Consider the following 57,671-nt stretch of genomic DNA (forward strand, 5'->3'; position numbering starts at 1 on the left):
CGAACGAGATTTATTTTAATAATTATATAAATAAACACACAACTTATTAAATGATAAAAATACATGTCGTAACTCTTATCTATATATACTAAAAATCAGCGACTTCCCATAGTAATATTTTTGTTATTCCTGTAATTTTTTCGATACAATTTTTGAATAAGCTTCCCGTTCTAGGAGGTATATTTTAAAAAACATATGGAAAAAATTAAAAAATCATCACTATCAACCTTAAAAATGTTTACATTATTAATGATTGCAGTAGTAACTTTTAGTCAATGTAAAAAAAGTAATGACGCCGATTATGAGAACAGTTTAAATGGAGATCTTGAAGATACCAGTAGTGCTATAGCAGCTATATCTCCGGATAAAACTGGTTCAGGTACTATTGATTTTTCTAGGGTTTCTCCAGACGGAGGCTTCTCTTATCAGATTAAAAGTGCACCACTACTATTAGGTGACAGTCCTGAACAACCTAAAATCTCAAAAATGCGTATTTTTGAAGATGGTAAAGAGCTAGGTCCTGCCCACACCAATCATCAGGAAATTAGAAATTTAGGTAAAGGAAGATTTAGTCATTGGCTAACATCTTTATACATCTCGGCGTCGGATAACACTGACCCGCGTACAAACGGAAGAAAATATACCTATTCATATGGTATAGATGCGCCAACGGTTACTCCTCCAACAACTGAAGTACCTCCTACCACCACTCCTCCAACAACAACGGATGGTATAATAGGTTATGCTATGGTTGGTGGATCTACAACAGGTGGTAAAGGTGGAAGCACAGTTACTGTAACTTCACTTTCAGCCCTAAAAACTGCAATTTCTGGAAGCACAGCTTCGATTGTACAGGTTTCAGGCAGGATCACAGGAACAGGATACCTAATGGTAGGTTCGAACAAAACAATCATTGGTTTGAGCGGTTCATCACTTGAAGGTGTAGCTTTAACAGTTAGTGGACAAAGCAATGTTATTATCAAAAACATGACAATTAGAAATGTAGTTGGGTATTCTAACATCACCATCACTGAAGGTGCACACCATGTTTGGGTAGATCATTGTACATTATCGTCTGACCGTACCAAAGGTTGGGATTACTATGATGGCTTATTGGACGTAGGTAGAAAAGCTAATTATGTTACCTTATCATGGAACAAATTACATGACAACCATATTCCATTGCTGATTGGTTTTGGTGATACAAGTACAATTGATGCACAGTATCTTAACGTAACAGTTTACAAAAACTACTTCTACAACGTTTCAGAAAGACAACCTAGTGTAAGATTCGGACATGTTCACGTATTCAATAACTACTTCAAAGCTAGTAGCGGATATTCAATCGCTTCAAGAATGGGTGCTGTTGTTCGTACGGATAACAATTACTTTGAGAGTGCAAATGCACCAATCAGAACTGATGTTGGTCCAACACCAGGTTACATTAGTGGTGCAGCTACGAACTATTACAAAAATTCAGGTCAGAACGTAATTACTACTTCGGCATCTAGCTGGGTTCCGACTTATGAATACAAAAGTCAGTTAATTGCGGCTACAGATGTTGCTACTGTAGTTGCGAATGGTGCAGGTGCAAAATAAGCCCTGATCAACCATTATATTTTATAACCTCCGACTGTATAAATCTATACGGCCAGAGAAATTAATCAAACACTTAAGCTACCTCAATGAGGTAGCTTAAGTGTTTTACATCCTTTTTTAATTTATTATTTTGATATGGAAATTAATAGGAAAAAGGTACTTCTGGTATGCGACTCATCGGGTACGCTACTTGATTTTCGGGGAAAACTGATTGAGGACCTCCTGGTCCATAACGACGTTTACGTTTTCAGTCCCAAAATTACCCAACCAGAGATCAAAGAGCGTTTGATCAAAATGGGTGTCAGGGTTTATGAAAATGATTTGCATTCCAGCAACGTATCCATCCTATCTGATCTTAAATATATCAAAGATCTGTTCCGCATTATAAAACTTATCAAACCTGATATTTTCTTCCCTTATGCTTTTAAACCTGTAATCTACGGTTCACTGGTTGCCAATTTCTGCGGGATAAAAAGGATCACTCCTATGCTCACTGGTTTGGGCTACAATTTCAGTAACGATTCAGGCAAAAATGGCCTGGTTAGCAAGATCACTAAAATCTTATTAAAACTTAGCTTAAGGCCAAACCGCAGGTTCCGCGTCATATTTCAGAACTATGATGACTGTGAGAAGCTGATTAGTACTGGCATCATTAACAAAAAGCATCAATGTTACGTGGTAAATGGCTCAGGTGTAGATCTAAGTCATTATGATTATACAGAGCCGCAGGTGGAGCATTTGAGCTTCCTGATGATCTCAAGGCTCATTAATGCGAAAGGAATTAACGAATATTTTGAAGCCGCCCGGCTGATCCGGCAAAAGTTTCCAGAAACTACTTTTAAACTGATCGGATCTTTTGACGACAACATCGACGCCATAGATCAGAACCTATACGAAAAAATCTGCTCCGGAGAAATCATAGAATATTTAGGTCCTGTGACCGATGTCAGGCCATACATTAAAGATTCATCCATAGTAGTACTCCCATCCTATTACGGTGAAGGCGTTCCAAGATGTATACTTGAGGGAATGGCTATGGGGAGAGCAATTATCACCAGTAACTCTGTAGGTTGTAAAGAGACCATTAATGCGGCTTCTACTGAGTTAAATGGTTTTTTAGTTCCTGTAAAGAATGCCCCGGCACTGGCATCAAGAATGGAATATTTTATAAAGAATACCAAAGACATCATCAGTTTTGGAATAAACGGAAGAAAGTTTGCAAAGGAAAAATTTGATGTAAATCTTATTAATTCTCAAATGCTTCATATTATACAGGGAGCATAACCAATATAAGGCTTAAACTCGACCCAATATGACTTACCGGCTAATTACCATCCAACAGAAAAAGGAATGGATGAGGTATGTAGCAGAATCGCTTAATCACGATTTCTATCACACTTGGCATTATCATTCATTAGTAGACAACGGAGACCCATTTCTTTTTGTCTATCAGGAGGACAACATATTTATTGCTCTACCCCTACTCAAACGAAGAATTGAAAACTCAGATTTGTTTGATTTAACATCAGCGTACGGATATACCGGACCTATCTCCAATCTGGATTTTGACAGCATGAGCGACCCTATAATTGATAACTTCAGGGCTTCATTTCTGAGCTTTATGCACGAAGGACAGAATGTTTGTGTGTTTTCAAGGCTTAATCCTTTCATTAATCAAAAGCGGCTACTGGAAAGGATTGGTGGAATTTACGAAAATGGACAGACTGTTTATATTGATTTAACTGAACCAATAGAAGTCCAAAGATCTAAATATGAAAAAAGACTGGCTAGAAAAATAAGGGCGTTAAGAACGAAGAATTTCAAGATTAAAGAGGCCGATTCTCCAGAAGACATAAGAGCTTTTACTGTAATGTATACAGAAAATATGTTGCGCAACGGAGCCTCAGAAAGGTACTTATACAACGAAGATTACTTTAGCCAGTTACTTAGGGCACCCGATTCCAATTGCAAGCTGGTTATGGTTTATGATAACGACCAGGCTATATGCGGAAATATAGTAATGTTTGCCGGAAGTATCATCAGGAACCACTTGTCGGCCACAGCCACTTCTCATGTCCATGAATCGCCAAGTAAGCTAATCATAGATGAGATCAGTCTCCTGGGTAGAGCATTGGGCATAAGTTATTATCATCTGGGAGGTGGATTGGGTGGTAGATCAGATTCATTGTTTCAATTCAAAGCTGCCTTTTCAAATTTAATCTTAGAGGATAGGACCTGGCGTTTTGTTGCAGACACAGCTTCTTATGAAGAGCTGGTAAACACAAGAGCAGTTAATAAAAGTGCCGGATTCTTCCCGGTTTACAGAAGTACATTTTAAGAAATATTTAAAATCTTCATACAGTGGAAAATATATTTGATTATCATCAGGCCAATTTAAAAGATTTTGATGAGGCCTTCAGCAAATATGGCTGGTTAGTATATGAAAATGCTTTGTCGGACGAATTTGTCGAGGAAATTAATAATTCCCTTGAGGATGCCTACCTCCTGCGAAGGCAAATTCAGAAGGAAAATGGGATTGATCTCGATATGGCGGGAACACTGCATCATTTACTTGAACCGGATAACTTCGGTTTTAAACTTATCGAAAAATTGTACTGCGATGAGCAAATGCGGCATTTTCTTAAAGGCAATTACATTCTGAATGCAATTGGCGGAGTGATCAATGTAAAAGATGCCAGGCCATATGTACAAAATGTGCATCGCGACATCAGAAGTTTTACCGGAGATCTGAAAATGATGATCCAGATGATGATTATACTAGATGATTTCACAGAGGATAATGGGGCAACCTATTTACTTTCCGGATCACACAAAGCAGATATCAGGCCGGATGACTTATCTTTCTATAGTCAGGCAGACCGCGCCCTTGCAAAAAAAGGCAGCATCATATTATTTGATTCGCATTTATGGCATGCTGCGGGCAAAAACTACACCGATAAGCCAAGAAGAGCATTAACACTGAGTTATACCCTGCCGTTTTTTAAACAACAACTTGATTATCCGAGATTCTTAGGGTACGAGTTTGGTGAAACTTTACCAGAGGGCTTAAGACAGGTAATAGGCTATAATGCCAGAGTTCCAGCCAATTTATATGAATACTATCAGCCACCACATCGCAGGATGTACAAACAAGGACAAGGTTAATATTTAGCATCGGACGTTTTTCATTAAAATGCATATGTTATGATTACTGAAGTGAAAACAATTGGGGGGTATATCGAGTTACAACTTCCTCAGGGCAATGAACATTACCCTGCTCTTATTAAATTGAATACAGGCAGGAATGCATTAGAGTACCTCTTAAGGATTAAAAAGTATACTTTGGTACATTTACCCTATTTCACTTGCGAAGTGCTCTTAGAGCCCTTGTGCAGACTTAACATCCCCTATAGATTCTATCATATAGATTCAATGCTTAATCCAATTCTTGATTTTGAACCGGGACCAACTGAATGTCTGGTTTATACCAATTACTTTGGGTTAATGCAGGAAACTGTAAAAAAGTTAAGTGGACAGCTCAACAACCTGATTATAGATAATGCTCAGGCATTTTTTTCTCCTCCTCTGGAGGGTATAGACACTTTTTATTCCTGCAGGAAGTTTTTTGGTGTTCCCGATGGTGCTTATTTACAAGCAAATAGCAACACAAGGTTATCATTAGATCATGATATTTCGATTGGCAGGTTTTCACATCTGATAAAAAGTATAGATCTAAACATTGAAAGTGCCTATCCGGATTACATCAGAAACAATGTGTGCCTGGTTGATAATTCAATAAAAAAAATGTCCTTGTTAACCCAGAAAATCCTGTCAGGCATAGATTACGAAGACTGCGAAAAAATACGAAATGCTAATTTTAAACATTTGCACAAGGCCCTATCCGAAAAAAACGAACTGACCATAGAGGTAACAGATCTGAAAGCCCCAATGGTTTATCCGCTACTGATTAATAATCCAGAGCTTAAACAAAAGCTAATAGATAGAAAGGTTTTTGTTGCCACATACTGGCCAAATGTACTCGACTGGACCACCGAAGATATGTTGGAGCATTACCTATGTAAAAACATAATTCCTTTACCGATTGATCATCGCTACCACATCAGCGACATGGATTATATGATTGACATACTAAAACAATTGTTATGAACTACTCAGTTTACTTAAGGCCGTTAGCTCTGGAAGATGCAGAGACAGCTTATAAATGGCGTAATAACCCTAACATTTGGGTATATACCAAGCATCCTATTAACCAATATGTAACCCTAGAAATAGAGCGCAACTGGATTTCAGAAGTTTCCTCCCGAACAAATGAAAAGAGATTTGCCATTTGTCTGACGACTGACAATCAATACATAGGGAACGTTCAATTAACCAACATTCAAGAATCTAGTGCCACCTATCACATTTTTATTGGCGAAGAATCTTTCTGGGGTAAAGGAATTGCAAAGCTAGCCACCTCTTTAATATTGGAGTATGCTTTTTTTGATATGAAGCTTGACACCATATTCCTTGATGTTCACGTAGAAAACAAAGCTGCCCAGGGCATTTACAAGGAAAAAGGATTTAAAGTTATAAATGACCAGAATGATTTTATTGATATGTCCCTAACAAGAGAAACATTCCTAAAAAACAGAGATCTATCACTACTTAACGTTCATTAAACCCTACAACTATGCATCACCTAGTTACAATCGATCAAAAGGAAGAATGGAAAGGCTATGTTTCCGATTCAGTACAACATGACTTTTACCATACCTGGTATTATCATTCTTTAGACCGCAGTGGAACCCCAATTCTGTTTGTGTATGAAGAGGGTGAGAATTACATTGCTTTTCCGCTTATAAAAAGGGAAATCCCCCGTTCTCTTTTATATGATTTAACCTCTGTGTATGGTTATACAGGTCCTATTTCTAACCAGAGATTTGAAGACCTTAGCGATGAATTTCTTGAAAATTTCAAGGACTCTTTCCTAACCTTCCTCAGGAAAGGACAGCATGTCTCGGTATTTTCAAGATTGCATCCTTTTTTTGATCAGCAAAGGGTGATGCAAAAATTTGGGGGCGTTCATGCCAATGGAAAAACAATAGCTATAGATTTAACTATTCCTATTGAAGATCAACGAAATAAATACCATAAGAGACTTGCCGAAAAAATCCGTCAGTTAAGAAGAAAAGGATATGAAGTTAGGGAGGCGAATGGACCTGAGGATATTAAGCTGTTTGCCAGTATTTACACAGAGAATATGCAAAGAATCGAAGCCTCAGATTTTTATCTGTTTACTGAGGAATACTTTAATGATCTTCATGAGTCTAACGAATTCAACAGTAAATTACTACTGGTTTATAATCAAGAGGGCTTTGCCGTATGTGGTGCTTTTATTGTATGCACAAATGATATTATACAGGCCCACCTCCTTGGCACACGTACAGCTTATTTAGGCGATTCGCCAGCCAAGCTGCTGACAGACGAAATCACGGTTATCGGTCGTGAGATGGGTGCAAAATATTTCCATCTTGGTGGCGGATTGAATTTCAAACAAGATTCTCTATTTGAATGGAAAGCGTGTTTTTCTGATTACATTTTAGATTTTAAGAGCTGGAGATTTATTGCAGACCAGGACCCTTATACCGCTCTGCTGGAAGAACATCAAATTGATAAAAATGAAGAGGTTGACTTTTTCCCTTTGTATAGATATACAAAAAAAGTCATTGAATCAACAAAAGTATATTTTGTCTTATTCTTCACCGAACACCTATCATTATGCATCATCTAATCACAATCAGTCAAAAGGACAAGTGGATGTGGTACGTCAAAAATTCAGCTGAGTATGATTTTTATCACACCTGGTATTATCACTCGCTGGACCAGACTGGTGACCCCTTCCTCTTTATTTACGAAGAAAGCGATAACTATATCGCATTCCCTTTATTGAACAGAAAAATCGAAGATTCTGAGTTCTCAGATCTTACATCGGTTTATGGGTACACTGGGCCAATCTCAAACCTAAAGTTTGAAGAGCTTAATGATGAGTTTATGGAAAACTTCAAAAGGACATTTCTTTCTTTTCTAAAGAGCAGGGAAAATGTTTCTGTGTTTTCCCGTTTGCATCCCCTGTTTCATCAGAACTTCCTGATGGAAAAATTTGGTGGTGTTTATCAAAATGGAAAGACGGTCAATATCGACCTTACTATACCTATTGAATCACAACGATTAAAATACAGAAGAACTACATATGACGCGATAAAACGATCATGGAGACAAGGGTTAACTGCAAAAGAAACAAGAGAGCCGGAGGATATACAGATTTTCAAAGATATATATATCGAGAACATGAAACGTGTGGGTGCCAAGGACTACTATCTGTTTACCGACACTTACTTTCATGACATGGTAAATGCTGAAGAATTTGATTGCCGCGTATTACTGGTATACCATAAAGATCAGGCCATTTGCGGATCAATGGTAACTTTCACCGGCACCATTATCGAAGGACACCTTATGGCTACCAGAACCGAATATCTTGCCGAATCGCCAAGCAAGTTTCTAGTCGATGAAATCAGTAAATTAGGACGAAAGCATGGCATGCAGCACTACCATCTGGGTGGGGGATTTGGCTACAAAGAAGATACATTGTTTAATTGGAAGCTGGGTTTCTCAGACCTAATGTTGAATTACAGCAGCTGGAGATACATTACGGATGAAGTCAGATACAATACCCTCGTCCAGAAATCAGGCGTAGATGAGCACACTGATGTTGACTTTTTTCCTTTATATCGCTATTCACAAACTTTAAACTCACTAAAATGAAAAGTCTAAAGTACCGGCATACACACCAATAATTAATCTGCGAATATATTTATAGCCATACTTTTCACAGGAAACCTACCATTATGTATCATCTAATTACAATCAATCAAAAAGATAAATGGACATGGTATGTGAGAAATTCTGCTGAGCATGATTTTTATCATACCTGGTATTATCACTCCATGGACCAAAGTGGTGAACCTTTCCTCTTTATTTATGAAGAAAATGAGAACTACATTGCATTTCCTTTATTGAACAGAAAAATCGAGGACTCAGGCTTCTCTGATTTCACCTCTGTGTATGGATATACCGGCCCTATTTCAAACCGAAAATTTGAACAACTTGAGGATTCATTTATGGAGAATTTCAAAAGATCCTTTCTTTCCTTTCTAAAGAGCAAGGAAAGCATCTCGGTTTTCTCCCGCCTGCATCCGTTACTTCAACAAAACTTCCTTCTGGAAAAATTTGGAGGGGTATATCAAAATGGAAAAACGATCAGCATAGATCTTACCGTCCCTATTGAGCACCAACGATTAAAATACAGAAGGACGACCTACGATGATATAAAAAGATCATGGAGGCGGGGATTCATAGCAAAAGAAACAAAAGAGCCTGAGGACATACAAATTTTCAAAGAAATCTATATTGAAAACATGAAACGCGTAGGCGCATCAGATTATTACTTGTTTACAGACCAATACTTTCATGACATGGTAAATGCCGATGAATTTGATTGCATATTGGTCCTGGTTTTTGATGGAACCGAAGCCATTTGCGGGTCAATAACGACCTTCACCGATGGGATTGCAGAATGTCACCTCACAGCTACCCGAACCAAATATCTATGGGCATCTCCAAGTAAATTTTTAATCGATGAGATAAGCCAGATTGGAAGAAAATACGGTATGAAACATTATCACCTTGGTGGAGGATATGGTTTCAAAGAAGATTCTTTGTTTGATTGGAAACTGGGTTTCTCAGACCTAATGTTGAATTACAACAGCTGGAGGTACATTACGGATGAAGCAAGATACAATACCCTAGTCCAGAAGTCGGGCGTAGATCAGAACATTGACATTGATTTTTTCCCTTTATATCGCTATTCACAAACCTTAAACTCACTAAAATGAAAAATCTATTTCACGATAAGGTTCATTCAAGGTGGCTTATCCTATTTATTGACCAGTTTCTAGTGGTATCGGCATTGTCTTTATCAATTCTATTGATAAAGACAATCGGGTTTAACGGATTATTAAACATCGAGCACCTCTCTTATATAGCCTTGTTTAGCTGTATAGCCATTCCCGTATTTATTCTAATGCGCATACATACCGGGATTATCCGTTATTCAAATACAACGGATATGATCAGGATTTTTTTGGCGGTATTTGTAACCAGCATGCTCTTTACTATAATTAGCAATCTATTCATCGCCCCTGCCTTTAAAATCAACTCCATGTGGTTTAATCCGGTACTGTTGCTTAATTTCTTTATTTCATCATCCTTATTAATCATGCTGCGTATAGCCGTTAAAAGCTTATATGGTTACATTAAGGATCTTGAATCAGGGAATAATAAAGAGAATATCCTGATTTATGGATCTGACAGTGCTTCCATCCTGGTAAAACAGGCCTTGGAGTCGCATCAGGAAACCTGTTATCAGATTTTAGGTTTTATAGATGATAATGACGATAAGGTAAACAAACGAATTGAGCAGACTAAAGTTTATCATTCCTCTGCCATTGAAATGCTTAAGGCTAAGCACTCCATCGAAAAAATGGTGATCACAAGTGACTGCATGACGGTGAATGGTAAAAAAGCAGCTATTGAAAAATGTATGGAACTTGGCATTAAAGTGATGACCGTTCCGCCTTCCAACCAATGGCTGCATGGAAAATTAAGCTTAAATCAGCTGAAGGACTTAAAAATCGAAGACTTACTTCAACGGGAACCGATTCAGATCACCAACCAGAATGTGTTTAGGGAAATTGCTGGAAAACGGATACTGGTAACCGGAGCAGCCGGTTCTATTGGTTCTGAAATTGTAAGGCAGCTACTTAATTATAATCCTCAGTACGTTATTTTATGTGATCAGGCCGAAACACCATTACATGAAATGCAATTGGAAATGGAGGACCATATCGCAGGCGGAAAAACAAGAATATTTATGGCAAACGTGCAAAATACCAAACGCCTTAGAACCTTGTTTGAAGAGTTTAAACCACAGATAGTTTTTCATGCAGCGGCTTATAAGCATGTCCCTATGATGGAAAACAACCCCGCAGAGGCGATACTGACCAATGTAATGGGCACCAAAAACATAGCTGATATGTCGCTTGAATTTGCCGTTGAAAAGTTCGTTATGATCTCTACTGATAAAGCGGTTAAGCCAACAAACATAATGGGTGCATCAAAACGATTGGCAGAAATATACATACAATCCTTGAATCAAAACCAAACTTTAACTATTGATTCTTCAGAAAACCCGATGAAACAAAATTCATTACAAAGGGGGACAAAATTTATCACAACAAGATTTGGTAATGTACTGGGATCAAATGGTTCAGTAGTACCGAGATTTAAGGCCCAAATTGAAAAAGGAGGGCCTGTAACGGTAACACATCCGGAAATAACGAGATACTTCATGACGATTCGTGAATCTGTTCAATTGGTACTTGAAGCCGCTTCCATGGGCAACGGTGGAGAAATCTTTATTTTCGACATGGGGGCTCCGGTGAAAATAGTGGATCTGGCCATTAAAATGATAAAGCTTGCAGGGCTTTCACCAGTTACGGATATAAAAATTGTGTACAGTGGTTTGCGTCCGGGCGAGAAAATACATGAAGAGCTTTTACACAAAGAAGAACTCACCATCCCTACCTACCACAAAAAAATCAAAATTTCTAAAACGATCGTCTACAATTACAATTACGTACAAAAGTCAATTGAGGAGATCCTGAACCTTAACAGTATCAATAACAATTACGAAACTATCAGAAAAGTAAAAGAAGTTATTCCTGAATATATCAGTCAAAATTCCATTTACGAACAGTTAGACCGAATTCCACTAGCATATGATTTATGAGAATATTATTCATAGCGCCACGATTCCATACCAATCAGGTATCACTTCTTAAAAAGTTGCAGGAGGAGGGCCACGAAATTGACTTTTTTGTAATGGGAACGGGAAATACTGAAGATTATTCGACCATTAGTCCAAAAAAAATACCGATATCCATTATCACCAAAAGCTATATCAGGTATTTTAAAAAGGATATAGATATCGCTGAATTTTCAGCTATTGCTATTCCCGATGTGGTCAAATACTTTCGCATGATTAATCAATTCAAACCTGATGTAATTATCGTGAGGGGTGCGCTGAGCATGGTATATTCATGGTTTCTGATTCCCTACTTTTTCACCAGAGTAAAACTGATCTATTACACACAGGCACCCAAGTTTGTACAAAACCTGAGCTTCTTAAGGAAAGTGCATGATTATATCGTTTCGGTTGGGCATAAAATCCGTTGGTTTACACCTGTTTTATACAAGGAGCCTGTAAGAGAAAACTTAAAGGATTTAACTTACATGGATTACCTTCCCTTCTTCATTTACCCGGAAAAAATTGAAGTACCGGGAAAAATTAAGGGAGATATCTTAAAGTTTCTATGTGTGGTTAAATTTGAATCCAGGAAAAACGTAGAGTTATTGATTGATGTAACCGCTCAGTTGAGCAAAAAGTATAAAAAATTCGAACTAACCATTATTGGGAGTACCGGAAATGCCCAGAGAGAAGCTTACTATCAGACGATGTCGGACAAAATCAAATCAAGAGGCTTAAGTAGTGTGATTACACTGTTGAAAAATATACCACATTCACAAATGTCTGATTACTACAAATCTCATGATGTTTTTTTGATGCCTAGTATTAATGAACCTGCTTCAGTTTCACAACTTGAAGCGATGTCGTACGGACTCGCTATAATTTGCTCCCAGGATAACGGAACTGCACACTATATCAGAGATAATAAGAATGGATATCTCATAGAAGCAACTGAAAGCAATATTGAGGCTGCAATGGAACGTTATCTTGAAGAACCTAAACTGATTAATATACATCGCCAGGAAAGTTTAAAGCTCATAAAAACCGATTATAGTATTGATAAAGCCTATAACAAACTAATGCAAATCGTAAATTGAAAGATCTGAATAAACAAAATTATCCCAAGAAAATTTATTAACATTTTTATTTTGTTAATAAAAAAAAAATACCTAAATTTCATTATGATTAGCACATCCCTCTAATCTATTGTATTTGATAATAGTATTAAGTTTCACCACAAACTATTGACAGGTCATGACATCAAATAAGGGGGATGTGATCGAACGTATTGTTCGCACAAAAATTGGAATCAGCGAATTATCACGAATTTTGCACGTTAGCAGAACGTCTATTTACAATTGGTTTGAACATGGACACCTAAATCTTGATACCATTTGCAAGATTGGGCAGGCTATAAACCATGATTTTGCAAATGAATTCCCCGAGGAATTTGCAAATGCGCACCTTCATCATCCTACAGAAACCACTTCCGAGAAAACAGATGAGAATTACTCTATCCAATACTGGATGAATAAGTACATTTCACTCTTAGAGAAATATAATGAGTTACTAAGTGAGCTTTCACAGGCAGAAGACAAACCTCCATTCGCCAATATCAGGACAACCAAAACGACAACTATACAGCATAGCCATGATGCGCAATACTTTGTAGACAAAAGAGATCGTAACCTGACTTATATATAAAGATCTAAAATCCGAATGAGACCGAATCATAGCTCCTGAGCATTAAATTGTCAGGAGCTATATTATTTTTAGCTAAACAGGAAGTAAGCTATAATTAAAGTGACGATGATATTGAATCCCTGGGCAATTAAAAAAGCATAAAATGGCTTTTTGCTGTTACGCCCAAATAAATCCTTAAAGTTGGTTTCTAAACCAATACTGGTAAATGCCAATGCAAACCACAGGCCTTGCATATTCTTGAGCATCCCCTTTACTTCTTTATTCACTTCCGGAGTAATAAAGAAAGAAAATAACAATGAGGCTCCCACAAAACCAAGCACGAATTTAGGGAAACGCTCCCAAATCACTTTTAAGGTAGGCTTAGCCTCTTTTTCCTTTCCTGCCGGATGCTGAGTATAGGTCCAGTAAACAGAGATGGCAAATGCAGCAATTCCTAACAGTACATTCTGTGAAAACTTAACAATCGTACTGATTTCCAATGCTTTTTGTCCTACCAGTGAACCAGAAGCTACAACTGCCCCGGTAGTATCTATACTTCCGCCCAGCCAAGCGCCTGTTACTTCTTGAGAAAGGCCAAAGTATTTGGCAATATATGGCATAAATATCATCATTGGGATGGCCGTAATTAAGACCATCGAGATTACATAGGACAGTTTCTTTGAATCTCCTTTAATAGCTCCTGAGGTAGCAATTGCGGCGGAAACACCACAAATAGATACCGCACTGGAGATCATCATTGTTAGCTCGCTATCTATTTTCAATTTTTTACATAGCCAATATGCAAAATACCATACGGAAAGTACAACGACTAACGATTGCAGTAAACCGCGTGAGCCGGCATTTAAAATTTCCGAGAAAATCACCGTGGTTCCAAGTAACACCAATCCAATTTTTACAAATAATTCGGTTGAAAGGGAAGATTTGAACCATTCAGGTAGTTTAAGGAAATTACCGATAATCAGACCTATGGTTAAACTAAAGATCACGGCTTCGAGGTTCAATGCTTTAACCTGACTATTACCTGCCAATATCAAAGCGATTATGGTTAATACATAAACTACAGGGAAGGTTAATAAAGCACTCTTTATAGATTTACCGGTTAACCATGCACCAAGGCCCGCTACGACAATTACAAATAGGAATTGGGAGCCAACAATTGCAAAATTTGATGATGAGCATACGGCAGTAAAAAGATCTGTCGCATTTTTCCAGCCGAAGGCTGGAACGGGCAAAATCAGCCCAGAGATGGATAAAATAATAGTGAGAGTGCCTAAAATGACAACTACCCAATCTTCATGAATACTTAGTTTTTTGTTTTGTGACATTATAATATATGATTTGTGTGTTAGACATAAATTGGCCCTGGCAGATCTTTAGTCTACCTCGCGATACAAAATAAAGGCATTGCTTATGGCCTGATTTTAAACCTTGAGCTTAATACAGTTCTTTCATTAACTTCTCAAAAGCTTCTTTTAACTCGGCCAACTCCTGCTCTACCGTAGCTAATCTGGTTTCTAATTCAGTTGCAGGCCTGCTATAGGTATCTTCCGGCTGATCGAACTGTGCCAAATCCGGAACTCCCGCCAATAAATGTACATAACGTACCTCCTTTTGCCCCGCACGTTTTGGTAATTGCATCACATAAGGCATTTCAGGATCGGAAAGTCTTTCCAATACGGATTGAACTTCATCGAGAGATTCAAATTCATACATCCTTCCTGAATTGGTATTCAATTCACCGGGAGTTTGAGGACCTCTTAATATCAACAAACAAATTACAGCAACTTCTTGTGGTGTTACCGGAAATACAATAGCAAAATTGTGTTTATATTTTACGCTACGGCTTGAACCGCCAGTAGCCGTTGAGATCAGGCTTTTTCTTTTTAAGGTATCCAGCGCTAATATTACCGTTTGCTCATCGTACTGAACAACAGGCTTTCGTGAAGTTTTTTGGTTACAAGCAAGCGTAATCGCATTGATTGTCATTGGGTAATACTCTGGCGTTGTTTTGGACTTTTCCATGAGTACGCCTAAAACGCGAAGCTGAGTAGCATCAAGAATTGGTAAAGTTTGAGGTGATTCCATCTCTAAATATAGAAATAAATCATTTCCCGTTAAATGAAATTGATTTTAAACAGCGGAAAGAATCTGTTCAATCTGCTCAAGCTCAGTTTTGCTGAAAGTTATATTGTTCAAACATTGCAAGGAATCGGCCAATTGCTCCGGCCTGCTTGCTCCTACCAAAACAGAGGTAATACGATTATCCCGCAATATCCATGACAAAGCCATTTGGGCTAACTTTTGTCCCCTGGATGCTGCAATAGCGTTCAATTGATTCAATTGCACCAGTCGTTCTGCTGTAATCTGGTCCTGCTGCAGGGCTCCGTGATTTTTTGCTGCTCTTGAATCAGCAGGAATTCCCTTCAAATATTTATCGGTTAGCAAGCCTTGTGCGAGGGGAGAAAATGGGATACACCCCACCCCTTCGTTTCCAAGCAGATCAAGCAAACCATCTTCTATCCATCTTTCATACATAGAATACTTAGGCTGGTGAATCACACAGGGTGTACCAAGCTCTTTTAACAGCTGAATTGCTTTAGCCGCTTCTGCAGGTTTATAGTTAGAAATACCCACATATAAAGCTTTACCCTGACGAACAATGAGGTCGAGCGCCGACATGGTTTCCTCCAATGGGGTTTCCGGATCAGGCCGATGATGATAAAAGATGTCGACGTAATCCAGATCAAGTCGCTTTAAACTCTGATCCAAACTGGATACCAGGTATTTTTTTGATCCCCAATCTCCGTAAGGTCCGTCCCACATAGTATAACCGGCCTTGGTAGAAATAATCATTTCATCTCTATATCCCGAAAAATCTCTTTTTAACAGGCGCCCGAAATTCTCTTCAGCTGACCCCGGAGGAGGTCCGTAATTGTTTGCAAGATCGAAATGAGTAATGCCATGATCAAAAGCCAGTTTCAAAATGTTGCTGCAATTCTCCAATTGATCAACATGTCCGAAATTATGCCATAAGCCTAATGAAATTGCAGATAGTTTTAGTCCGCTACCCCCACAACGACGGTATTGCATCTGGGTGTATCGGCTGGGATTTGGTGTATATGACATAAGGGGTAAAATATTCAGTAGCGGAAAAAACCACTACTGATATTCAATCAACTAATACTTATTTAGCGTTCTTTTTCTCTGTAACTTCAGCACGAATTTCTTGAGCCAGAACTTTTAAATCTTGCATAGCTTTACGTACTCTTGTACCTGCAGCATTGTTACCTGCGCTGTAAAATTTCTCAGCATCAGCTTCAACAGAAGCTAACAATTCTTTAACTTTTGAAAATTTTTCCATGTTTTTTTTGTTTTTACTTTTTAATTATACGGAAGTTACTTGCGTTAATTCCATGTTCTGATTAATAATTAAGTCAAATATATATTTTTTTGCAAATAAACGTACAGAACTTAACTTCTATTGCATTATTCTACTTAAACTTTATTCAAAACCACTAGTCCCCCTACTGCGAGGACGCTCAGAATCAACACAAGAAAATATTCCATAAATACCAGAAATTTTTCTTATATTTGAGTAATCTTAAATACAAGGCATATGGCAGCTGCACCAAAATCTTATAAAAAAAAAGCCAAAGTAACTATGGTTGCCGAGCTGATTGCTCCGTACCAATCTTTGTATGGCAATTCAATAAGCCTGCTTACAAGTTCTAAAAAGGGCTTATCTGCAAAGGCAGCACTGGATTTCATTGCGCTATCGGGTTTTAGCAAAGAAGAATTCCAGGATACTTTTAAAACCAATGTTAAAACGATACAAAACTACGCGTCTAACTCTTCAAAGCTGGATGCGCCTTTAAGCGAAAAGCTTTTAAAATCATTTTCTTTATTTGACAAGGGTATAGACGTATTCGGCTCGGCCGATGCGTTTCACCAATGGCTAAATATGCCTTCATATGGTCTTGGCGATCAAATTCCCTTTGATTTAATGGATACGATAACCGGTATTTCTCTTATCGAAGAAGAACTAATCAGGATAGAATACGGTGATTTAGCCTAATTATGCAGGTATTTCGGATTGCACTTGCTAAATATGCAACGGGATTAAATGCTTCCGGCAGAGCTGCCCGCTGGAATCCTAATGATATAGAAGTTATATATACTGCTGGATCACGATCACTCGCTTGTCTCGAAAACGTAGTCCACAGAAATCAGGCTGGGTTAAACCACTTATTTAAAGTGATGACTATAGTCATACCTGACGATATTTGCATCCTAACCATTGAACAAAAGAATCTACCGGTAAACTGGAGTGAATTTAATCAAATGCCAATTACCCAAAAATTAGGGGAAGATTGGATTAAGGAAAAGAAATCGGCTATACTAAAAGTACCCTCATCCATTATTAATGCGGAGTTTAACTACCTCGTCAATCCACTACATCATGACTTCAAGTCTATTAAGCTATTAAAATCAGAGACTTTCGTTTTTGACAAGAGAATAAAAATGTCATAATATTCATTTTGCTTTGATTTTAAAAAAAAGCTGACGACATTAGCAACAATGGAACAAACAGGGATTCATAAAGCTATTATGTTGACTTATAACAAAAGTCAACAGCAAGCCTATGCCCTATTCAAAAAGTTCTTTAGAGAGAACTATCCATTAGGGTTTACCTTTCAAACCACGAGTAAGGACTTTATTATTTAAGCCCCGAATCATTCCTTTTACCTTCTTCGATTCAGGGGCTCAGAAATTTTCTGATAAACTTTATGCGTCATTATTTTTTACGGAGCCTTACAGCGACCTGCACATTCGGTTGTTGTTCGCTTAGCATTTGAGCCTACATTAATAATCTTATTTAATACTATTCAATCATGGAAACAAAATCATTATCACTATCTAAAAGCGATTTCAAACTTTTAAAAGAGCACCTGGAAAAATCAAACATGAGTGCTTACAATAAAGAAAAACTACAGGCAGAATTAAAAGCTGCTACAATATATTCGGAAGATGAACTCCCAGCAGATGTTGTTTGTTTAAAATCTGAGGCAAGAATCGCCAATGTAAAAACAGGAAAAGAATTCACTTTCAAGCTTGTAATGCCTGAAGAAGCAAATATTAAACTTCAGAAAGTATCTGTATTTGCGCCAATTGGTATTGCATTGTTTGGTTATAGAACCGGCGATAGCATCAACTGGGAAATGCCCGATGGAATACAGGAATTCAAAATATTAGAAGTGAACAGACTGTAACCCAAAAACATGTGCAAAGGAGATATTGGAGCTTGAACTCCTATCTCCTTCCTGCCATTTGAATCATACGTTGTGCAAGATCTTTGCCCAGGTAGCCATCAATTATACCATGCACGAGATATAAAATAGGTGTCATTAAAATAGCGACAACGAATTTATAAGTGTAATTAACAAGACCAATAGCAGCTACCATTTGCCAGCTCCAGTGATACTGTGGGTTCAAATAAAATGCAATGAAGATAACCACGAAGCTATCAATGAATTGCGATATTACTGTCGACCCAGTGGCCCGTAACCAGAGCGCCTTATCTCCTGTAAACCTTTTAATTCGGTGAAATATCAAAACATCGGCCATTTGTCCCACTAAAAAGGCAACTACCGACCCTACGATGATCCACATTCCCTGTCCAAATATCCCTGCAAATGCAATGTTCATGTTTAAAGCCTCCCCGTTAATATTCTGATTTACCCAAAAATCTGAGGGAGTCAGATGCATAGCAGCACCCACGACAATAAATGCATAAGAAATTAAAATTGCTGTCAATACAGATAAAAAACGGACTTGCTTTACACCGAAATATTCATTAATAATATCGGTCATAATAAATATAAAAGGCCAAGTTAAAACGCCTGCCGACATATTGAAAGATAAATTAGGTACACCAAGTAAACTAATGTCAAACTGTTTGATACCCAGTGATCCTTCAACAGTAAAAATCTTCACTCCGATGAATTCTGACAGGATAGCATTAGCAACAAAAAAAGCACCCAGAACGAGCAATAATCTACTCTCTTTAGTTTTAAAACTCATAGCAAGCTGAAATTATTAAATAAATCTGATATAAGCCGATAAAATATTATTTCTATTTTCGTTGTAATGATATCTATTCAGTCGAAACTACCGCACACAGCCATTACGATTTTTTCCGTAATGTCTAAACTTGCAGAAGAGCATAATGCAATCAATCTGTCTCAGGGATTTCCTGATTATGATTGCGACCCAGTATTAATAGATTTGGTTACCGATGCCATGCAAAAAGGCTTTAATCAATATGCTCCTATGCCTGGTTTGCCCATACTTAGGGAGGTAATTGCCGAAAAAGTAAGTAATTTGTACGGAGCAAACTACCATCCAGATACAGAGGTAACGATTACCGCGGGTGGCACCCAGGCAATCTTTACAGCTTTAAGCGCTTGCATCAATTCCGGTGATGAAGTCATCATCTTTGAACCGGCTTACGATTGCTATGCCCCGGCAATTAAATTATTGGGAGGCTTGGTTAAACCCTACGAACTGGCTCCGCCGGATTATGAAATAGACTGGGAAATGGTTAAAAAACTATTTACGGCCAATACGAAGATGATTATCCTGAATAGCCCGCAAAATCCTACAGGATGTATTTTATCAGAAAAAGATATCAAAGCGCTGATCAAGCTTACTAAAAATACAGATGTACTGATTTTAAGTGATGAGGTGTATGAACATATCATTTTTGATGGCCAAAAGCATCAGAGCATTGCCTCCTATCCTGAGCTTAAAGAAAGAAGCTTTATCGTTGCTTCATTCGGCAAACTATTGCATACAACAGGCTGGAAGATGGGCTATTGCCTGGCACCCGAACAACTTATGAAAGAGTTTAGAAAGGTGCATCAATTTAATGTTTTTAGTGTAAATACACCTATGCAGGTTGGGATTGCCAATTACCTTAAAAATGCAGAAACCTATATCGGACTTTCTGCTTATTTTCAGCAGAAAAGGGATTTCTTCCGATCATTACTTACAGAAACAAAATTTAATTTACTACCTTGTAACGGATCTTATTTTCAATGTGTTAGCTATGCACACTTAAACCAAGAAAAAGACGTTGATATGGCACAAGGGCTTGTTAAAGAATATGGTGTAGCAAGTATCCCTGTTTCAGCCTTTTATATCAAGAATACAGATCACCAGGTATTGCGATTTTGTTTCGCCAAAAAGCAAGAAACTTTAGAAAAAGCCGTTGAGAGACTAATGAAATTATAATTTTAATCCCCTATAGTTTAAAAGAATGAACAGTCCACAATATTTAAATATAAATAACTTAAAAGTCACCATTTTCCAGGCCTATCTGTTCTGGGAAAACATAGATAAAAATTTACAGAATCTTTCATTACGACTTTCGATTGGTGTAAAGGAAAAAACAGACCTCATCGTTTTACCGGAAATGTTTAACACAGGTTTCAGCATGAATGCAGTAGAGCTTGCGGAAGAAATGAACGGAAAGACCATGCAATGGATGAAACAAATTGCACAAAAATATGAATGTGTTGTTACCGGCAGTCTGATTATTAAAGAAGACGGAAATTATTACAACCGCCTTATCTGGATGCTGCCAGATGGTGAATCCAGTCATTACGATAAAAGACACTTATTTGGATTAGGAGATGAAGATAAAAGCTACACCCCTGGTAAGGATAAAGTTATTGTAGAGTTAAAAGGCTGGAAAATACGTTTAGCTATCTGCTACGACCTGCGTTTCCCGGTGTGGTTGCGCAACCAAAACGAAGAATACGATATTCTGCTGATCATTGCCAGCTGGCCAGATAAACGATCGGCACACTGGAAAGCATTGATTCCTGCCCGTGCAATTGAGAACCAAAGCTATGTGATTGCAGCCAATCGCGTTGGTCATGATGGAAAAGAGGTTTACCATAGCGGACATTCTATGTGCATTGATCCGATGGGGAAAACCGTTTATTATAAACCTGAAGATGAAGATTTGTATACCTTTAGTATTGGTTACGAAGAACTGGTTAAAACCCGCAGAAGCTTTCCTTTCTTAAAAGACGCCGATAATTTTAAAATCTTATAACTGATTACTATTATGTTTAGTCGCAGAAAATTTATAAAAACCACCGCCCTGTCAGCATCATTGCTTGCAATTGACAAAAAAAGTGTAGCAGGATTGCTCCCTCCTGCTTTGAACGCTGCGGTAAAACCTATAGTGATCTCAACCTGGGATTTTGGAATTGCAGCGAATCAGGCTGCCTGGAAAACATTGATTTCAGGAGGAAAAGCATTGGATGCCGTTGAACAAGGTGTTCGCGTGCCTGAGGCTGATCCTAAAAACCAATCCGTAGGTTATGGTGGCTTACCAGACCGCGATGGTCATGTTACCCTTGATGCTTGCATCATGGATGAAGCTGGCAATTGTGGATCCGTTGCTGGTTTAGAGCACATTATGCATCCAATATCCGTAGCCCGAATGGTGATGGAGAAAACACCACACGTTATGCTTGTAGGCGATGGCGCACTTCAGTTTGCACTTGAAAATGGTTTCAAAAAAGAAAAGTTACTTACAAAAGAAAGTGAAAAAGCCTGGAAAGAATGGCTTAAAACTGCTAAATACGCACCTGTGATGAACATTGAGAATAAACTTTACGATAAGTCTGCTCCCCAAAAATTACCAGGAAATCAATATAACCACGATACAATTGGTATGCTGGCTATTGATAGCCATGGAAATATCTCAGGGGCCTGCACAACAAGCGGTATGGCTTATAAATTACATGGACGTGTAGGTGATAGTCCTATCATTGGAGCCGGACTATACGTCGACAATGAGGTTGGTGGCGCCACTTCTACAGGTGTTGGTGAAGAAGTTATACGTAATGTAGGTAGTTTTTTAGTCGTAGAGCTTATGAGACAAGGTTATTCACCCGAAGACGCCTGTAAAGAAGCAGTGATGAGAATTATCAGAAAAAAACCTGAAACGGCAAAAAACATTCAGGTTGGTTTTCTTGCTTTGAATAAAAAAGGAGAATATGGTGCCTATGCTATCCAGAAGGGCTTTAGCTATGCCGTTTGCACCGAACAAAAAACAGATTTACTAATCCCTGGAAAAAGCTATTATTAATATAAGTACAACCACCCGGTAAAGCACATTTCATTCTGCGCGATATTGTCTTTGAATTCCAATAAATAATTGGCTCAAAAATCTTATATTTGCGCCACTGATGAAGCACATACGTAATTTTTGCATAATTGCACATATTGATCACGGGAAAAGCACTTTGGCTGACCGTTTATTAGAATATACTAAAACCATTACCCAGCGCGAGGCTCAGGCTCAGTTGCTTGATAATATGGATTTAGAGCGTGAACGTGGTATCACGATAAAAAGTCACGCCATACAAATGAATTATAAGGTTGGTGAAATTGAATACAATTTCAACCTGATTGATACGCCGGGACACGTAGATTTTTCGTATGAAGTTTCTCGTTCTATCGCAGCTTGCGAAGGCGCATTACTTATTGTTGATGCGTCTCAAGGGATTCAGGCACAAACCATATCAAACTTATATTTAGCTTTAGAGCATGATCTTGAAATCATTCCTATCCTAAATAAAATGGACTTACCTGGTGCAATGCCAGAAGAAGTTAAAGATCAGATTATCGATTTAATAGGCTGTAAACGTGAGGATATTATTCCAGCATCAGGTAAAACTGGCATGGGTATACCGGATATCATTCAGGCCATTGTAGACAGAGTTCCTGCTCCGGTAGGTGATCCTGAGGCACCTTTACAAGCGCTAATTTTCGACTCTGTTTTTAACCCTTTCAGAGGAATTATAGCTTACTATAAAGTAGTAAACGGCCAAATTAAAAAAGGCGATAAAGTTAAATTCATTAACACAGGTAAACAATATCTAGCTGATGAAGTTGGTATCTTAAAACTAGATATGTCACCTCGCAGTGTAGTAAAAACCGGTGATGTAGGTTACATTATTTCTGGGATTAAGGAAGCTCGGGAGGTAAAAGTTGGTGATACAATTACTACAGTCGACAGACCATCGTTAGACTCGATTCAAGGTTTCGAAGAGGTTAAGCCAATGGTATTCGCTGGTATATACCCTGTTGACACCGACGAGTTTGAGGAATTACGCGAGGCGATGCACAAGTTGCAATTGAATGACGCTTCTATTGTTTTTGAGCCAGAAAGTTCGGCAGCATTAGGTTTTGGTTTCCGTTGCGGATTCCTTGGAATGCTACACATGGAAATTATCCAGGAACGTTTGGAGCGTGAATTCGACATGACGGTTATTACAACTGTTCCCAACGTATCTTATATTGCAAGGACCACTAAGGGCGATGAAGTTATCGTAAACAATCCTTCAGATTTACCAGATCCAAGTAAATTGGATTCTGTGGAAGAACCCTTCATTAAAGCTAATATCATTACTAAAGCCGAATTTGTTGGTCCGGTAATGTCACTTTGTATTCAGAAAAGAGGGATTATCGTAAATCAATCTTACCTTACTTCTGATCGTGTAGAGCTTGTTTTTGAAATGCCTATGGGAGAGATTGTATTTGACTTCTATGATAAGTTAAAAACTATTTCTAAAGGTTATGCTTCATTTGACTATCATCAGATAGGCTATCGCAAATCGGATTTGGTAAGACTGGATATGCTGTTGAACGAGGAACCTGTTGATGCTTTATCTTCATTGATTCACCGTAGCAATGCTTACGATTTTGGGAAGAAAATTTGTGAGAAACTAAGAGAATTAATACCTCGTCAGCAATTTGAGATTAAGATACAAGCTTCTATTGGTGCAAAAGTTATTGCCCGCGAAACGCTTAGTGCTTTGCGTAAAGACGTTACCGCTAAATGTTATGGTGGTGATATTTCACGTAAGCGTAAATTACTTGAAAAGCAGAAACAAGGAAAGAAACGTATGCGCCAGGTTGGAAACGTAGAAATTCCACAATCAGCCTTTATGGCCGTATTAAAACTGGATTAATCCTTTTATTGCTCATATTTTTAAACTAAACAACATCATTAATACATGCAGTTACTTGACGGAAAATTCGCATCAGAAAAAATAAAACAGGAAATAGCAGTTGAAGCTGCAGATTTTTTAGCTAAGAGTGGAAGAAAGCCACATCTGATAGCAATTTTAGTTGGTAACGATGGTGGCAGCGAAACTTACGTTGCCAGTAAAATGAAGAATTGTGAAAAAGTTGGATTCCAATCCTCTTTGATCAGATATGATGTAAGCGTAACTGAAGCAGAATTACTGCAAAAAATTGAAGAGATTAATCAGGATGCCGGAGTAGATGGCTTAATCGTACAACTACCCCTTCCTAAACATATTGATCCGGAAAAAGTGACGGAAAGAATTGATTACCGTAAAGATGTGGATGGTTTTCACCCGGTAAACCTGGGTCGTATGATGCGTAACCTTCCTTGCTTTATTCCGGCTACTCCTTATGGTATTTTATTGATGCTGCAGGCCTATCAAATTGATACTGCTGGTAAACACTGCGTAGTTGTTGGAAGAAGCAATATTGTTGGAAGCCCAATGAGCATCTTGATGGCTCGTAATGCTAATCCAGGTAACTGTACAGTAACACTAACACACAGTAAAACTACCAATTTAAAAGAACTGGCACTTCAGGCCGATATCATCGTTGCAGCGATTGGTAAAAAGAACTTTGTCACCGCTGATATGGTAAAGCCAGGAGCAATTATCATCGACGTGGGTATCAACAGAGAAACTTCTGATCAAACAAAATCAGGATATAAACTATTTGGTGATGTTGATTTTGAAAATGTTGCACCTAAGTCTTCATGGATTACTCCGGTTCCCGGAGGTGTTGGCTTAATGACTATTGTTGGTTTGCTTAAAAACACATTAGCTTCAGCAAAAGGAGAGATTTACAGCTGATTTTTTGATTAACTACCAAAAAGGCTTTTAAGCCAGCTTTCTTTAAAACCTACATATATCCCGTCGGACCTCAGTTCTACGGGATATATATTTATATAGTCACCTTGTCCTTCTGCGCCACGACCAGTATGTAAATCGTATTCCCAGCGGTGTATAGGACATACAAGGTGTCCGTTTTTACACCAACCACCGCTCAGCACACCACCTGCATGTGGGCAATAGTTTTGAACAACAAAAAACTCATTTGAGTACTTTATCAGGCATAGTTTCTTTCCATCGACATTAATTTGTTTAACAAAATCCTCCTCAGGCAGTTCAGTATCAATTTTATGCCACTTCAACTTATTCATACATTGGTCATATATCCTCATCAAGATACATATAATCTCCATTTCATTAGATATTTATTTACCTTTGCAATTCTAGAAATATGGCACATCAAATACCAGAAGACGGCACACTACTTCCTTTAATGGAAGAATTTTACACCATACAGGGCGAAGGATTTAACACTGGAAAAGCGGCATACTTTATCCGTTTAGGCGGTTGTGATGTAGGTTGCCATTGGTGTGATGTAAAAGAAAGCTGGGATGCTGAACTGCATCCGCTTACGCATGCTGATGAAATAGTTGCAAAAGCCGACAGCTTTCCGGGAAGAGCTGTGGTGATCACTGGTGGTGAGCCTTTGATTTACAATCTGGATTATCTGACGAAAGAACTTCGTAAGAAAAACATATTAACCTTTATAGAAACTTCAGGTGCCTATCCCCTTTCGGGTGAATGGGACTGGATCTGTTTATCTCCCAAAAAATTTAAGTCTCCAAGACCTGATATCACACCTTTCGCAAATGAACTTAAGGTAATTGTATTTAACAAAAGTGATTTTGAATGGGCTGAGAAATATGCTGAAACAGTTTCAGAGAATTGCAAGTTGTATTTACAGCCTGAATGGTCAAAATCAAAAGAAATGACCCCTTTGATTATTGACTATGTAATGGCGAACCCAAGATGGGAAATTTCTTTGCAAACTCATAAATATTTAAACATCCCTTAACGGGCGTACTATATTTTTGCTACATTTAACACCATAGTTAATCCATATTGTAGCATTGATGAAGAAAATTACGCTTTTAGTCTTCCTGTGTTTTATCATTCAAAGTGTTGGTGCCCAAAACTCCACAGTAAAGAAAGCACAAGCCAATTTTGATAAAGCACAACAACACCTTACCACAAGTAATTACGATCAGGCAGTAACTTTATTACAGGAAGCTGTAAAGGCCGACCCTGCTTTTCAATTGGCTTATGTACAATTGGCAGATATCAACCGCAGGCTTAAATTGTATGAACAGGCAAAGCAAAATTATGCACAGGCAATAGCCCTTGGTGGAACCCCTGAACCCCGCGTTTATTATGGTTTTGCTGAGGCCGGAATCTTTACCGGTGATTATCAAAATGCTTTAAAAAACATCACCCAATTTATAGCAAGCTATAAAGGATCAGATCCTGATTTCATCGACAAGGCAAAAAAATATTTAAAGGATTGTGAATTTGCTGTTGAAGCATTAAAACATCCTGTAAAATATGAACCGGTAAATATGGGTCGGGAAATTAATTCAACCCATCGCGATTACTTTCCCTCTGTTACTGCCGACCGAACCCAGTTAATTTTTAGCAGGAATATAGATGGCAATGAAGATTTTCATACGTCTTTCCGAACCAATCAGTCGTGGAGCAATCCTATTCCTCTGAGTGAAAAAATTAATACAACAAAATACAATGAAGGTGCTCAATCCATTTCCCCTGACGGTTTATATTTGTTTTTTACAGGATGTAACAGACCAGATGGATTAGGAAGATGCGATATTTATGTCAGCCATAAAACCGGAAAAGAATGGGGAGAAGCTTTTAATCTGGGTGCTCCAATTAATACCCCATACTGGGAATCGCAACCCGCCATCAGTCCGGATGGAAGTACCTTATATTTCGTAAGTAACAGACCCGGCGGTCTTGGTGGTTACGACATATGGAAAAGTACCTTAAAGGCTGATGGATATTGGAGCAATCCTGAAAACCTTGGACCGGAAATTAACACCCCATATGATGAGCATACCCCATTTATCCATCCAGATGGAAGAACATTGTACTTCTCCTCTGACGGCTGGCCAGGTATGGGGAATAAGGATATTTTTCTTAGCCGCGCTGATGAGCATGGTAAATGGACGAAACCTGAAAACATGGGCTACCCCATTAATACCTTTAATGAGGAGACTGGCTTAATCGTTACGCCCGATGGCACAGATGGATTATTCTCATCCAATTTAAAAGGTGGTTACGGCGATATGGATATCTATCAGTTTACGATGCCGGAACATAAAAAACCCTTACCAATTACCTATGTAAAAGGCATTGTCACTGATAAAGAGAGTAAAGCATTTTTGGAAGCCAATGTTCAGGTTGTAAATTTAAAAACCAGAAAAGTAGTCTATAATGATTTCACTTCAAAGGAAACGGGTGATTTTATGGCTGTAATGCCCATTGGAAGCAGCTACGCCTTTAATGTAACAGCAGACGGCTACCTTTTTTATTCTGAGAATTATCAGTTAGACAGTACTTATGTGAACAAACCATTTGTGGTAAATGTAGCGCTGGAAAAACTAATTGCCGGAAAGAATATGGTACTAAAGAACATATTTTTCAATACCAACGCATATGTGCTATTGCCTGCTTCGATAACTGAATTAAATACGCTCAAAGAGTTGCTTAAAAACAATATGAGTTTGCAGATTGAAATCCAAGGTCATACGGATAACATAGGTAATGATATTCAGAATGAGAAATTATCATTGCAGCGTGCAAAAGCTGTGTATGACCACCTGATCGAAGCACAAATTGCCCCAGAAAGGCTAACCTATAAAGGTTATGGCGAGGGTAAACCTATTGCTTCAAATGATACGGAAACAGGACGTAAACAAAACAGAAGAACCTCATTTGTTATTACAAAAATCTAAGGGAAGGATATAAATAAGAAAAGCGATTAAATAACCGCTTTTCTTATTCTAATTAGTTTAACCAGTAAATCTTCCAGTAAATCGAGCTGAAGCATATTTGCACCATCTGATTTAGCATTTGCCGGATCCGGATGAGTTTCAATAAACAGTCCATCGGCCCCTACCGCAATTGCAGCTTTTGCAATGGTCTCAATCAGTTCTGGCTTACCACCGGTAACTCCAGAACTTTGATTAGGCTGTTGTAATGAGTGCGTGCAATCCATTACGACAGGAACACCAAAACTTTGCATTTCCGGAAGGCCTCGATAGTCCACAATTAAATCCTGGTATCCAAAAGTGTTTCCCCTATCAGTAAGGATCACTCTGTTATTTCCGGATTCAACGATCTTCTCGACTGCAAACTTCATTGAACCTGCGGAAAGAAACTGTCCTTTTTTCACATTTACCACTTTATTGGTTTTTGCAGCAGCAATCAATAAATCCGTCTGACGGCATAGGAAAGCAGGAATCTGTAAAACATCAACATACGCTGCAGCCATAGCAGCTTCTCCACTTTCATGAATGTCTGTTACCGTTGGGACATTAAAAGTGTTACCTATTTTTTCTAAAATCTTAAGTGCTTTTTCATCACCAATCCCTGTAAAAGAACCACCTTTTGAGCGGTTTGCCTTACGATATGACCCTTTAAAAACAAGGGGGATTTCGAGTTTATCGGTTAGGGTTACAATACGCTCCGCAATTCGCATCGCGATATCTTCTCCTTCAATCGCACATGGTCCTGCCATTAAAAAGAAATTGCCGGAATCTGTATGCTTTAATTTATCTAATGAAAAGTTTATCATTACTTTATTTTACGCTTAATTACCTAGTTCAGACATGAATTTAATACGCATTAACTGTATCTCCTCACGTGAATAATCTGTCTCACCTAATTCACTTAATGCCTCATCTATAGAGTCATTTTCGGCCGACTGGAAATAATCAAATACTTCATCCTGACGATCTTCATCAATTACCTCATCTACAAAATAGCTCAGGTTCAGTTTTGTACCCGAATTTACAATGGCCTCAATCTCTTTCAAGATATCATCATACGTAATTCCTTTGGCCCTTGCAATATCCTCAAGTCCGATCTTCCTATCAATATTCTGAATAATAGATACTTTTAACTGAGATTTATTGGCTTGAGTTTTAATGATCAGATCTATAGGACGTTCTATATCATTGTCTTCAACATATTTCTTAATCAATTCCAGAAAAGGAGCACCAAATTTCAATGCTTTACCATTTCCTACACCCGAAATCTGTTTTAACTCATCCATCGCTATTGGATAATGCGTACACATCTCCTCTAATGAAGGATCCTGGAAAACCACAAACGGAGGTACATTCTTCTGTTTGGCAATTTTCTTACGCAAATCTTTAAGCAGTTGCAATAGCTGCGTATCCAATGTGCCTGAGCCATGCTTTACATCATCCTCGTCATCATCGGCAGCACTATCGATAGGCTCGTTTAGCAAAAATTTAAGACTGTATGGGTTTTCTATAAAACCTCGGCCAGAATTAGTTAAACCAAGTAAGCCATAATTGTCGATGTCTTTAGAAAGAAAGTTATTCAATACTGCCTGTCTAACTAATGATTTCCAGTGGTTCTCCCCTTCAACTACTCCAAGTCCAAACTCGGGCAATTTGCTGTGCTCGTAAGCAATGGTCTGTGCAGTTTCTGACCCCATTAAAACATTGATGATATGTGCATCATCAAACTTCTCACCCATTTTCTGGATCAGTTTTAACAGCACGGATAAAGATTCCTCGGCATCGAACAGCTTTTTCGGCTTCTTGCAATTATCACACATGGAATTACAACCGGTTTCATTAAAGTTTTCGCCAAAATAATGAAGGATCTGCTTCCTGCGGCAAACGCCGGATTCTGCATAATCAATTACTTCCTTCAATATTTGTGTACCAATTTCACGCTCAGATACAGGCTTGTCTTTCATAAACTTAGCCAGCTTATCTACGTCTTTTTGCGCATAAAAGGCAATACAAACACCTTCACCACCATCTCTTCCAGCCCTACCAGTTTCCTGGTAATAGCCTTCCATACTCTTAGGAATATCGTGATGGATAACAAAACGAACATCCGGTTTATCTATCCCCATTCCAAAAGCAATTGTAGCTACAATCACCTCTACATCTTCCATCAGGAACTTATCCTGAGTTTCAGCTCTGACTTTAGGCTCCAAACCGGCATGGTAAGGCAAAGCCTTTATCCCGTTTAGGTTTAATGCTTCTGCAACTTCCTCAACTTTCTTACGACTCAGACAATAGATAATACCCGATTTTCCGGTATTGTATTTGATATACCTGATAATCTCTTTCAGTACGTCACGCTTGGGACGGATCTCATAAAATAGGTTTGGCCTGTTAAACGAAGACTTAAACAACGTAGCATCGCTCATCTGAAGGTTTTTAATAATATCCTGCTGCACCTTAGGGGTTGCAGTTGCAGTTAATGCAATGATAGGAATACCTTCTCCCAATCCGCTAATTACCTGTCTTATCTTGCGATACTCAGGTCGAAAATCATGGCCCCACTCAGAAATACAGTGCGCCTCATCAACCGCTACAAACGATATTTTAATCAGTCGCAGAAAATCAATATTATCCTGCTTTGAAAGCGACTCCGGAGCTACATAAAGTAACTTCGTCTGTCCGCTTAATAAATCACTTTTAACCTGGGCAATTTCCGTCTTGTTTAAAGACGAATTTAAAAAATGTGCTATACTATCACTCCCCCCAAAAGCTCTCAACTGATCCACCTGATTCTTCATCAAAGCTATTAACGGGGATATAACAATTGCAGTCCCTTCATTCATCAATGCTGGTAACTGGTAACATATGGATTTCCCCCCACCTGTAGGCATGATCACAAAAGTATTCTTCTTCTCAAGAACATTGGTGATTATTGACTCCTGATCACCTTTAAAATTGTCAAAACCAAAAAAGGTTTGTAAGTTGTCAAACAACGACTTTTTCACATCCATTTCGTGTATAAAATATTCAGTGCTATTTTTACTTCAAAATAACATAATTTTGCACTAATTCAAAGCATCAATATACTAATTAATTCTGTTTGAAAAGTAAAAAATCTATTATCGACGCCGGGGTCAGCACTTTACAGTTGGAAGCTGAGGCCATTTTAGGCTTAATTAAGAATATAAATGATGATTTTGTTAAGGTAGTTAACTTAATTATCGAAAGTAAGGGACGTGTAATCGTTACAGGAATTGGCAAAAGCGCCATTATTGCCCAAAAAATCGTGGCAACTTTTAACTCTACAGGCACCCCGTCTATTTTTATGCATGCTGCAGATGCTGTACATGGCGACCTGGGTATGATCCAACAAAACGACGTAGTAATTTGCATTTCTAAAAGCGGAAACACACCTGAAATAAAGGTTCTGGCACCCCTGTTAAAACTATCAGGGAATACCATGATTGGTATGGTTGGACAATTGAATTCCGAACTGGCCCAGCAGGCAGATCTGATCTTAAATACTTTTGTTGAAAAAGAGGCTTGTCCGCATAACCTGGCTCCTACAACCAGCACCACTGCGCAGCTTGCCATGGGCGACGCACTGGCTATTTGTTTGCTGCACGCCAGAAACTTTAATGAACAAGATTTCGCAAGATACCACCCCGGTGGTTCACTAGGTAAAAAACTATATTTAAAAACCGGAGACCTGGCCGTAAAAAACCAAAAACCGAGTATAAGTCCCGAAGCCCCGGTAAAAGACGTCATCATAGAAATTAGTCAAAACCGTTTAGGTGCTGTAGTTGTTGTTGAAGGAAATATAGTTTTGGGCATCATTACCGATGGAGACATCAGAAGGATGTTGCAGAACCACACCGATTTAACCAATATTAAAGCTAGTGATTTAATGAATCCTACTCCGAAAAAAATCGAGAAAGACAGCTTAGCACTTCAAGCACTCCAAATCATAAAAGAAAACAATATCACTCAATTATTGGTTACTGATGCCGGAAATTATTTTGGTATCGTACATTTGCACGACCTTCTGCAGGAAGGCATTATTTAACACTTTCTAACTTGACATGAATAAAAATAATTATGCATTAATAATGGCTGGTGGAGTTGGCAGCCGTTTTTGGCCAGTTAGCAGAACAGAATTCCCGAAACAGTTCATCGACTTCTTTGGAGTTGGAAAAACATTGATTCAAAGTACTTACGATAGATTTTTAAAGATTTGTCCGCCAGAAAATATTTTTGTTGTAACCAATGAAATCTATATTGATATCGTCAAAAAACAACTACCTGATCTAGACGAAAACCAGATCCTGGCCGAGCCGATCATGCGCAATACCGCACCATGTATCTCCTATGGATCCATGAAAATTGCCCATCTTAATCCAAATGCTACCATTGTTGTTGCCCCATCCGACCATACCATTACCAATCAGGATGCGTTTTTTGCAGCAATTGAGCAATCTTTAAAAGCAGCTTCAGAAAACAACTGCCTGATCACACTTGGAATTAAGCCGAGCCGCCCCGACACCGGATATGGTTACATTCAATACATAGAAAACACATTAAAGACCGACGACCAAATTCATAAGGTAAAGATCTTTACAGAGAAGCCGAATATTGATTTAGCAAAATCGTTTATACAAAGTGGAGATTTCTTGTGGAATGCCGGAATTTTTATCTGGTCTGCCAAATCAATAAACAATGCATTTTCTAAACACCTTCCAGAAATGCATGATATTTTTCTGCAAGGTAATTCGCTGTATAATACCAAGAAAGAAAAAGATTTTATCAGTGATGCTTATCAGCAATGTACAAACATCTCGATAGACTTTGGTATTATGGAAAAAGCCGAAAATGTTTATGTTTTACCAGCAGACTTTGGTTGGTCAGATTTAGGCACCTGGGCATCGATATACGACATTGCAGAACATGATTATGTAGGCAATGCAGTAATACCGGCAAAACAGGTAATGATGTTCAATTCATCAAACTGTATGGTTAATGTACCTAAGGATAAACTAGTCATACTGCAGGGATTACATGATTATATTGTCGTGGAATCGAACAATACGCTTCTGATCTGCCCAAGATCAGAAGAACAAAGCATCAAACAAATAGTAGCTGATGTTAAAGCTAAATTTGGAACGAAGTTCATTTAGTCTTTTAGCTTAAAATACCATACGCATCCGGATTTGGTTTTGCCCGATTCGGATGCTTTTTTTATAACCCTTCAAATATTGCCCTTTTACAATGAGTAAGTTTTTATACGGAATTGATTTTGGAACAACCAATTCTGCCCTATCGATCTATGATGAAGAGAAAAAAGAGATTATAGACACCATTATTGTTCCATCTATTCTATACTTTCAAAGTGAACAGGCAGCCACCGAACCATTAAAATATGTTGTAGGTGAAGAAGCCATTGCATCTTACCTTAGCGATGGAATGAAAGGGCGCTTCATGAAGTCCATCAAACGTATCCTGCCTAGAAGTAGCTTTATTGAAACAAGGATTCACAATAAAAGATTCAATGCCTCAGACCTCGTTACTTTAATCCTGATGGAATTAAAAAGCAGGGCTGATCAAATTACAGGCACCGACTGCCGAAAAGCTATTATCGGAAGACCGGTATTTTTCGACGATGACAATGCTTCTAAGGATGCACTTGCTCAGAAAAGACTGAATAAAGCGGCTGAGAATGCAGGCTTCGATGAGGTAAGGTTTCAATTTGAACCCATAGGTGCTGCCTTTGCCTACGAAAAAACCATCAGTAAAAAGGAAAAGGTATTAGTTGCCGATTTAGGTGGAGGGACAACCGATTTTACCTACCTGGAATTAGATCCTACCAAAATTGGCAGTAAAGACCGCAGGAAAGATATCATTGCCACTGGTGGTATATATATCGGTGGAGACAGTTTCGATTCGGCTTTTATGTGGGAAAAAGGCACACCATATTTTGGAAAGCACACCATGTACGAGGCTGCACCTGGAAAAATGTTAAAAGTTCCGGTATCCCTATTTGCGAATATCTGTTCATGGGAACAAATGAACTTTTTTAATGGGCAAAAGATCAAAAACGATATACAAACCTATTACCATTACGCCAAGCAAGACAAGAGCTTTAAAAACCTGATCACACTAACTGACAACAACCTTGGATATTCTGTATTTCAGTCTATTGAAAAAACGAAAATAGAATTATCTAAACAACCCTCATCAGTATTTAAGTATTCCAAAATGGAAATAGAGATTGAAGAAGAAGTCACAATTGATCAGTATGAAACCATCATAGAAAAAGACATGACAAAAATCAGTCACTATCTGGATCAGTTTTTAACTGCTCATCAGATCAAGCCCGGCGACATAAACAGTTTGTTCTTAACTGGTGGTACCTCAATGGTTACAGCAGTTAAGAACTTGTTTAACACCAAATTTCCGGATGTGCCCATCCATACGGGCGACAACTTTATGAGTGTTGCCAAAGGATTAGCCTACAGCGGTTATTTATTTGATGAAGAATAATGAATTAGGGGTCATCTTCAGCTATTGACGCTGTCTGATGGCCTCATATAAAATAACTCCTGCTGATACCGATACATTCAGCGAGCTAATCTCCCCAATCATTGGAATTTTAGCCAGATGATTAGCCATACGCATGATTTCGTTAGAAATCCCCTCATCCTCTGCTCCCATCACTATTGCTGTTGGCGCAGTATAATCAGGCGCATAAATCAAGTCATTCGTTTTCTCCGTACAAGCCACGATCTGTAAACCGCATTCCTGTAAGTAAAGCGCTACTTTATGTAAATTTTGATGTCTGCATACCGGAATGGTAAACAAAGCTCCTGCTGAAGTCTTGATGGCATCTGCATTGATTTGCGCCGAATTCTTTGAAGGAACAATAATTGCATGCACACCTGCACAGGCAGCAGTTCTGGCAATCGCACCCATATTCCTTACATCCGTAACCCCATCTAGTATCAGCACTAAAGGCGTCTCTCCTTTTTCATAAATGGTTGGAATAATATCTTCAATCTTTTGAAAAGCAATAGCAGAAATCACAGCAATCACACCCTGGTGATTTTTCTGTGTCATCCTGTTCAACTTTTCAATCGGCACATTATGTACAGGGATGTCAGTACCTTTTAATAAAGTCTTTAGCTCTAAAATGATCTCACCGGTAAGTCCACGTTGTATATAAATACTTTCTACATCTTTTCCAGCTTTAATAGCTTCTATTACAGCACGTATACCAAATACAAATTCATTATTTTCTTTAGGTCTTGAAGGTCTTCTGGAATTTTCCATTAATATTAAATTGAGCCGCAAAAATAGTCATTCTTTTCCACATAGTTTTGTTAGCAAAAATCAAAAATTCATCAAAGCGATATAGGAATGATGGTATTCATGAATGTCGAAATGTTCATAAAGAAATACCAAAACGACCTATTTTTTCTATAATTTTGCAGGCATGAGTAACGATCACGCATCACAAGGACAAGATAAGGCAAGCTTCAGTGCAAGGAAGAACAGATTAAGCAATACGGTGGGCACTATGGGCAGGATACCGCCCCAGGCCATTGACCTTGAGGAGGCTGTTTTAGGCGCACTAATGCTCGAAAAAGACGCTTTATCTACAGTTATCGATATCCTTAAGGCAGATATGTTTTATCATGAAGGGCATAAAAAAATCTTCGAAGCGATTCAGGGACTTTTCCAAAAATCAAAGCCTGTAGATATTTTAACTGTTACTTCAGAGTTACGTACCTTGGGTTTGCTGGAAATGATTGGCGGCGCTTACTACATCACCAATCTTACAAACAGAGTTGCCTCGGCAGCAAACATTGAGTTTCATGCGCGGATTGTTTCACAAAAATATATTCAGAGGGAACTGATCAGAATCTCATCAGAGATCATACAGAACGCTTATGAAGATACGACTGATATTTTCGACCTGCTTGACCAGGCTGAAAAAGGCTTATTTGACATCGCCCAAAACAACTTGCGCAGGGACACGCAAAAAATGGACGAGATTGTAAAGCAATCCCTTGCTACTTTAGAAGAATTAAGAACAAAAAGTGATGGTCTAACTGGAGTACCATCAGGCTTTACGGATCTGGATCGTATTACAGGTGGATGGCAGCCATCAGATTTGGTGATTATCGCTGCTCGTCCCGCCATGGGTAAAACGGCCTTCGTATTAACCTGTGCCAGAAATGCTGCTGTTCAATTTCACCGCCCCGCCGTAGTATTCTCGCTGGAGATGTCTTCGGTACAGCTCGTAAATCGTTTGATTTCCGGAGAAGCTGAGATTGAACAGGAAAAGATTAGAAAAGGAAATCTCGCTGAATGGGAATGGCAGCAATTACATAGCAAAATAGGTGGACTTACAGAAGCTCCACTCCTAATAGATGATACCCCGGCCCTAAACATCTTCGAATTCAGAGCGAAATGCAGAAGGCTAAAAGCACAATACGACATCCAATTAATCATTATCGATTATTTGCAGTTGATGCATGGTAAAGGCGAAGGACAAAGCGGTGGCGGAAACAGGGAGCAGGAAATTGGTAGTATTTCAAGAGCACTGAAATCTGTAGCTAAAGAATTAAATGTACCAGTATTAGCCCTCTCTCAGTTGAGTCGTGCTGTAGAGAGTAGACCAGGTGTAAACGGAAAAAGGCCAATGCTATCGGATTTACGTGAATCCGGATCTATTGAGCAGGATGCGGATATGGTACTCTTCCTGTACAGACCTGAATATTACGGTATCACCGAAGATGAGCAAGGACGCTCCCAGGCAGGTGTTGGTGAGGTTATTATCGCTAAACACCGTAATGGTGAGACCGGTATTGTACCACTTCGATTTATTGGTAAGTACGTTAAATTTGCGGATCTGGAAGAAAGTTTCTCTGCACCAACCTCATTCTCTATGGATAGCCCAAGTGCAGGAATGGCACCTTCAGCGGATTTTGACAGACCTGCAGGAAATGTAATCATTAAGCCATCACGCATGGACGACATGCATGATGACGCCCCTTTTTAACGCACTATAAAAAGTAACCTAACAATATACCCGCCAGCACAATAAATGGAGTGCTAACTCTGGTATAATTTAGAATCAAAAAGGTAACAACCATTATTGCTATTGCCATTGCATTTAAAGCCACTGGTAATAGCAGTAATATAAATGCGGCAATAATAAACCCAACACTTACTGCATTAATCCCTGTTAAAGAATATTTGATATGGGTTATTTTTTTTAGGTCCTCCCAAAACGGAACGATAAATAACACCAGAATCAAACCAGGTAAGTTAATTCCAATAACACCTACGAATCCTCCCAAAATCTGACCTGTAATGCCAAAACCGAAATTCCTCATGCTTAACGCTCCCAGGTAACTGGTAAAAGAAAATGTTGGACCAGGAAGTGCTTGTTGCAAAGCAAAGCCCGATAAAAAGCCTGAAGCACTTAAGTACTGCTTCATTTGCACAAACTCCGTAAACATCAAGGGAACAAGCACTTGTCCGCCGCCAAAAATCACAATACCATTACGATAAAAATTCTCGAATAACCTGATAGGTAAACTAAAAGGTGAAGTTCGGTTGATAATAGCACCCATTAAGGCTAAAAATAGCAGCACTCCAAAAAAGTAAGTAAGCTTTTTAGGGTTAATGTTCGAAAAAAGATTTAACCTGATCTTACTTTCTTCTGACGGTGTGCCTATCGCAGAGGAAACTATCCCTCCCATTAATATGGCCAGTGGAAACACATAGGCGTTTTTTAATACCAGAGTTACAATGGCTGCAGATATCGCTAAAAAAATAGTTAATTGTGATACCAAAACTCTTTTTGCCAGGTTAAAGGCGCCATATGCTACGATACCCAATGCTATCGGCTGTATGTATTTTAAAATTTCGATGAACTTGTCTTTATGATCCAGTTTCGCAAAACTAATTGCAGCGAAGGTCATAATTGCAGCAGAAGGCAATATCCAGATCAAAAATGTAATGATGGAAAGCTTTAGCCCTCCCACTTTATAAGCAACACCTACAAGCGTTTGCGTAGAAGCCGGTCCCGGCAATATTTGAGCAAGCGCATTCAACTCAAGTAACTCTTCTTCAGAAATAAACCTAACGTTTTTTACAAAATACTTGAGTAAAAGTGCTAAATGCGCCTGGGCACCACCAAAAGCCGTGAAAGTAAAAAGGAATACATTACGGATAAACAACAATTGCCTTTTTCTACTCACCCCGTCTTAATTAATCATCTTCATAATCTAAACCGGCAGCCGAATTGTAAGCCCCCTGGAGCTCAGAGAAAGCATGCATATCTCTTTTATTCCGCGCTGCAATCATCCCCTTCTGATAGATTTCCAGAGCGCGCTCTGTTTGATCTAATTTCTGATATAACTTACCCAAATGGTAATAGGTACCGACATAATCCGCGTGGTCGTTAATTAACCTTAAATAATATTCAAGGGCTTTTTCTGTCTCATTTGAGGTATTATACTCAGTCGCTAACGCGTACAATACGAACGGATCATTAGGATCACTTTCTAAAAACTCTAATAACTTTACTAATCGGGTACTTTGCATTTTAAATCCCTGCTTTTTTAATTAGATTTGCAAAAAGACAATTTGAAGTTAAAACTTCTTGACCTTTAAAAATCAAATATATTAATCTATGAAATATCATGAGATTACAATTAATTAAAAAGATCAAAGCTAGTGATAACATCATAACCTTTAAAAATCAAATTATAAATCTATGAAAATATTAGTTTGTATCAGTAACGTGCCCGACACGACCACAAAAATAACTTTTACCAACGATAATACACAATTCAATACATCAGGAGTACAATTTATCGTAAATCCTTATGATGAAATTGCCTTATCAAAAGCCATAGAGCTTTGTGAAGGTGGAAAAGGTACAGTAACCGTAATCAATGTTGGGGAAAGCGCTACTGAACCAACAATCAGAAAAGCATTGGCTATAGGTGCTGATGATGCAGTAAGAATCGACGCTGCACCAAGAGATGCTTATTTTACTGCCTATCAGATCGCTGAATACGCTAAAAGCAACGACTTTGATATGATCTTATGTGGGCGTGAATCTATCGATTACAACGGCTCTCAGGTGGCAGCAATGGTTGGTGAATTCTTAGACATCCCTTCTATCTCTATCATTAAGAAATTAGACTATGATGGAACGACTGCAACTGTAGAACGTGAAATTGAAGGTGGTAAAGAAGTGATTTCAGTAAGCGGTAAATTTATTGCCAGCTGTGCAGAAGGAACCGCTGAACCTAAAATACCTAACATGAGAGGAATTATGTCTGCACGTACAAAACCTCTACAAGTGGTTGCAGCAAAGGAGATAGCACAACTTAGTAAAGTACAACAATTTGAAACCCCTCCGCCACGTGGTACAGTTAAACTTGTCCCAGCGGAAGAAACTGCTAAATTAATCGACCTGTTACACCAGGAAGCAAAAGTAATTTAATAAAAAAAGATCTTATGTCAGTTTTAGTATATGTAGAGCAAGTAGATGGTAAATTTAAGAAGTCTGTATTTGAAGCAGTTTCTTACGCAAAAGCCATTGCAGATAAACAGAATAGCAGCTTAACCGCTATTTCAATTGGTAATGTTAATGAGAATGAATTAAATGAACTAGGTAAATATGGCGCTTCTAAAGTTTTAAGCGTTTCAAACGACCAGTTGAAAAACTTCGTAAATCAGGCTTATGCAGCTGTTATAGCAGAGGCAGCAAAAAAAGAAAATGCAACAGTAGTTGTATTATCTAACTCTTTCTCCGGAAAAGGTTTAGGGCCACGTATTGCAGTAAAACTTGAGGCAGGGCTAGTAGATGGCGCAGTAGAATTACCGAATCTTGATGGTGGAAAATTCCAGGTTAAGAAAACAGCTTTCTCAGGAAAAGCATTTGCTACTGTTGAATTAACTTCAGCTATAAAAGTAATTGCGCTTAACCCTAACGCTTTTGGCGTTAAAGAAAATGCTACAGCTGTAGCCATTGAAACTTTCAATCCGGAAGTAAAATCGACCGACTTTGCTGCTATCGTTAAAGAAGTTGTTAGAGCAACCAATAAAATATCTTTACCCGATGCAGAATTAGTTGTATCAGCGGGAAGAGGCTTAAAAGGTCCTGAAAACTGGGGTATGATCGAAGAACTTGCCTCCCTGTTGGGTGCTGCAACAGCTTGTTCAAAACCGGTATCAGATGCCAACTGGAGACCGCATGAAGAACACGTAGGACAAACTGGTATCGCTATCAGTCCAAATTTGTATATTGCGATAGGTATTTCAGGAGCAATCCAACATTTAGCTGGTGTAAGTTCATCAAAAACTATTGTAGTGATCAATAAAGATCCTGAAGCACCTTTCTTTAAAGTGGCTGATTATGGAATCGTTGGCGATGCATTTGAAGTAGTACCAAAATTAATAGAGGCATTAAAAGCACATAAAGGGTAATATTTTGTCATCCTTGAGCTTGTTAAAGGCCCATAGGGTATTTGACAAGCTCAACATGACATTTCTATAAAATGAAAAAAGTAAAACTAGACATCGTTGGTTTATCTTATAGCCAAACCCAGTCGGGCGCCTACGCCCTTGTACTCGGAGAAGTAAATGGCAGAAGACGCCTTCCAATTATTATTGGCGCGTTTGAAGCACAGGCTATAGCCATAGAAATAGAAAAGATGACCCCCAGCAGGCCGTTAACCCACGACCTGTTTAAGACATTTGCGCAGATCTACAACATTGAAATCGAAGAGATTTTAATCTATAACCTGGTAGAGGGGGTTTTCTATGCTAAGCTGATTTGTACTGACGGAAAAACTACCCATGAAATTGACGCCCGCACCTCCGATGCCATTGCATTAGCTGTTCGCTTCAATGCCGCTATATACACTTATGAATTTATACTTTCTTCAGCAGGCATTGTAATAGAAGGTAACGATTTCCTTTTTCTTGAAAACATGGACAACCTGTCGAAAGAACAGGGAACAGAAGACATGTCATCTATGTCCTCGAGCTATAAATCATTAACCATAGAAGAATTAAACCAAAAACTTCAGGAAGCAATCGCTGAGGAAGCTTATGAAAAAGCTGCCCGTATTCGTGATGAACTAAACAAAAGAAACAATGAACGTTAAGTTACGCTTAACCCTTATGAGTTTTTTACAGTTCTTCGTTTGGGGTGCCTGGCTTATCACTATAGCTAATTATTGGTTCGGGACAAAACAATGGGATGGTACGCAATTTGGTGCCATTTTTGCCACAATGGGGTTTGCATCCCTGATCATGCCTACACTCACTGGAATTATTGCCGACAAGTGGGTAAATGCAGAAGTTCTTTATGGAATTCTGCATATTCTTTATGCGGGGGTATTGTTCTATATTCCACAGGTTGAAAGTCCGAATAGTTTTTTCTGGGTCATGCTATTGGCGATGTGTTTTTATATGCCAACCATTTCATTAAGTAATTCTATTTCTTACACTACCTTAAAATCCAGAGCATTCGATGTAATCAAGGATTTCCCACCTATTAGGGTTTGGGGTACTATTGGCTTTATTGTGGCTATGTGGACGACCAATCTGACCGGGAATAAAGCTACAGCTTATCAATTCTATATCGCAGGTACTGCTGCACTTGCATTGGGTATATACGCTTTTACTTTACCAAAATGCCCACCGCAGAAGTTAATAGAAGAGAAAAAAACATTCGCACAAACTTTAGGTTTGGAAGCATTTAAGCTGTTTGCAAATTATAAAATGGCTTTATTTTTCATTTTTTCCATGTTTTTAGGTGGTGCATTGCAATTGACTAATGCTTATGGTGATGTGTTTCTAGATGAGTTTAAACTATTCCCGGCCTATGCAGATTCATTTGTAATTAAGTACTCGACGATCATTATGTCTATTTCTCAGGTTTCTGAGACCTTATTCATTTTGGCAATTCCTTTCTTTTTAAAACAATTTGGTATTAAAAAAGTAATTGTGATTGCTATGTTAGCCTGGGTTTTACGCTTTGGATTCTTTGCCTTTGGCGATCCTGCAGGTAACTTATGGATGATTGTAATGTCGTGTATCGTATACGGAATGGCATTTGATTTCTTCAATATCTCCGGTTCCCTTTTCGTGGAGACTTCTACTACTCCAAAAACGCGCTCATCGGCACAAGGCATGTTTATGATGATGACAAATGGATTCGGAGCAGTATTCGGAAGCCTTGTCTCCGGCTGGATGATCGATAAATACTTCACAAAACATTATAGTGATATTCAATCTTTGGCCACTGTGGCAAATACAAATCCAGAAAATGAGCACTTACTTACCTTCCTAAAAAACAAAGGTATAAGCGTGTTGAGTAATGGTGATCTAAGCAGAGTTTTAGATGTAAAAGACTGGCACGACATATGGCTTTCTTTTACAGTTTATGCATTGATCATTACCATCGGATTTGCTGTTATGTTTAAGCACAAACACAATAGCGCTGAAGAAAAAGCTATTGAAAAATTAGGACATTAAACATATACACTATTGTTTTAAAATGATGGCAAAAACAAAACCCCGTTCAGTTATGCTGAACGGGGTTTCATTTTTTATAATCAGAATATTATCTATCTTTTATTTCAGTGAACTTTCTATCAGTGTGGCCAACATAAATTTGACGCGGACGACCGATCGGTTCTTTGTTTTCGTGCATTTCTTTCCATTGTGCGATCCATCCTGGTAAACGGCCTAAAGCGAACAATACCGTGAACATATCAGTTGGGAATCCCAGAGCTCTATAAATGATACCAGAATAGAAATCTACATTTGGATAAAGCTTACGTTGAACAAAATAAGGATCATTCAATGCTGCTTCTTCAAGCTTCTTAGCGATTTCTAAAACAGGATCGTTAATTCCTAATTTCTCTAAAATATCATCACATGCTTTTTTAATGATTTTAGCTCTTGGATCAAAGTTTTTATAAACTCTGTGTCCAAAGCCCATCATGCGGAAAGGATCATTTTTGTCTTTAGCTTTATTGATCCATTTTTCTGTGTCTCCACCATCTTCTTTGATCAGCTCAAGCATCTCAATTACTGCCTGGTTCGCTCCACCATGAAGTGGTCCCCACAAAGCATCAATTCCTGCAGATACAGAAGCGTACAGATTACAATCAGAAGAACCTACCATTCTTACAGTAGAAGCAGAACAGTTCTGCTCATGATCCGCATGAAGGATAAGTAAAGTGTTCATTGCATTAACTACTACCGGATCGATTTCAATCTCCTCAGTACGCTGACCAAAAATCATGTTCAGGAAATTGCTTACGTAGTCGTACTTATTTTTAGGGTAAATAAGTGGATGACCCAATGATTTTTTATAAATGAAAGAAACGATAGTCGGGAATTTAGCCAATAACTTGATCATCGTCAGATCCATTGTTTCAGGCGATGAGTTGGCGTTTAACGACTCCGGATAAAAGGTCGACAGTGAGCACACTAACGAAGAAAGTTGCGCCATTGGGTGCGACTTAGATGGATATCCATCCAAAAACTTCTTCATGTCTTCATGGATCAGTGTATGTCTGCTGATCTGAGTCTGGAAATCCGTAAGCTGAGATTCAGTAGGCAGATCTCCATAAATTAATAAATAAGCTACCTCTAAAAATGTAGATTTTTCTGCCAGTTCTTCAATTGGATAACCGCGATATTTTAAGATACCCAGTTCGCCATCTAAAAAAGTTATTGCACTCTTGGTAGAGCCCGTATTCTTGTATCCAAAGTCTAAAGTAATATGACCGGTTAAATCTCTAAGTTTAGAAATATCAATAGCCTTCTCCCCTTCGGTACCTGTAATAACGGGAAATTCATACACTTTTCCATCAATCTTAATTTCTGCAATATCTGACATATATATTCTTAAATTTTATAAAACAAACTTAACTAATCCATTCTGATTAGCTTTTAGCTTACTATAACAAAGCTGTTAAATTATTATTAAATGAGCGTCAAAAAAGAATCAAAAAACTACTTACTAGATTTTATCTCTTCCACAATACGACCACACTCCATCATCTCATCTCCATAATATGGATTTTGAATTTTGCTCTCCGCCGAAAGCCAGTCACCCCCATCATTATTATTGGCCATAGGGCAATGTTGTACATAAATAGATCCCTTAACCAGATCAGCATGCTTAAACAAAGCAATCACATCCGAACTTAATGATGTAAATTCTTTACGCTGCGTTTTAATATCAGCAGCAGTCGCAATCTTGTCCGCAATTAATGCAGTACTCTCACAACCTTTATAATTAGCAAGATCAGTTTTAAGGGCTAAAGCTGCCTTTTGAGCCTCTTCAAATTTTGTACTAACCAAAGCGTCCTTCAAAGAAATGTAACCATTATATATGGCCTGAACTTTACCGTCTTTTAATTCAACTGCAACACCAGCGGTTTTGATGTTTGTTGTGGTATCTGAATTCCCTGCTACTTTCTTTTCCGTATTCGTGCAAGAAACTATCCCTGAGATGAGCATTACTGCAAGATATTTCCTCATGTTTTGTTTTTTCGGTTAAAATAGCATTTTAATTTTAAATAAATAAACCAGGACCTAAAAAAATCCTGTACATTTCATTTTTACCTGCAAAAATAAGCTTTGAACAAAATATTTACAATCAATACCACCCAATTAATTAGGTCTAACCCAAAATAAAAAGACCTGTATCATGAACATGATACAGGCCTTTTATAAATATTCTATTCAGAATTACAATTTGAAGCTATAAGCTAAACGTAGCTTACGCCTAAACACATGCCATTATTTTTCTTATCCTCATAAAATTTTAAATATCCAAAGAATTAAGTATACTGAATCTATTCGTAAAAACTACCGGATGCGTTTCAAGTTTTTATCATATAATGACAAAGCCTGATCCATAAGATCGTCTGTTCTATCCGAATTTATCCAGTTTATTTTCACACCATCTTTCTCCATCTTTCTGAAAAAAGTCATCTGCCGTTTAGCAAATTGGCATATTGCGACCGCTAATCTTTCCTGCAGCGTACCATAATCCATCTCACCGGAAAGGTAGCTTACAACAAACTTGTATTCAAGACCATAGAAAATCAATTTCTCCTTCGAAACTCCCCTCTTTATTAACGCTTCTACCTCCTCAATCAAACCCTGCCTCAGTCGTAAATCAAGCCGGCTAATAATCCGCTCTCTGCGTAAATTAATAGCCGAAGCCAAACCGATAACACAGGAATTTAAGGCCGGCCTTTCTACTTTAATAAGTGTATGTCCGGTTAAATAATCGGACACTTCTATGGCTCTTATTAATCTTTTTCGGGATGATAAATCTGCGTGAGCCGTAAATTCATGAGCGTATCTTGACAAAATATCCCGCAGTTCAGGCACCTCTAATACCTCTAAAGTGGCCCTGAGCGTAGCATTTGGCGGAATAGCTGTATACTCATGATCCTGAAGTATACTATGGATATACATACCACTGCCGCCACATAGCACTGGAAGCACCTGCCTTTCAGTTATTTCCTCAAATGCTTCATAAAAATCTTCCTTAAACTCGTTCACATTATAACTATCACCGGCACTTTTAATGTCAATCAAATGGTAAGAGATTTTTCTGCCATCAATGATGTACTCATCCAGATCTTTTCCAGTACCAATATCCATTCCCTCAAACACTTGCCTGCTATCGGCACTAATAATTTCACCGTTTATGGCGCTAGACAAATTGACAGCAAGCTTTGTCTTACCAGAAGCAGTAGGCCCCAATATCACCAGGAGTGGCTTTTTATCAGTTTTAGTATGATCAAAAGAAATCATTTCATTTATTTTTTTCAATTGCAAGATACTCCCTTTAATGTAGATACAATATATATTTAAGATTTCCGGTATTAAAAACAGGGAGGAATTCTTTGGGATCGGTGGCCTGATCTACACGATGAGGAAAGGATCTGGAGAGGTCCTTTCTATGCAAGCATATTTGCATTGGAGGGGTAACCCCCACTAACTTAAAACCAGACTGTTCGTATGCATTGCCAAGCGACCAGTCACGATCTGCATAACTCATCACATCATGCGGTGACAATAGCTTAATAAAATGTTTTAACAGTTTTGTAAATCCGCCTGTAACCGTAACACCTATTAACGTTGCAAAACGAATCAACTCAACAGATTGATAGTCGCTCGCGATCCTGGTCATAGGCCTGGTGCTGCTAAAACAAGCAACGGCCACTACCTGCCCATCAATTGTCAACGCAAATTTGTACTTAGCTTTTGCAGTTCCCTGAATATGGTTCCTGTTTAAAAAATCATCTGCCTGCTTCTGATCGATAGCAGATATTATACCTTTCCGGCCATGCATGCGTTTATTTAAACCGAGAATAGATTTAATCCGCCCCAATACCTGCTCCTGCCTGGTATGCCAGATATCTTCCCATAACTGCACTAGATTTAAACCTTTAAGTTGGTAGTCCGATTGCAATGCGATCAATTCATCGACAGCATAATTGTTTTCAAGCGGAATTAAATTAACGACTACCTTTTCATTACACAAGATCAAAGTATACTTTTCATGGGTTACAGGTACAACGTCCACCCCCATATTCGCTAACGCGATTAACACACTATCTTGCCAAACTATTTTTATGCCCAACCCTTTTCTTTATATAATCTATATCCCTCAGCTAAAGCTGTTTCAATATGTGACAAAAGCACATCATCTAATTCTTTGATATGAAAACATGATTTCCCCTTCAGCAACTTTAAAAGCGCTGGATCAAAAATTTCCTTCATTACTGGCTCTGCATACACAGGCATAAAGTAAAACCCAACATGACCTTTATGTATCATCACAGCAGCAAAATGAACTTCCTTATTTAATCTCCCTTCAATTTCTACATCTCTTTCACTCCACAGATCATAGGAAGTTTCACTGTTAATCTTACTATAGAACCCCAATGCTGCATATGGCTGAAGCACGGCCCTGATGGTTTGAAAAATTTCTATAAAATCTGTTTTCATAATTAAAACAACACCTCTAAAGTCATATTGTTTAAGTCCAGCAACAAGTTAATCCAACCACCATTCCTCCGAAGGGTAATGCTCATCCAAAACCACCAGCTCTCCCAACAGAGGTGTAGTAATTTTAAATTGCTCCAATTTCGCCTGTTTTGTAACCCTGATAGCAGGTTCATTCCAGCTATGCATAGCCAGACTGAATTTAGCCCAATGTACCGGAAGTAAAACTTTAGCGTTTAAATCTTTAGCTGCCTGAACCGTTTGTTCAGGAAACATATGAATTAAAGGCCAATAGCTATTATATTGTCCACACTCTAATATAGCCAGATCAAAAGGACCATGCTGTGCGCCCGTTTTCTTAAAGTGTGTATCATAGCCTGAATCACCGCCCAAATATAATTTATGCTTAGTACCCTGTAATATAAAGGCCGACCATAAAGTCTGATTCCTTGTAAATAGTCTACCTGTAAAGTGCCGTGCTGGTGCGGCTATAAATTTTAAGCCATGAGCGATCGTTTCTTCACCCCAGGCCAGTTCAACAATTTTACCAGCCGGTATCCCCCAATGCTCCAGATGAGCTCCTGCTCCTAACGAAGTAATGAATAGCCTGGTCTTATCCTTTAGCTTCAAAATACTCTGGTAATCCATATGATCGTAATGATCATGGGTAATTAAAATGATATCCAGTTCCGGAAAATCCTCAGCTTTAACAAAATCTGTTCCCGCATAACTACCGGTACCTATAAAAGAAAGAGGCGAAGGGCGCTTGCTAAAAACGGGATCAACCAACACCTTAATGCCGTCAATCTGTAAAAAATAAGAAGAGTGTCCAAACCAGATCAGTTTTGTTTTGGTAGTTGCGCTGAAATCAGGAACCATATGAGGCAATGCCTTTTTAGGTGAACTGTTTTCATTTCCTTTTATCATCCCCACAATCATATCCCAGTAACTTACGCTATCAGGCTTCATAGGGGTTGGCGACAAATTATCTAATGTTCCGTCTGCTTTAAAATTAGACAGTTTTTTCAATCTTTCCAACCGCGCACCTTCCGGAGCACGTCCGAATACTGGCATATTAAACAACCATATGACAGCTAACGCCAATACGATAATAACTGCTAAAATGGAATACATAAATTTCTTCATTTAATTAATCAATCTTTTGCTCCTCCGCTGGTGTTGGTGTTGGCGTTGGTGTTGGTGTTGGTGTTGGTGTTGGTGTTGGTGCAAGTTTAGCAGCCAAAGCATTTCCAGCAGCCAAAAGCTCATTGGTAATGGTTTTCGTATAATCTGTGATCTCTGCCTTAAAATCAACCACCGACGCGCCAGTACGTATTTCCTCCAGTCGCTTTTCCCATTGCCCTGTCAGCTCTGCCTGTGCAATCTTTTTATCCTTTACCACATCATAAACCGCTAACCCCTTAGTAGTAGGCACCAGGTTACGTTTCTCTCTGGATATATATTCCCGGTTAATCAAAGTTTCAATAATAGATGCCCTGGTAGCCGGAGTACCCAATCCACTGTCCTTCATGGCATATCTCAGCTCCTCATCCTCAATGTCTTTACCCGAAGTCTCAAGCGCCTTTAGCAAGGATGCCTCGTTATACATAGCTTTAGGCTTGGTTTGCTTTTCCAACAAAGCCTTATTGGTAATAGGCAACTCCTCACCTTTCTTAACTTTCGGCAAGGCCGGATTTTCCTCATCCTTTTTCTCCTCGTCCGATTCATTAAATACCGAGCGCCAACCCGCAGAGCGGATTACTGTACCATTAGCCACAAACAAAGAACCGGATTCGATCGATATTTTAGTGATTTCCTTAACACATTCCTGGTGAAATGCCTCAAGCATCCGTCCAACTACCATCTCATAAATAGCCTGTTTATCACCACTTAATTGATATGGAGACTCACCGGTAGGCAAAATAGCATGGTGATCGGTCACCTTCTTTGCATTCACACTCCTTTTATTCAATGGAACGGTCAGCAAGAACTCAGCTTGCCTGCCAAAATCCTTATGATCTTTTAACTTATCTATCAGTGTAGGTACGCCAGCAAACACATCATCGCCAATGTAACGGCTACCCGTACGCGGATAAGTAACGAGCTTGCTTTCATATAAACCCTGTAACAAACTCAATGTCTGATCGGCCGTAAAGCCCTTACGCTTATTCGCTTCCTGCTGTAAACTACTTAAGTCATGCAACAGCGGAGGAGGTTCTTTACGTGGTTTAGCTTCAACACCTATAATCTTACCTCCATTGCTAAAACCAGATGCAACATCCTCAATCTTAGCCAGCAATTCTTCAGCTTCTTCTTTCTTATCAAAGCTATTTACACACATAGCCTTAAACAGCTGTCCGTCTTTATCCAGCTGAATCGCCAACTGATAATATGTCTGAGGAACGAAATTCTTGATTTCCAGATACCTAGAGCAAATCATAGCCAATGTTGGCGTCTGCACCCTACCTAACGATAAAACTGAGCGGTTTCCGGCTGATATACTTAAAGCCTGTGTAGCATTCATACCAACAAGCCAGTCGGACTCCGACCGACAATGCGCCGAATTAAATAAAGTATCATAATCCGTTCCCGGTTTCAGATTTCTGAACCCTTCTTTTATGGCTTCATCAGTTTGCGAGGAAATCCAAAGCCTTCGGAAAGGTTTTTTACATTTTAAAAAATAATAGATGTAGCGGAAAATCAATTCACCTTCCCGCCCGGCATCCGTCGCCACTATAATCTCATCGGCTTCGTCAAATAACTTTTTAATGATATCAAGTTGTTTACGCACACCAGGATCTTCGATCATACCGTCCTTGGATTTTATTTTCCTGATAGCCAGCTTAAACTTCTTCGGCAACATCGGTAAATGCTGTCTACGCCAACCAATAAAACCGTAATCCTGTGGTGGAGCAAGTTGTAGCAAATGTCCAAATGCCCAGGTAAAAGAATACCCCTTCCCTTCAATATATCCGTCTTTTTTAGTTGTAGCACCGAAAACCTTAGCCAATTCACGTCCCACCGAAGGTTTCTCTGCAATTACAATCTTCATAATTTTTCAAAAATATCTAAACCAATCTTAAATGTATTACAATGTGCATCAACAATGTCTTTAATGTTTGGTGAATACCCACCCCCCATACTTACCTGAACCGGTAAATTATTGTCTTTACAAAACTGTAGTACCATCCTGTCTCTCTCTTTACAACCGGCTTTACTTAAAGCCAATTTACCCAATTTATCACTTTCCAGCACATCAACTCCAGATAAATAGAACACAAAATCGGGTTTGTGCGCTAAAAGTAATGGAAGTGCGTTGCTCAATTTACCTAAGAAAGCAGCATCGCTGATTCCATCTTCCAAAGGAATATCAAGATCGGAGCGCTCCTTTCTAAAAGGAAAATTCTTATCACCATGCATTGAAAACGTAAACACCCGGGGCTCATCGTAAAAGATTTCGGCTGTTCCATTGCCCTGATGAACATCTAAATCTATAATTAAGATACGACTGGCTAATCCTCTATTTAACAAATAGTTTGCCGCTATAGCCTGATCATTCAACAAGCAAAAACCCTCACCCCAGTTACTCCCAGCATGATGTGTACCCCCAGCCACATTAAACGCTATGCCACACTGCCTTGCATACAAAGCTCCCTCAACAGTCCCCTTTGCTATTCTGATTTCACGTTCAACCAATTGAGCGTTTAATGGAAAACCTATTCTTCTTTGTTCCTTCGCAGGAAGTGTGAGCGTTTTTAATTGATCCCAGTACGCCTTCTCATGCGACAACAAGACCACATTCTCTTCCAATGGCTCCGGCGCAAACAAGTTCTTTTCGGTTATAATACCTTCATGAAACAATTGCCCGGGAATCAATTCATACTTAACCATAGGGAATCGATGCCCCTCAGGTAAAGGGTGCGCGTACAAAGGATGCCAGGCGATCTTAATCATTACTTAAGAATCTCTCCTACATGCTTTTCTATATTGTTACAGATTTCATTTACAGGAAGGTCATTAGCATCCTCACCAAAAGGATTTTCAATCTCTTCGGCAATTAACTCCAAACTGGCCAGCACATACAAAATGAAAGGAACAATAGGTATTACAAAATATCCCAGACTAAACACCCATCCAAAAGGCAAAGTGATGACATAAATAAAGATGAACTTCTTTATAAAGGCACTATAAGAATACGGAATTGGCGTATTTTTAATACGCTCACAGCCACCGCATATTTCGGTAAATTGCTGAACATCTGCATTCAATATGATGAGCTGTTCGTTTGTAATCTCCCCAGTAGCCTGAAGGTCAAAAACCCTCGATGCTATACCTGCAGCTACCTGATTGGGGATATGCTTACCGCCATCCACTTCAATCATTAAACTATCCTTACCAAAATACTGCCTCTCTCTTAAATGCTCCCTTAATGCAAAAGCATACTTTGCAATGGCGTAATCAAAGAATGCAACATGCTCAGGCCTTAACTTTAAGGCTTTGATTTTAATAGCAAAATTGCGACTTACATTGGTTAATCCACCTAAAAGCCGCCTACCTTCCCACCATCTGTCGTATGATGTATTGGTTCTGAATACCAGTAACATCGAGATAACAAAACCAAGCAGATTATGCATCATTCCAATATTTTTCACATAGATTGTTTCCGCCAGCTTCAGGTAGTTCAGCTCCAGAAAAGCCATAATCCCAGAAAACATAGCTACGCTGACCATTAATGGCCATAAAGTACGAATCGTATCCGCCTTATGTACATGAAATATAAAAGTTACCCAGTCTTTAGGATTGTAATTGATCATAATAATTCTATTTCACTAATATCTTTTTACTGATCTCCAATAACAATGCTCCTGTTTCAAAAACATCTTCAAAAGAGTTATACAAAGGTACCGGGCTTAGCCTGATGACGTTCGGTTCTCGCCAATCTCCCAACACATTATTAGCCACCAACTGCTCAAAAACCTCTTTTCCTTTTTCCTTTGCTATGATAGAAACCTGAGCGCCGCGATCAGCTTCATTTGTTGGAGTAATGATTTTATATTGCTCCATTTCCAACACCATATTCACTTCATTAATAATGAAAAACAAATAAGCAGTTAAAGTTTTACTTTTCTCTCTTAAGGGATTTATGAACCCCGCTTTTTCGAAACTCTGCAGGGAAGCATAGTATAATGCCATAGGCATTACCTGGGTGCAACTCACCTGCCAACCGTCAGCTCCGGCCTCTGGTACAAATCCCTTTTCCATTTTAAAACGTTGCTGCTCCTGATATCCCCACCAACCTGCAAAGCGATTTAAACTGCTGTCAGAAAAGTGCTTTTCGTGAACAAAGATGCCACTTATACCGCCTGGCCCCGAATTTTGGTACTTATACGAGCACCAGCAAGCAAAATCAATATTCCAAGCGTGTAACTGCACTGGAACATTCCCCGCTGCATGCGCTAAATCAAAACCAACAATTGCGTCTACAGCATGCCCCGCTTTCGTGATCGCCTCCATATCAAACCACTGCCCGGTAAAATAATTAACACCTCCAAACAACACCAGCGCTATTTCATTACCGCTTTCGGCAATAGCATTAATGATATCCTCTGTTCGTAAGATATATTCACCTTCTCTGGGTGCAACCTCAATAATTGCCGCTTTAGGATCATAACCATGAAAACGAACCTGACTTTCAATCGCGTATTGATCGGATGGAAAAGCCCCTGCCTCCATGATAATCTTATACTTACCTGGTTTAGGCTTGTAAAAGCTAACCAATAACAAATGAAGATTTACTGTTAATGTATTCATTGGACAAACCTCGGCAGGACTTGCACCAACCAATGGAGCCATCAGTTTTTTCAACTCCTTGTGGTAAAACATCCATGGCGTTTTCCCTTCAAACCAGCCCTCAACAGCATAATTCTGCCAATTGTTCAACTGCTCATTAAGAACCTCACGTGCTGCTTTAGGTTGCAACCCTAAAGAATTACCACACAAGTAAATAAAAGGCTTCCCATTTTGCTGAGGGAATAAAAAATCCTGCCTTAATTCACGAAGCGGATCAGCTTGGTCGAGCGCTTGTGCAAATGCTAACGTGTTCTCAAAATTCATTGTTTCAAATATCCACAAAAAAGGGAGATAAATAAATCAGGCAGGCAATTTTGTTATCCACAAAATCAAATATCAATCAGACGAACACTTAGCCTGGATAGTTCTAATCCCCCTCATTTAAGCATTAAACAAGTTAACAATTTCCTTTAAGTACTTCTCATCAACATCATCAAAATAACCAAGATATTCACTATCCACATCCAATACACCGATCACCTCTGCCCCTTTATACAAAGGCAAAACAATTTCGGATTTTGATGCCGATGCACAGGCAATGTGTCCCGGAAACTGATCTACATCAGGAACAACTAATACTTCATTACGCTGCCAGGAAGCACCACACACACCCTTTCCGAATTTTATCCTTGTACAGGCAACAGGCCCCTGAAATGGTCCCAACACTAACTCTTCGCCTTTAACGAGGTAAAACCCTACCCAAAACCAATTAAATTGCTCTTTTAAAGCTGCAGCAACATTAGCCAGATTAGCAATCTGATCTTCTTCACCTGTAATCAAAGCTTTAATCTGAGGAATAAGGGATAAATATTGAGCTTCCTTGTCCGCACTTCTGGTTATCACTAAATCTTCTGCCATAAATTCTATTTGAATTACAAAAATATAAAAGTAAATATCAAAACAAGTGTGATATCCCACAAGATTAACTCCTGCCAGGGGGTAGACAGTGCCTAGCCTAAGCAGTAAATTTCTTTTGCTTTTCTTTTGCTATCCTTTTGCTCCTCTTTTGCTATCCTTTTGCTCAAGCAACAAAAAAGCAGGTTTGAGGCAAAATAAAAGCAAAACATAAACAACAGCAGGATAAGACACAGACTGAAGGCTAATCAGCTCCACACCGAACAGAATACAGCCGATTACTCCCGCTACCTGAGGTTATATTGAGGACTTTTACCCTTCAAACAACTAAAATAATTAAATTTGAATTTTTGAACGCATCAAAGATAGTAACGATGCCACCTGGAAGGAACTAACTAAATAACAAATAAGTATCACAAATGAATAAAAAAACCTTAATTACATCTTTGCTAACCTGCTCATTACTCACGGTTGGCATTTTGCAATCAGGCTACAAACCCTGGGAAGAGGGAATGTTTCCTTTAAGCGAAATCCATAAACTAGATTTAAAAAAGGCTGGTTTAAAAATCAGTCAGAATGAGATTTACAATCCAAATGGCACGAGCTTGGTCGACGCACTGGTAAATGTAGGCGGCTGCACCGGATCTTTCATTTCTAACCAGGGACTGATCATCACCAATCACCACTGCGCGTTCAGCGCTGTACAACTTGCAAGCACTCCTGAGCACGACTACCTCACCAATGGTTTTGTAGCTGCAAACCGTGAACAGGAAATCGAGGCAAAAGGATTAACATGCCGTATCACTGACAGTTATGAAGATGTTTCAGATCGTGTTTTAGGTGCTGTTGCTCAGGTTACCGACCCTACATCAAGATTGAAACTTATTAATGACGCCATGAAGAACATTGTGGTGGAAGCGGAGAAAAAAGACCCTACCATCCAAGCCGAAGTATCGGAAATGTTCATCGGAAAGACTTATGTACTATTCAGATACAAAACCATTCAGGATGTACGCCTGGTATATGTTCCAAACCGTCAGATCGGAGAGTTTGGCGGAGAAACTGACAACTGGGTATGGCCGCGTCACACCGGCGACTTCTCTTTCATGCGTGCTTATGTAGCAGCAGACGGGTCGCCGGCCAAATATTCAAAGAAAAACGTTCCTTACACACCTAAAAAATTCCTTAAAGTAAACGCCAATGGCACAAATGAGGAAGATTTTGTTTTCATATTAGGTTACCCTGGTAAAACATTCCGCCACCGCCCTGCTCAGTTCATCGAGTACCAGCAACAATTCGTATTGCCTTACGTATCGGAATTATATGATTTCCAGAATACGACAATGGAAAACGCAGGTAAAAAGGATAAAACTACTGAAATTAAACTGGCTACCAGGATAAAAAGAAACGCCAATACATTAAAAAACTACAGGGGTAAACTACAGGGCTTAAAAGGAATCGACCTGATCTCACAAAAGAAGAATGAAGATGCTGCACTTGCCAAATTCATCAACAGCAATATTGACGTAAAAGCTCGGTATGGCAGTTTAATGTCAGACATCGACAACCTTTATAAGTTGATCAACGGGGACGCTAAAAGAGACTTATGGTTAGCCCAAATATACAACTCAACAAGTGTTCTTGGCGTATCGAGAAACATTAACGCTTTTAAAACAGCGCTTGATGCACAACCTGAAAACCAGAAAGAAGCATTCTTCAATCAAAACAAACCACGTTTAAAATCGTTCTTAGCGGGAATCTACGAGGCTTACGACATTGATGCTGACAGAAAAATCTTTAAAAGAATGTTGAGCGACGCTTCTGCTTTCTCGGCAGATCAATCTGTAAACGCCGTAGACAAGCTTACGAACAAGTCTGCATATAGTGAGAAGGTAATTGAGGATTATGTAACGAATACGTTCAAGAACAGTAAACTTACAGACACCAGTTACGTTTACAACACACTTTTAAAGTCCACAAAATCATTCTCTAGCTATAGTGACAACCTCTTATCTTTCGAAAAAGATATAGCAGCACAAATTGCGGCTTTAAAACCTGAAAAAGATCGCAGAGAAGGCGTATTGAATAAACTAATGGGCGATTATGTGAATGTAAAAGAAAAATTCCTTAAAAAGGATTTCGTACCTGATGCAAATAGCACCTTGCGACTTACTTATGGCTATGTAAGAGGATACTGGCCTGCAGACGCATCTTATATGCGTCCATACACCACGATTAAAGGAATATTAGAAAAAGGCACAAGCGGAAAGCCTGACTTCAGCTACCCTGCTCAAATCAGGGCACTATGGGAGGCTAAAGACTTTGGTCCCTTTGCTAAAAAAGACCTGAAAGATGTACCTGTTGCATTTTTATACAACATGGATACTACTGGTGGCAATTCTGGCTCTCCAATCATGAATGCACAAGGAGAACTGATTGGTGTAAACTTCGACAGAGCTTATGGTGCTACAATTAACGATTATGCATGGAACGAAAGTTACAGCAGATCTATTGGAGTTGATATCCGTTATGTACTATGGGTAGCTTCAAAAATTGATAAAGCGAATTTCCTGTTAAAAGAAATGGGCGTTAAAATTTAACACTTAGAAACAAAGCATAAACTGAAGGCCATCCTTAACAGGATGGCTTTTTTAAAACACAAAATACATGAGAGTAATAGCAGAACTACCACATCCGGAATGCAAGATCACCCTGTTTAATATGAATCAAAAATACATCATCAAGTTTGAGCAGGGAACACTTGAGCAGAGTTACAAACTATCAGAACTAGACTTGAGTGGAGGGGGCGCAAATGAGATTTTTCAGATCCTGGATGAAGCATTTATTGCGACAGTAGTAGAACGTTTTAAGACGATGAGATCCGATTTCTCGGCAGCCTACAACAGACAACAGTATTAATAGAGATAAAACAAGATAACCAACTGTAATACAGAAACAATAAACACACCACAAAATTATATTTCGTAATTAAACCGACACTTATTACATTCTACCCACTTTTAATAAACAAAAAGTTAAATAAACAACAGGTATCAATGTTGATTTACAGATACTTAAATTGTTACGCAGAATATAATTTTGGAGCGTTAAAATGCCAAACATGATAAAAGTTCAGTACTTTTACTAGATATACACTACCTTGCAATAACCATGAAACCTTCAGGAGTTTACACTCGCAAATGATAGCTTCATAACCGATAAAAAACAAATTATATAGTGATGAAAAACAGTCGCCTAAACATAGCTTTACTTTCTCTAATTTTTGCATTTACCTCGTGCAAAAAAATATCAGAGAGCATTCAGCAAGACATCATCGTGAATGACACCACCTCTTTTGAAATCCCTGTATTGAGTAACATTAATAGTCCGGCAACTATTGCAGGTATCCCATCACATCTTAACCTTGAAGAGCAGTTAAGAAACACCCCAAACAATTTCACGATTGAACATATTACAGCAGTTAAAATGAAAAGTTTAGCCTTGTTATTGGATTCTATCAAAATAGATTTAAAAAATATTATTGACACCAACAACAATTTTGGCAATCTAGAAACGATAAGGTTTAGAATTGCAACTGGTGGAAATGTCAGCAATATAGCCAATGCGAGCGTT

General features: G+C 38.7%; 55 protein-coding genes (1 of these 55 cut by a window edge). 33 read left to right on the forward strand and 22 right to left on the reverse strand.

All coding sequences use genetic code 11. The features are described 5' to 3' along the window. Positions 1-195: 195 nt before the first annotated feature. The 12 genes from B9A18_RS13255 (at position 196) to B9A18_RS13310 (ending at position 13,234) form a co-directional block, all read left to right on the forward strand. Complete coding sequence (locus B9A18_RS13255; RefSeq protein WP_235005318.1) at positions 196-1,599, forward strand: pectate lyase family protein; 1,404 nt, start codon at positions 196-198, stop codon at positions 1,597-1,599. Positions 1,600-1,734: 135 nt separating this feature from the next. Then, a complete protein-coding gene (locus tag B9A18_RS13260) occupies positions 1,735-2,883 on the forward strand; it encodes a glycosyltransferase family 4 protein (RefSeq protein WP_084289797.1) in 1,149 nt (382 codons plus the stop codon). A 28-nt stretch (positions 2,884-2,911) separates the two neighbouring features. After that, positions 2,912-3,937, forward strand: a complete 1,026-nt coding sequence (locus B9A18_RS13265) for a GNAT family N-acetyltransferase (protein WP_084289798.1) — start codon at positions 2,912-2,914, stop codon at positions 3,935-3,937. Positions 3,938-3,960: 23 nt separating this feature from the next. Continuing rightward, positions 3,961-4,764, forward strand: a complete 804-nt coding sequence (locus B9A18_RS13270; protein ID WP_084289799.1) for a phytanoyl-CoA dioxygenase family protein — start codon at positions 3,961-3,963, stop codon at positions 4,762-4,764. Positions 4,765-4,803: 39 nt separating this feature from the next. Continuing rightward, entirely contained in the window at positions 4,804-5,766 is a 963-nt protein-coding gene (locus tag B9A18_RS13275; RefSeq protein WP_084289800.1) for a hypothetical protein, read from the forward strand. After that, positions 5,763-6,281, forward strand: a complete 519-nt coding sequence (locus tag B9A18_RS13280) for a GNAT family N-acetyltransferase (RefSeq protein WP_084289801.1) — start codon at positions 5,763-5,765, stop codon at positions 6,279-6,281. The genes B9A18_RS13275 and B9A18_RS13280 overlap by 4 nt, the downstream gene beginning before the upstream one ends. Before the next feature lie 11 nt (positions 6,282-6,292). Then, positions 6,293-7,393: a GNAT family N-acetyltransferase gene (locus tag B9A18_RS13285; RefSeq protein WP_084289802.1), complete on the forward strand. Its 1,101-nt coding sequence runs from the start codon at positions 6,293-6,295 to the stop codon at positions 7,391-7,393. Further along, complete coding sequence (locus B9A18_RS13290) at positions 7,381-8,427, forward strand: GNAT family N-acetyltransferase (RefSeq protein ID WP_084289803.1); 1,047 nt, start codon at positions 7,381-7,383, stop codon at positions 8,425-8,427. Before B9A18_RS13285 ends, B9A18_RS13290 begins: the two co-directional genes overlap by 13 nt. Positions 8,428-8,510: 83 nt before the next feature. Beyond that, entirely contained in the window at positions 8,511-9,557 is a 1,047-nt protein-coding gene (locus B9A18_RS13295; RefSeq protein WP_084289804.1) for a GNAT family N-acetyltransferase, read from the forward strand. Next, positions 9,554-11,512, forward strand: a complete 1,959-nt coding sequence (locus B9A18_RS13300; RefSeq protein WP_084289805.1) for a polysaccharide biosynthesis protein — start codon at positions 9,554-9,556, stop codon at positions 11,510-11,512. The genes B9A18_RS13295 and B9A18_RS13300 overlap by 4 nt, the downstream gene beginning before the upstream one ends. Beyond that, positions 11,509-12,627 (forward strand): glycosyltransferase family 4 protein, encoded by a 1,119-nt coding sequence (locus tag B9A18_RS13305; protein ID WP_084289806.1) that lies wholly within the window; start codon positions 11,509-11,511, stop codon positions 12,625-12,627. Before B9A18_RS13300 ends, B9A18_RS13305 begins: the two co-directional genes overlap by 4 nt. Before the next feature lie 157 nt (positions 12,628-12,784). Then, complete coding sequence (locus B9A18_RS13310; protein WP_084289807.1) at positions 12,785-13,234, forward strand: helix-turn-helix transcriptional regulator; 450 nt, start codon at positions 12,785-12,787, stop codon at positions 13,232-13,234. 68 nt (positions 13,235-13,302) lie between these two features. Here the strand turns inward: B9A18_RS13310 and B9A18_RS13315 are convergent, their stop codons facing one another. From B9A18_RS13315 to B9A18_RS13330, 4 genes are all read right to left on the reverse strand, one after another. Then, positions 13,303-14,559, reverse strand: coding sequence for a YeiH family protein (locus B9A18_RS13315; RefSeq protein ID WP_084289808.1), 1,257 nt, complete (start codon positions 14,557-14,559; stop codon positions 13,303-13,305). A 109-nt stretch (positions 14,560-14,668) separates the two neighbouring features. Beyond that, a complete protein-coding gene (locus tag B9A18_RS13320; RefSeq protein ID WP_084289809.1) occupies positions 14,669-15,319 on the reverse strand; it encodes a YceH family protein in 651 nt (216 codons plus the stop codon). 45 nt (positions 15,320-15,364) lie between these two features. Then, positions 15,365-16,360, reverse strand: a complete 996-nt coding sequence (gene mgrA, locus B9A18_RS13325; RefSeq protein WP_084289810.1) for an L-glyceraldehyde 3-phosphate reductase — start codon at positions 16,358-16,360, stop codon at positions 15,365-15,367. Between the two features lie 58 nt (positions 16,361-16,418). Then, on the reverse strand, positions 16,419-16,595 hold the full coding sequence (locus B9A18_RS13330; protein ID WP_084289811.1) for a histone H1: 177 nt from the start codon (positions 16,593-16,595) through the stop codon (positions 16,419-16,421). A 255-nt stretch (positions 16,596-16,850) separates the two neighbouring features. On the opposite strand from B9A18_RS13330, the gene parS reads away from it, so the two are divergent. The 3 genes from parS to B9A18_RS13345 all read left to right on the forward strand — a co-directional run bounded on the left by parS (position 16,851) and on the right by B9A18_RS13345 (position 18,504). Next, entirely contained in the window at positions 16,851-17,309 is a 459-nt protein-coding gene (gene parS, locus B9A18_RS13335) for a type II RES/Xre toxin-antitoxin system antitoxin (protein ID WP_084289812.1), read from the forward strand. 2 nt (positions 17,310-17,311) lie between these two features. Beyond that, positions 17,312-17,764, forward strand: a complete 453-nt coding sequence (locus B9A18_RS13340) for an RES family NAD+ phosphorylase (RefSeq protein ID WP_084289813.1) — start codon at positions 17,312-17,314, stop codon at positions 17,762-17,764. A gap of 362 nt (positions 17,765-18,126) precedes the next feature. After that, the gene (locus tag B9A18_RS13345) at positions 18,127-18,504 is read left to right on the forward strand and encodes a GreA/GreB family elongation factor (protein WP_084289814.1); all 378 of its coding nucleotides are present in this window, start codon (positions 18,127-18,129) and stop codon (positions 18,502-18,504) included. Between the two features lie 40 nt (positions 18,505-18,544). Here the strand turns inward: B9A18_RS13345 and B9A18_RS13350 are convergent, their stop codons facing one another. Beyond that, a complete protein-coding gene (locus tag B9A18_RS13350) occupies positions 18,545-19,315 on the reverse strand; it encodes a queuosine precursor transporter (protein ID WP_084289815.1) in 771 nt (256 codons plus the stop codon). A gap of 66 nt (positions 19,316-19,381) precedes the next feature. Between B9A18_RS13350 and B9A18_RS13355 the strand changes: the two genes are divergently transcribed. From B9A18_RS13355 to B9A18_RS13375, 5 genes are all read left to right on the forward strand, one after another. After that, positions 19,382-20,527 (forward strand): methionine aminotransferase, encoded by a 1,146-nt coding sequence (locus B9A18_RS13355; RefSeq protein ID WP_084289816.1) that lies wholly within the window; start codon positions 19,382-19,384, stop codon positions 20,525-20,527. A 25-nt stretch (positions 20,528-20,552) separates the two neighbouring features. Further along, on the forward strand, positions 20,553-21,356 hold the full coding sequence (locus B9A18_RS13360) for a nitrilase family protein (RefSeq protein ID WP_084289817.1): 804 nt from the start codon (positions 20,553-20,555) through the stop codon (positions 21,354-21,356). A gap of 12 nt (positions 21,357-21,368) precedes the next feature. Next, entirely contained in the window at positions 21,369-22,400 is a 1,032-nt protein-coding gene (locus B9A18_RS13365) for a glycosylasparaginase (protein WP_084289818.1), read from the forward strand. 100 nt (positions 22,401-22,500) lie between these two features. Next, positions 22,501-24,288, forward strand: a complete 1,788-nt coding sequence (gene lepA / locus B9A18_RS13370) for a translation elongation factor 4 (protein ID WP_084289819.1) — start codon at positions 22,501-22,503, stop codon at positions 24,286-24,288. A 45-nt stretch (positions 24,289-24,333) separates the two neighbouring features. Continuing rightward, a complete protein-coding gene (locus B9A18_RS13375) occupies positions 24,334-25,215 on the forward strand; it encodes a bifunctional 5,10-methylenetetrahydrofolate dehydrogenase/5,10-methenyltetrahydrofolate cyclohydrolase (RefSeq protein ID WP_084289820.1) in 882 nt (293 codons plus the stop codon). A gap of 8 nt (positions 25,216-25,223) precedes the next feature. Here B9A18_RS13375 and B9A18_RS13380 read toward each other — a convergent pair whose 3' ends face one another. After that, complete coding sequence (locus B9A18_RS13380; protein WP_235005319.1) at positions 25,224-25,565, reverse strand: Rieske (2Fe-2S) protein; 342 nt, start codon at positions 25,563-25,565, stop codon at positions 25,224-25,226. 80 nt (positions 25,566-25,645) lie between these two features. Here B9A18_RS13380 and B9A18_RS13385 point away from each other — a divergent pair, with 80 nt between their 5' ends. Together B9A18_RS13385 and B9A18_RS13390 are read left to right on the forward strand one after the other, a co-directional pair. Beyond that, entirely contained in the window at positions 25,646-26,269 is a 624-nt protein-coding gene (locus tag B9A18_RS13385) for a 7-carboxy-7-deazaguanine synthase QueE (protein WP_084289821.1), read from the forward strand. Positions 26,270-26,327: 58 nt separating this feature from the next. Then, entirely contained in the window at positions 26,328-28,223 is a 1,896-nt protein-coding gene (locus B9A18_RS13390; RefSeq protein ID WP_084289822.1) for an OmpA family protein, read from the forward strand. A gap of 26 nt (positions 28,224-28,249) precedes the next feature. Here the strand turns inward: B9A18_RS13390 and kdsA are convergent, their stop codons facing one another. Together kdsA and recQ are read right to left on the reverse strand one after the other, a co-directional pair. Beyond that, a complete protein-coding gene (gene kdsA / locus B9A18_RS13395) occupies positions 28,250-29,065 on the reverse strand; it encodes a 3-deoxy-8-phosphooctulonate synthase (protein ID WP_084289823.1) in 816 nt (271 codons plus the stop codon). A 15-nt stretch (positions 29,066-29,080) separates the two neighbouring features. Continuing rightward, positions 29,081-31,270: a DNA helicase RecQ gene (gene recQ, locus B9A18_RS13400; protein WP_084289824.1), complete on the reverse strand. Its 2,190-nt coding sequence runs from the start codon at positions 31,268-31,270 to the stop codon at positions 29,081-29,083. Between the two features lie 89 nt (positions 31,271-31,359). Between recQ and B9A18_RS13405 the strand changes: the two genes are divergently transcribed. The 3 genes from B9A18_RS13405 (at position 31,360) to B9A18_RS13415 (ending at position 34,796) form a co-directional block, all read left to right on the forward strand. Then, a complete protein-coding gene (locus B9A18_RS13405; RefSeq protein WP_084289825.1) occupies positions 31,360-32,325 on the forward strand; it encodes a KpsF/GutQ family sugar-phosphate isomerase in 966 nt (321 codons plus the stop codon). A gap of 16 nt (positions 32,326-32,341) precedes the next feature. Next, on the forward strand, positions 32,342-33,433 hold the full coding sequence (locus tag B9A18_RS13410; RefSeq protein ID WP_084289826.1) for a mannose-1-phosphate guanylyltransferase: 1,092 nt from the start codon (positions 32,342-32,344) through the stop codon (positions 33,431-33,433). Between the two features lie 91 nt (positions 33,434-33,524). Beyond that, the gene (locus B9A18_RS13415; RefSeq protein ID WP_084289827.1) at positions 33,525-34,796 is read left to right on the forward strand and encodes an Hsp70 family protein; all 1,272 of its coding nucleotides are present in this window, start codon (positions 33,525-33,527) and stop codon (positions 34,794-34,796) included. 21 nt (positions 34,797-34,817) lie between these two features. Here B9A18_RS13415 and rlmB read toward each other — a convergent pair whose 3' ends face one another. Next, positions 34,818-35,582, reverse strand: coding sequence for a 23S rRNA (guanosine(2251)-2'-O)-methyltransferase RlmB (gene rlmB / locus B9A18_RS13420; protein WP_084289828.1), 765 nt, complete (start codon positions 35,580-35,582; stop codon positions 34,818-34,820). A gap of 163 nt (positions 35,583-35,745) precedes the next feature. Between rlmB and dnaB the strand changes: the two genes are divergently transcribed. Continuing rightward, entirely contained in the window at positions 35,746-37,317 is a 1,572-nt protein-coding gene (gene dnaB, locus B9A18_RS13425) for a replicative DNA helicase (RefSeq protein WP_084289829.1), read from the forward strand. A 4-nt stretch (positions 37,318-37,321) separates the two neighbouring features. Here the strand turns inward: dnaB and chrA are convergent, their stop codons facing one another. Together chrA and B9A18_RS13435 are read right to left on the reverse strand one after the other, a co-directional pair. Continuing rightward, complete coding sequence (gene chrA / locus B9A18_RS13430; protein WP_235005320.1) at positions 37,322-38,524, reverse strand: chromate efflux transporter; 1,203 nt, start codon at positions 38,522-38,524, stop codon at positions 37,322-37,324. 10 nt (positions 38,525-38,534) lie between these two features. Next, positions 38,535-38,870, reverse strand: a complete 336-nt coding sequence (locus B9A18_RS13435) for a tetratricopeptide repeat protein (protein ID WP_084289831.1) — start codon at positions 38,868-38,870, stop codon at positions 38,535-38,537. Positions 38,871-39,042: 172 nt separating this feature from the next. Here B9A18_RS13435 and B9A18_RS13440 point away from each other — a divergent pair, with 172 nt between their 5' ends. From B9A18_RS13440 to B9A18_RS13455, 4 genes are all read left to right on the forward strand, one after another. Next, complete coding sequence (locus B9A18_RS13440) at positions 39,043-39,780, forward strand: electron transfer flavoprotein subunit beta/FixA family protein (protein ID WP_084289832.1); 738 nt, start codon at positions 39,043-39,045, stop codon at positions 39,778-39,780. Positions 39,781-39,794: 14 nt separating this feature from the next. Continuing rightward, complete coding sequence (locus B9A18_RS13445; protein ID WP_084289833.1) at positions 39,795-40,766, forward strand: electron transfer flavoprotein subunit alpha/FixB family protein; 972 nt, start codon at positions 39,795-39,797, stop codon at positions 40,764-40,766. 71 nt (positions 40,767-40,837) lie between these two features. After that, positions 40,838-41,449, forward strand: coding sequence for a bifunctional nuclease family protein (locus tag B9A18_RS13450; RefSeq protein ID WP_084289834.1), 612 nt, complete (start codon positions 40,838-40,840; stop codon positions 41,447-41,449). Further along, a complete protein-coding gene (locus tag B9A18_RS13455; protein WP_084289835.1) occupies positions 41,439-42,824 on the forward strand; it encodes a nucleoside permease in 1,386 nt (461 codons plus the stop codon). The genes B9A18_RS13450 and B9A18_RS13455 overlap by 11 nt, the downstream gene beginning before the upstream one ends. An 88-nt stretch (positions 42,825-42,912) precedes the next feature. On the opposite strand, the gene B9A18_RS13460 is transcribed toward B9A18_RS13455, so the two are convergent. The 11 genes from B9A18_RS13460 to B9A18_RS13510 all read right to left on the reverse strand — a co-directional run bounded on the left by B9A18_RS13460 (position 42,913) and on the right by B9A18_RS13510 (position 54,041). Then, positions 42,913-44,199: a citrate synthase gene (locus tag B9A18_RS13460; RefSeq protein ID WP_084289836.1), complete on the reverse strand. Its 1,287-nt coding sequence runs from the start codon at positions 44,197-44,199 to the stop codon at positions 42,913-42,915. 116 nt (positions 44,200-44,315) lie between these two features. After that, the gene (locus tag B9A18_RS13465; RefSeq protein ID WP_084289837.1) at positions 44,316-44,846 is read right to left on the reverse strand and encodes a DUF3347 domain-containing protein; all 531 of its coding nucleotides are present in this window, start codon (positions 44,844-44,846) and stop codon (positions 44,316-44,318) included. A 330-nt stretch (positions 44,847-45,176) separates the two neighbouring features. Continuing rightward, positions 45,177-46,136 (reverse strand): tRNA (adenosine(37)-N6)-dimethylallyltransferase MiaA, encoded by a 960-nt coding sequence (miaA, locus tag B9A18_RS13470; RefSeq protein WP_084289869.1) that lies wholly within the window; start codon positions 46,134-46,136, stop codon positions 45,177-45,179. Positions 46,137-46,170: 34 nt separating this feature from the next. Beyond that, positions 46,171-46,968 (reverse strand): PDDEXK family nuclease, encoded by a 798-nt coding sequence (locus B9A18_RS13475; RefSeq protein WP_084289838.1) that lies wholly within the window; start codon positions 46,966-46,968, stop codon positions 46,171-46,173. Next, entirely contained in the window at positions 46,959-47,336 is a 378-nt protein-coding gene (locus B9A18_RS13480) for a DUF1801 domain-containing protein (protein ID WP_084289839.1), read from the reverse strand. Before B9A18_RS13480 ends, B9A18_RS13475 begins: the two co-directional genes overlap by 10 nt. Positions 47,337-47,384: 48 nt before the next feature. Next, entirely contained in the window at positions 47,385-48,479 is a 1,095-nt protein-coding gene (locus B9A18_RS13485) for an MBL fold metallo-hydrolase (RefSeq protein ID WP_084289840.1), read from the reverse strand. A gap of 4 nt (positions 48,480-48,483) precedes the next feature. Further along, complete coding sequence (locus tag B9A18_RS13490) at positions 48,484-50,385, reverse strand: DNA topoisomerase 3 (protein ID WP_235005321.1); 1,902 nt, start codon at positions 50,383-50,385, stop codon at positions 48,484-48,486. Beyond that, positions 50,382-51,287, reverse strand: coding sequence for a histone deacetylase family protein (locus tag B9A18_RS13495; RefSeq protein WP_084289841.1), 906 nt, complete (start codon positions 51,285-51,287; stop codon positions 50,382-50,384). Before B9A18_RS13495 ends, B9A18_RS13490 begins: the two co-directional genes overlap by 4 nt. Continuing rightward, a complete protein-coding gene (locus tag B9A18_RS13500) occupies positions 51,287-52,147 on the reverse strand; it encodes a bestrophin family protein (protein ID WP_084289842.1) in 861 nt (286 codons plus the stop codon). The genes B9A18_RS13495 and B9A18_RS13500 overlap by 1 nt, the downstream gene beginning before the upstream one ends. Before the next feature lie 7 nt (positions 52,148-52,154). Then, a complete protein-coding gene (kynU, locus tag B9A18_RS13505; protein WP_084289843.1) occupies positions 52,155-53,447 on the reverse strand; it encodes a kynureninase in 1,293 nt (430 codons plus the stop codon). Positions 53,448-53,564: 117 nt separating this feature from the next. Beyond that, positions 53,565-54,041: a GAF domain-containing protein gene (locus tag B9A18_RS13510; RefSeq protein ID WP_084289844.1), complete on the reverse strand. Its 477-nt coding sequence runs from the start codon at positions 54,039-54,041 to the stop codon at positions 53,565-53,567. Between the two features lie 416 nt (positions 54,042-54,457). Between B9A18_RS13510 and B9A18_RS13515 the strand changes: the two genes are divergently transcribed. From B9A18_RS13515 to B9A18_RS13525, 3 genes are all read left to right on the forward strand, one after another. Then, the gene (locus B9A18_RS13515) at positions 54,458-56,638 is read left to right on the forward strand and encodes a S46 family peptidase (protein ID WP_084289845.1); all 2,181 of its coding nucleotides are present in this window, start codon (positions 54,458-54,460) and stop codon (positions 56,636-56,638) included. Positions 56,639-56,705: 67 nt separating this feature from the next. After that, positions 56,706-56,957 carry a hypothetical protein gene (locus B9A18_RS13520; protein ID WP_084289846.1) on the forward strand — a complete coding sequence of 84 codons (252 nt, stop codon included), beginning with the start codon at positions 56,706-56,708 and terminating at the stop codon, positions 56,955-56,957. Positions 56,958-57,278: 321 nt separating this feature from the next. Further along, positions 57,279-57,671, forward strand: partial view of a hypothetical protein gene (locus tag B9A18_RS13525; protein WP_084289847.1) — the 5' portion only. Its footprint extends 180 nt past the window's final position; only the first 393 of its 573 coding nucleotides appear in the window; it begins with the start codon at positions 57,279-57,281; its stop codon lies off the right edge, out of view.

Origin of the sequence: Pedobacter nyackensis (genome assembly GCF_900176505.1) — a bacterium.
Classification (GTDB): Bacteria; Bacteroidota; Bacteroidia; order Sphingobacteriales; family Sphingobacteriaceae; genus Pedobacter; species Pedobacter nyackensis.

What these genes read in the sequence shown, in the direction of transcription:
- B9A18_RS13460 (WP_084289836.1), bottom strand. Translation starts at nt 44,199, where the DNA reads ATGTCAGATATTGCAGAAATTAAGATTGATGGAAAAGTGTATGAATTT.
- B9A18_RS13280 (WP_084289801.1), top strand. Translation starts at nt 5,763, where the DNA reads ATGAACTACTCAGTTTACTTAAGGCCGTTAGCTCTGGAAGATGCAGAG.
- B9A18_RS13500 (WP_084289842.1), bottom strand. Translation starts at nt 52,147, where the DNA reads ATGATCAATTACAATCCTAAAGACTGGGTAACTTTTATATTTCATGTA.
- kynU (WP_084289843.1), bottom strand. Translation starts at nt 53,447, where the DNA reads ATGAATTTTGAGAACACGTTAGCATTTGCACAAGCGCTCGACCAAGCT.
- B9A18_RS13520 (WP_084289846.1), top strand. Translation starts at nt 56,706, where the DNA reads ATGAGAGTAATAGCAGAACTACCACATCCGGAATGCAAGATCACCCTG.
- B9A18_RS13305 (WP_084289806.1), top strand. Translation starts at nt 11,509, where the DNA reads ATGAGAATATTATTCATAGCGCCACGATTCCATACCAATCAGGTATCA.
- B9A18_RS13345 (WP_084289814.1), top strand. Translation starts at nt 18,127, where the DNA reads ATGGAAACAAAATCATTATCACTATCTAAAAGCGATTTCAAACTTTTA.
- B9A18_RS13480 (WP_084289839.1), bottom strand. Translation starts at nt 47,336, where the DNA reads ATGAAAACAGATTTTATAGAAATTTTTCAAACCATCAGGGCCGTGCTT.
- B9A18_RS13320 (WP_084289809.1), bottom strand. Translation starts at nt 15,319, where the DNA reads ATGGAATCACCTCAAACTTTACCAATTCTTGATGCTACTCAGCTTCGC.
- B9A18_RS13365 (WP_084289818.1), top strand. Translation starts at nt 21,369, where the DNA reads ATGTTTAGTCGCAGAAAATTTATAAAAACCACCGCCCTGTCAGCATCA.
- B9A18_RS13260 (WP_084289797.1), top strand. Translation starts at nt 1,735, where the DNA reads ATGGAAATTAATAGGAAAAAGGTACTTCTGGTATGCGACTCATCGGGT.
- B9A18_RS13415 (WP_084289827.1), top strand. Translation starts at nt 33,525, where the DNA reads ATGAGTAAGTTTTTATACGGAATTGATTTTGGAACAACCAATTCTGCC.
- B9A18_RS13450 (WP_084289834.1), top strand. Translation starts at nt 40,838, where the DNA reads ATGAAAAAAGTAAAACTAGACATCGTTGGTTTATCTTATAGCCAAACC.
- B9A18_RS13315 (WP_084289808.1), bottom strand. Translation starts at nt 14,559, where the DNA reads ATGTCACAAAACAAAAAACTAAGTATTCATGAAGATTGGGTAGTTGTC.
- B9A18_RS13385 (WP_084289821.1), top strand. Translation starts at nt 25,646, where the DNA reads ATGGCACATCAAATACCAGAAGACGGCACACTACTTCCTTTAATGGAA.
- B9A18_RS13390 (WP_084289822.1), top strand. Translation starts at nt 26,328, where the DNA reads ATGAAGAAAATTACGCTTTTAGTCTTCCTGTGTTTTATCATTCAAAGT.
- B9A18_RS13495 (WP_084289841.1), bottom strand. Translation starts at nt 51,287, where the DNA reads ATGATTAAGATCGCCTGGCATCCTTTGTACGCGCACCCTTTACCTGAG.
- lepA (WP_084289819.1), top strand. Translation starts at nt 22,501, where the DNA reads ATGAAGCACATACGTAATTTTTGCATAATTGCACATATTGATCACGGG.
- B9A18_RS13360 (WP_084289817.1), top strand. Translation starts at nt 20,553, where the DNA reads ATGAACAGTCCACAATATTTAAATATAAATAACTTAAAAGTCACCATT.
- B9A18_RS13445 (WP_084289833.1), top strand. Translation starts at nt 39,795, where the DNA reads ATGTCAGTTTTAGTATATGTAGAGCAAGTAGATGGTAAATTTAAGAAG.
- B9A18_RS13465 (WP_084289837.1), bottom strand. Translation starts at nt 44,846, where the DNA reads ATGAGGAAATATCTTGCAGTAATGCTCATCTCAGGGATAGTTTCTTGC.
- rlmB (WP_084289828.1), bottom strand. Translation starts at nt 35,582, where the DNA reads ATGGAAAATTCCAGAAGACCTTCAAGACCTAAAGAAAATAATGAATTT.
- B9A18_RS13265 (WP_084289798.1), top strand. Translation starts at nt 2,912, where the DNA reads ATGACTTACCGGCTAATTACCATCCAACAGAAAAAGGAATGGATGAGG.
- B9A18_RS13435 (WP_084289831.1), bottom strand. Translation starts at nt 38,870, where the DNA reads ATGCAAAGTACCCGATTAGTAAAGTTATTAGAGTTTTTAGAAAGTGAT.
- mgrA (WP_084289810.1), bottom strand. Translation starts at nt 16,360, where the DNA reads ATGTCATATACACCAAATCCCAGCCGATACACCCAGATGCAATACCGT.
- B9A18_RS13440 (WP_084289832.1), top strand. Translation starts at nt 39,043, where the DNA reads ATGAAAATATTAGTTTGTATCAGTAACGTGCCCGACACGACCACAAAA.
- B9A18_RS13310 (WP_084289807.1), top strand. Translation starts at nt 12,785, where the DNA reads ATGACATCAAATAAGGGGGATGTGATCGAACGTATTGTTCGCACAAAA.
- B9A18_RS13455 (WP_084289835.1), top strand. Translation starts at nt 41,439, where the DNA reads ATGAACGTTAAGTTACGCTTAACCCTTATGAGTTTTTTACAGTTCTTC.
- B9A18_RS13515 (WP_084289845.1), top strand. Translation starts at nt 54,458, where the DNA reads ATGAATAAAAAAACCTTAATTACATCTTTGCTAACCTGCTCATTACTC.
- B9A18_RS13290 (WP_084289803.1), top strand. Translation starts at nt 7,381, where the DNA reads ATGCATCATCTAATCACAATCAGTCAAAAGGACAAGTGGATGTGGTAC.
- B9A18_RS13380 (WP_235005319.1), bottom strand. Translation starts at nt 25,565, where the DNA reads ATGAATAAGTTGAAGTGGCATAAAATTGATACTGAACTGCCTGAGGAG.
- B9A18_RS13375 (WP_084289820.1), top strand. Translation starts at nt 24,334, where the DNA reads ATGCAGTTACTTGACGGAAAATTCGCATCAGAAAAAATAAAACAGGAA.
- B9A18_RS13350 (WP_084289815.1), bottom strand. Translation starts at nt 19,315, where the DNA reads ATGAGTTTTAAAACTAAAGAGAGTAGATTATTGCTCGTTCTGGGTGCT.
- B9A18_RS13510 (WP_084289844.1), bottom strand. Translation starts at nt 54,041, where the DNA reads ATGGCAGAAGATTTAGTGATAACCAGAAGTGCGGACAAGGAAGCTCAA.
- B9A18_RS13340 (WP_084289813.1), top strand. Translation starts at nt 17,312, where the DNA reads ATGCAGGTATTTCGGATTGCACTTGCTAAATATGCAACGGGATTAAAT.
- kdsA (WP_084289823.1), bottom strand. Translation starts at nt 29,065, where the DNA reads ATGATAAACTTTTCATTAGATAAATTAAAGCATACAGATTCCGGCAAT.
- B9A18_RS13295 (WP_084289804.1), top strand. Translation starts at nt 8,511, where the DNA reads ATGTATCATCTAATTACAATCAATCAAAAAGATAAATGGACATGGTAT.
- dnaB (WP_084289829.1), top strand. Translation starts at nt 35,746, where the DNA reads ATGAGTAACGATCACGCATCACAAGGACAAGATAAGGCAAGCTTCAGT.
- B9A18_RS13285 (WP_084289802.1), top strand. Translation starts at nt 6,293, where the DNA reads ATGCATCACCTAGTTACAATCGATCAAAAGGAAGAATGGAAAGGCTAT.
- B9A18_RS13490 (WP_235005321.1), bottom strand. Translation starts at nt 50,385, where the DNA reads ATGAAGATTGTAATTGCAGAGAAACCTTCGGTGGGACGTGAATTGGCT.
- miaA (WP_084289869.1), bottom strand. Translation starts at nt 46,136, where the DNA reads ATGATTTCTTTTGATCATACTAAAACTGATAAAAAGCCACTCCTGGTG.
- B9A18_RS13300 (WP_084289805.1), top strand. Translation starts at nt 9,554, where the DNA reads ATGAAAAATCTATTTCACGATAAGGTTCATTCAAGGTGGCTTATCCTA.
- B9A18_RS13330 (WP_084289811.1), bottom strand. Translation starts at nt 16,595, where the DNA reads ATGGAAAAATTTTCAAAAGTTAAAGAATTGTTAGCTTCTGTTGAAGCT.
- B9A18_RS13485 (WP_084289840.1), bottom strand. Translation starts at nt 48,479, where the DNA reads ATGAAGAAATTTATGTATTCCATTTTAGCAGTTATTATCGTATTGGCG.
- B9A18_RS13275 (WP_084289800.1), top strand. Translation starts at nt 4,804, where the DNA reads ATGATTACTGAAGTGAAAACAATTGGGGGGTATATCGAGTTACAACTT.
- recQ (WP_084289824.1), bottom strand. Translation starts at nt 31,270, where the DNA reads ATGGATGTGAAAAAGTCGTTGTTTGACAACTTACAAACCTTTTTTGGT.
- B9A18_RS13410 (WP_084289826.1), top strand. Translation starts at nt 32,342, where the DNA reads ATGAATAAAAATAATTATGCATTAATAATGGCTGGTGGAGTTGGCAGC.
- B9A18_RS13255 (WP_235005318.1), top strand. Translation starts at nt 196, where the DNA reads ATGGAAAAAATTAAAAAATCATCACTATCAACCTTAAAAATGTTTACA.
- B9A18_RS13355 (WP_084289816.1), top strand. Translation starts at nt 19,382, where the DNA reads ATGATATCTATTCAGTCGAAACTACCGCACACAGCCATTACGATTTTT.
- parS (WP_084289812.1), top strand. Translation starts at nt 16,851, where the DNA reads ATGGCAGCTGCACCAAAATCTTATAAAAAAAAAGCCAAAGTAACTATG.